Origin of the sequence: Acinetobacter sp. AR2-3 (assembly GCF_001878775.1) — a bacterium.
GTDB lineage: Bacteria > Pseudomonadota > Gammaproteobacteria > Pseudomonadales > Moraxellaceae > Acinetobacter > Acinetobacter lwoffii_D.
In genome coordinates this window covers 1-57671 of sequence record NZ_MJIQ01000028.1, presented here as the reverse complement: position 1 = coordinate 57671, position 57671 = coordinate 1, and the positions used below count along the sequence as shown (strand labels likewise).

54 protein-coding genes, 3 tRNA genes and 1 pseudogene (1 of these 58 running past the window's edge) are annotated in these 57671 nt (G+C 44.4%); 32 read left to right on the top strand and 26 right to left on the bottom strand.

Going from position 1 to position 57671, the window contains the following annotated elements; all coding sequences use genetic code 11:
• Positions 1 to 14: the 3' portion of a type II secretion system major pseudopilin GspG gene (gene gspG / locus BFN00_RS03550; protein WP_004278567.1), read on the top strand. 421 nt of this gene lie to the left of the window's left edge; only the last 14 of its 435 coding nucleotides appear in the window; the start codon falls outside the window, past its left edge; its stop codon occupies positions 12 to 14.
• Positions 15 to 298: 284 nt separating this feature from the next.
• The gene (locus tag BFN00_RS03545; protein WP_004278566.1) at positions 299 to 634 is read left to right on the top strand and encodes a hypothetical protein; all 336 of its coding nucleotides are present in this window, start codon (positions 299 to 301) and stop codon (positions 632 to 634) included.
• A 154-nt stretch (positions 635 to 788) separates the two neighbouring features.
• Here BFN00_RS03545 and lnt read toward each other — a convergent pair whose 3' ends face one another.
• Complete coding sequence (gene lnt, locus BFN00_RS03540; RefSeq protein WP_071850476.1) at positions 789 to 2348, bottom strand: apolipoprotein N-acyltransferase; 1560 nt, start codon at positions 2346 to 2348, stop codon at positions 789 to 791.
• A complete protein-coding gene (locus BFN00_RS03535) occupies positions 2345 to 3184 on the bottom strand; it encodes a CorC family transporter (protein WP_005261638.1) in 840 nt (279 codons plus the stop codon). The genes lnt and BFN00_RS03535 overlap by 4 nt, the downstream gene beginning before the upstream one ends.
• 201 nt (positions 3185 to 3385) lie before the next feature.
• On the opposite strand from BFN00_RS03535, the gene tusA reads away from it, so the two are divergent.
• Positions 3386 to 3646 (top strand): sulfurtransferase TusA, encoded by a 261-nt coding sequence (gene tusA, locus BFN00_RS03530; RefSeq protein WP_004729361.1) that lies wholly within the window; start codon positions 3386 to 3388, stop codon positions 3644 to 3646.
• Positions 3647 to 3827: 181 nt separating this feature from the next.
• On the opposite strand, the gene BFN00_RS03525 is transcribed toward tusA, so the two are convergent.
• Positions 3828 to 5540, bottom strand: a complete 1713-nt coding sequence (locus BFN00_RS03525; RefSeq protein WP_071850475.1) for an electron transfer flavoprotein-ubiquinone oxidoreductase — start codon at positions 5538 to 5540, stop codon at positions 3828 to 3830.
• 186 nt (positions 5541 to 5726) lie between these two features.
• On the opposite strand from BFN00_RS03525, the gene BFN00_RS03520 reads away from it, so the two are divergent.
• The 5 genes from BFN00_RS03520 to BFN00_RS03500 all read left to right on the top strand — a co-directional run bounded on the left by BFN00_RS03520 (position 5727) and on the right by BFN00_RS03500 (position 10150).
• Entirely contained in the window at positions 5727 to 6338 is a 612-nt protein-coding gene (locus BFN00_RS03520; RefSeq protein ID WP_071850474.1) for a DUF1285 domain-containing protein, read from the top strand.
• 48 nt (positions 6339 to 6386) lie between these two features.
• Entirely contained in the window at positions 6387 to 7259 is an 873-nt protein-coding gene (gene murI, locus BFN00_RS03515; protein WP_004729363.1) for a glutamate racemase, read from the top strand.
• Positions 7260 to 7375: 116 nt separating this feature from the next.
• A complete protein-coding gene (locus BFN00_RS03510) occupies positions 7376 to 8404 on the top strand; it encodes a DUF4062 domain-containing protein (RefSeq protein ID WP_071850473.1) in 1029 nt (342 codons plus the stop codon).
• 65 nt (positions 8405 to 8469) lie between these two features.
• Positions 8470 to 9483, top strand: coding sequence for a ferrochelatase (gene hemH, locus BFN00_RS03505; protein ID WP_071850472.1), 1014 nt, complete (start codon positions 8470 to 8472; stop codon positions 9481 to 9483).
• A gap of 22 nt (positions 9484 to 9505) precedes the next feature.
• The gene (locus BFN00_RS03500) at positions 9506 to 10150 is read left to right on the top strand and encodes an MBL fold metallo-hydrolase (protein ID WP_071850471.1); all 645 of its coding nucleotides are present in this window, start codon (positions 9506 to 9508) and stop codon (positions 10148 to 10150) included.
• Positions 10151 to 10190: 40 nt separating this feature from the next.
• On the opposite strand, the gene BFN00_RS03495 is transcribed toward BFN00_RS03500, so the two are convergent.
• Together BFN00_RS03495 and BFN00_RS03490 are read right to left on the bottom strand one after the other, a co-directional pair.
• Entirely contained in the window at positions 10191 to 10373 is a 183-nt protein-coding gene (locus tag BFN00_RS03495) for a hypothetical protein (protein WP_004278555.1), read from the bottom strand.
• Between the two features lie 174 nt (positions 10374 to 10547).
• Positions 10548 to 10721 carry a DNA gyrase inhibitor YacG gene (locus BFN00_RS03490; RefSeq protein WP_005245864.1) on the bottom strand — a complete coding sequence of 58 codons (174 nt, stop codon included), beginning with the start codon at positions 10719 to 10721 and terminating at the stop codon, positions 10548 to 10550.
• Positions 10722 to 10805: 84 nt separating this feature from the next.
• Between BFN00_RS03490 and BFN00_RS03485 the strand changes: the two genes are divergently transcribed.
• Both BFN00_RS03485 and BFN00_RS03480 read left to right on the top strand, forming a co-directional pair.
• Positions 10806 to 11450, top strand: coding sequence for a class I SAM-dependent methyltransferase (locus BFN00_RS03485; protein WP_171260756.1), 645 nt, complete (start codon positions 10806 to 10808; stop codon positions 11448 to 11450).
• A 4-nt stretch (positions 11451 to 11454) separates the two neighbouring features.
• Complete coding sequence (locus tag BFN00_RS03480) at positions 11455 to 12654, top strand: TIGR03862 family flavoprotein (protein ID WP_071850469.1); 1200 nt, start codon at positions 11455 to 11457, stop codon at positions 12652 to 12654.
• 145 nt (positions 12655 to 12799) lie between these two features.
• On the opposite strand, the gene BFN00_RS03475 is transcribed toward BFN00_RS03480, so the two are convergent.
• Positions 12800 to 13393 carry a hypothetical protein gene (locus BFN00_RS03475; protein WP_071850468.1) on the bottom strand — a complete coding sequence of 198 codons (594 nt, stop codon included), beginning with the start codon at positions 13391 to 13393 and terminating at the stop codon, positions 12800 to 12802.
• 15 nt (positions 13394 to 13408) lie between these two features.
• The gene (locus BFN00_RS03470; protein WP_071850467.1) at positions 13409 to 14185 is read right to left on the bottom strand and encodes a class I SAM-dependent methyltransferase; all 777 of its coding nucleotides are present in this window, start codon (positions 14183 to 14185) and stop codon (positions 13409 to 13411) included.
• Between the two features lie 113 nt (positions 14186 to 14298).
• Here BFN00_RS03470 and BFN00_RS03465 point away from each other — a divergent pair, with 113 nt between their 5' ends.
• The 3 genes from BFN00_RS03465 (at position 14299) to BFN00_RS03455 (ending at position 16938) form a co-directional block, all read left to right on the top strand.
• The gene (locus BFN00_RS03465) at positions 14299 to 15570 is read left to right on the top strand and encodes a hypothetical protein (protein WP_071850466.1); all 1272 of its coding nucleotides are present in this window, start codon (positions 14299 to 14301) and stop codon (positions 15568 to 15570) included.
• 124 nt (positions 15571 to 15694) lie between these two features.
• The gene (locus BFN00_RS03460; RefSeq protein ID WP_082180547.1) at positions 15695 to 15892 is read left to right on the top strand and encodes a hypothetical protein; all 198 of its coding nucleotides are present in this window, start codon (positions 15695 to 15697) and stop codon (positions 15890 to 15892) included.
• A gap of 89 nt (positions 15893 to 15981) precedes the next feature.
• Positions 15982 to 16938, top strand: a complete 957-nt coding sequence (locus BFN00_RS03455) for a 2-hydroxyacid dehydrogenase (RefSeq protein ID WP_071850465.1) — start codon at positions 15982 to 15984, stop codon at positions 16936 to 16938.
• Between the two features lie 68 nt (positions 16939 to 17006).
• Here the strand turns inward: BFN00_RS03455 and BFN00_RS03450 are convergent, their stop codons facing one another.
• The 6 genes from BFN00_RS03450 to glyQ all read right to left on the bottom strand — a co-directional run bounded on the left by BFN00_RS03450 (position 17007) and on the right by glyQ (position 22606).
• Positions 17007 to 17480 (bottom strand): hypothetical protein, encoded by a 474-nt coding sequence (locus BFN00_RS03450; RefSeq protein ID WP_071850464.1) that lies wholly within the window; start codon positions 17478 to 17480, stop codon positions 17007 to 17009.
• 228 nt (positions 17481 to 17708) lie between these two features.
• The gene (locus BFN00_RS03445; protein WP_071850463.1) at positions 17709 to 18098 is read right to left on the bottom strand and encodes a hypothetical protein; all 390 of its coding nucleotides are present in this window, start codon (positions 18096 to 18098) and stop codon (positions 17709 to 17711) included.
• Between the two features lie 58 nt (positions 18099 to 18156).
• A complete protein-coding gene (locus tag BFN00_RS03440) occupies positions 18157 to 18771 on the bottom strand; it encodes a Pycsar system effector family protein (protein WP_071850462.1) in 615 nt (204 codons plus the stop codon).
• On the bottom strand, positions 18764 to 19483 hold the full coding sequence (locus BFN00_RS03435; protein WP_004278544.1) for an adenylate/guanylate cyclase domain-containing protein: 720 nt from the start codon (positions 19481 to 19483) through the stop codon (positions 18764 to 18766). Before BFN00_RS03435 ends, BFN00_RS03440 begins: the two co-directional genes overlap by 8 nt.
• Before the next feature lie 70 nt (positions 19484 to 19553).
• Positions 19554 to 21623, bottom strand: a complete 2070-nt coding sequence (glyS, locus tag BFN00_RS03430) for a glycine--tRNA ligase subunit beta (protein WP_071850461.1) — start codon at positions 21621 to 21623, stop codon at positions 19554 to 19556.
• Entirely contained in the window at positions 21623 to 22606 is a 984-nt protein-coding gene (gene glyQ, locus BFN00_RS03425; protein ID WP_004278542.1) for a glycine--tRNA ligase subunit alpha, read from the bottom strand. The genes glyS and glyQ overlap by 1 nt, the downstream gene beginning before the upstream one ends.
• Positions 22607 to 22918: 312 nt before the next feature.
• Here glyQ and BFN00_RS03420 point away from each other — a divergent pair, with 312 nt between their 5' ends.
• Together BFN00_RS03420 and BFN00_RS03415 are read left to right on the top strand one after the other, a co-directional pair.
• Positions 22919 to 23725: a transglutaminase-like domain-containing protein gene (locus BFN00_RS03420; protein ID WP_071850460.1), complete on the top strand. Its 807-nt coding sequence runs from the start codon at positions 22919 to 22921 to the stop codon at positions 23723 to 23725.
• Positions 23726 to 23840: 115 nt separating this feature from the next.
• The gene (locus BFN00_RS03415; RefSeq protein ID WP_071850459.1) at positions 23841 to 24950 is read left to right on the top strand and encodes an HPP family protein; all 1110 of its coding nucleotides are present in this window, start codon (positions 23841 to 23843) and stop codon (positions 24948 to 24950) included.
• A gap of 37 nt (positions 24951 to 24987) precedes the next feature.
• Here the strand turns inward: BFN00_RS03415 and BFN00_RS03410 are convergent, their stop codons facing one another.
• The 4 genes from BFN00_RS03410 to BFN00_RS03395 form a co-directional block, all read right to left on the bottom strand.
• Positions 24988 to 25368 carry a hypothetical protein gene (locus tag BFN00_RS03410; RefSeq protein ID WP_071850458.1) on the bottom strand — a complete coding sequence of 127 codons (381 nt, stop codon included), beginning with the start codon at positions 25366 to 25368 and terminating at the stop codon, positions 24988 to 24990.
• Between the two features lie 222 nt (positions 25369 to 25590).
• The gene (locus BFN00_RS03405) at positions 25591 to 27003 is read right to left on the bottom strand and encodes an SLC13 family permease (protein WP_071850457.1); all 1413 of its coding nucleotides are present in this window, start codon (positions 27001 to 27003) and stop codon (positions 25591 to 25593) included.
• Positions 27004 to 27086: 83 nt separating this feature from the next.
• Positions 27087 to 27872: a sulfite exporter TauE/SafE family protein gene (locus BFN00_RS03400; protein ID WP_071850456.1), complete on the bottom strand. Its 786-nt coding sequence runs from the start codon at positions 27870 to 27872 to the stop codon at positions 27087 to 27089.
• Between the two features lie 230 nt (positions 27873 to 28102).
• Positions 28103 to 28378 (bottom strand): PspC domain-containing protein, encoded by a 276-nt coding sequence (locus tag BFN00_RS03395; protein WP_004278536.1) that lies wholly within the window; start codon positions 28376 to 28378, stop codon positions 28103 to 28105.
• A gap of 243 nt (positions 28379 to 28621) precedes the next feature.
• Here BFN00_RS03395 and BFN00_RS03390 point away from each other — a divergent pair, with 243 nt between their 5' ends.
• Positions 28622 to 29311 carry a hypothetical protein gene (locus BFN00_RS03390; protein ID WP_071850455.1) on the top strand — a complete coding sequence of 230 codons (690 nt, stop codon included), beginning with the start codon at positions 28622 to 28624 and terminating at the stop codon, positions 29309 to 29311.
• Between the two features lie 182 nt (positions 29312 to 29493).
• On the opposite strand, the gene BFN00_RS03385 is transcribed toward BFN00_RS03390, so the two are convergent.
• From BFN00_RS03385 to BFN00_RS03365, 5 genes are all read right to left on the bottom strand, one after another.
• Positions 29494 to 29569: transfer RNA gene (locus BFN00_RS03385), tRNA-Lys, on the bottom strand.
• A gap of 75 nt (positions 29570 to 29644) precedes the next feature.
• Positions 29645 to 29720: transfer RNA gene (locus BFN00_RS03380), tRNA-Lys, on the bottom strand.
• A gap of 20 nt (positions 29721 to 29740) precedes the next feature.
• Positions 29741 to 29816 (bottom strand) — tRNA-Lys (locus tag BFN00_RS03375).
• Positions 29817 to 30011: 195 nt separating this feature from the next.
• Entirely contained in the window at positions 30012 to 31853 is a 1842-nt protein-coding gene (locus BFN00_RS03370) for a long-chain-acyl-CoA synthetase (protein ID WP_071850454.1), read from the bottom strand.
• A 173-nt stretch (positions 31854 to 32026) separates the two neighbouring features.
• Positions 32027 to 35503 carry an Rne/Rng family ribonuclease gene (locus BFN00_RS03365; protein WP_071850453.1) on the bottom strand — a complete coding sequence of 1159 codons (3477 nt, stop codon included), beginning with the start codon at positions 35501 to 35503 and terminating at the stop codon, positions 32027 to 32029.
• A gap of 766 nt (positions 35504 to 36269) precedes the next feature.
• Between BFN00_RS03365 and BFN00_RS03355 the strand changes: the two genes are divergently transcribed.
• From BFN00_RS03355 to BFN00_RS03325, 7 genes and pseudogenes are all read left to right on the top strand, one after another.
• On the top strand, positions 36270 to 37226 hold the full coding sequence (locus tag BFN00_RS03355; protein WP_004278531.1) for an RluA family pseudouridine synthase: 957 nt from the start codon (positions 36270 to 36272) through the stop codon (positions 37224 to 37226).
• Between the two features lie 346 nt (positions 37227 to 37572).
• Positions 37573 to 38241: an HAD-IA family hydrolase gene (locus BFN00_RS03350; RefSeq protein WP_005250564.1), complete on the top strand. Its 669-nt coding sequence runs from the start codon at positions 37573 to 37575 to the stop codon at positions 38239 to 38241.
• A gap of 407 nt (positions 38242 to 38648) precedes the next feature.
• Entirely contained in the window at positions 38649 to 39446 is a 798-nt protein-coding gene (locus BFN00_RS03345; RefSeq protein WP_071850452.1) for a 2-keto-4-pentenoate hydratase, read from the top strand.
• Positions 39447 to 39470: 24 nt separating this feature from the next.
• A complete protein-coding gene (locus BFN00_RS03340) occupies positions 39471 to 40367 on the top strand; it encodes an acetaldehyde dehydrogenase (acetylating) (RefSeq protein WP_071850451.1) in 897 nt (298 codons plus the stop codon).
• Positions 40368 to 40379: 12 nt separating this feature from the next.
• A complete protein-coding gene (gene dmpG, locus BFN00_RS03335; protein ID WP_071850450.1) occupies positions 40380 to 41399 on the top strand; it encodes a 4-hydroxy-2-oxovalerate aldolase in 1020 nt (339 codons plus the stop codon).
• Between the two features lie 429 nt (positions 41400 to 41828).
• Positions 41829 to 43090, top strand: a pseudogene (locus BFN00_RS03330) (OprD family outer membrane porin).
• A gap of 279 nt (positions 43091 to 43369) precedes the next feature.
• The gene (locus BFN00_RS03325; RefSeq protein ID WP_004278523.1) at positions 43370 to 44230 is read left to right on the top strand and encodes an alpha/beta fold hydrolase; all 861 of its coding nucleotides are present in this window, start codon (positions 43370 to 43372) and stop codon (positions 44228 to 44230) included.
• 381 nt (positions 44231 to 44611) lie between these two features.
• Here BFN00_RS03325 and hcaR read toward each other — a convergent pair whose 3' ends face one another.
• Positions 44612 to 45520 (bottom strand): DNA-binding transcriptional regulator HcaR, encoded by a 909-nt coding sequence (gene hcaR / locus BFN00_RS03320; RefSeq protein ID WP_044111817.1) that lies wholly within the window; start codon positions 45518 to 45520, stop codon positions 44612 to 44614.
• Between the two features lie 281 nt (positions 45521 to 45801).
• On the opposite strand from hcaR, the gene hcaE reads away from it, so the two are divergent.
• From hcaE to BFN00_RS03270, 9 genes are all read left to right on the top strand, one after another.
• Positions 45802 to 47169, top strand: a complete 1368-nt coding sequence (gene hcaE / locus BFN00_RS03315) for a 3-phenylpropionate/cinnamic acid dioxygenase subunit alpha (RefSeq protein ID WP_004278520.1) — start codon at positions 45802 to 45804, stop codon at positions 47167 to 47169.
• Positions 47166 to 47684, top strand: coding sequence for a 3-phenylpropionate/cinnamic acid dioxygenase subunit beta (gene hcaF, locus BFN00_RS03310; RefSeq protein ID WP_071850449.1), 519 nt, complete (start codon positions 47166 to 47168; stop codon positions 47682 to 47684). Before hcaE ends, hcaF begins: the two co-directional genes overlap by 4 nt.
• Positions 47684 to 48010, top strand: a complete 327-nt coding sequence (hcaC, locus tag BFN00_RS03305; protein WP_004278517.1) for a 3-phenylpropionate/cinnamic acid dioxygenase ferredoxin subunit — start codon at positions 47684 to 47686, stop codon at positions 48008 to 48010. The genes hcaF and hcaC overlap by 1 nt, the downstream gene beginning before the upstream one ends.
• Before the next feature lie 2 nt (positions 48011 to 48012).
• Entirely contained in the window at positions 48013 to 48828 is an 816-nt protein-coding gene (gene hcaB, locus BFN00_RS03300; protein WP_004278515.1) for a 3-phenylpropionate-dihydrodiol/cinnamic acid-dihydrodiol dehydrogenase, read from the top strand.
• A 73-nt stretch (positions 48829 to 48901) separates the two neighbouring features.
• Entirely contained in the window at positions 48902 to 49867 is a 966-nt protein-coding gene (locus tag BFN00_RS03295) for a 3-carboxyethylcatechol 2,3-dioxygenase (RefSeq protein ID WP_071850448.1), read from the top strand.
• Between the two features lie 4 nt (positions 49868 to 49871).
• Complete coding sequence (gene hcaD / locus BFN00_RS03290) at positions 49872 to 51098, top strand: 3-phenylpropionate/cinnamic acid dioxygenase ferredoxin--NAD(+) reductase subunit (protein WP_071850447.1); 1227 nt, start codon at positions 49872 to 49874, stop codon at positions 51096 to 51098.
• 359 nt (positions 51099 to 51457) lie between these two features.
• Entirely contained in the window at positions 51458 to 52357 is a 900-nt protein-coding gene (locus tag BFN00_RS03280) for a DMT family transporter (protein WP_071850445.1), read from the top strand.
• A 181-nt stretch (positions 52358 to 52538) separates the two neighbouring features.
• Positions 52539 to 53474, top strand: coding sequence for a cation diffusion facilitator family transporter (locus BFN00_RS03275; protein WP_071850444.1), 936 nt, complete (start codon positions 52539 to 52541; stop codon positions 53472 to 53474).
• A gap of 406 nt (positions 53475 to 53880) precedes the next feature.
• Entirely contained in the window at positions 53881 to 54936 is a 1056-nt protein-coding gene (locus BFN00_RS03270) for an MBL fold metallo-hydrolase (protein WP_004278509.1), read from the top strand.
• Here the strand turns inward: BFN00_RS03270 and BFN00_RS03265 are convergent.
• The 3 genes from BFN00_RS03265 to BFN00_RS03255 form a co-directional block, all read right to left on the bottom strand.
• Complete coding sequence (locus BFN00_RS03265) at positions 54926 to 55336, bottom strand: DoxX-like family protein (protein ID WP_071850443.1); 411 nt, start codon at positions 55334 to 55336, stop codon at positions 54926 to 54928. The two genes, BFN00_RS03270 and BFN00_RS03265, sit on opposite strands and share 11 nt — an antisense overlap.
• On the bottom strand, positions 55326 to 55769 hold the full coding sequence (locus BFN00_RS03260) for a thiol-disulfide oxidoreductase DCC family protein (protein ID WP_005107981.1): 444 nt from the start codon (positions 55767 to 55769) through the stop codon (positions 55326 to 55328). Before BFN00_RS03260 ends, BFN00_RS03265 begins: the two co-directional genes overlap by 11 nt.
• A gap of 95 nt (positions 55770 to 55864) precedes the next feature.
• Positions 55865 to 57385 carry a catalase gene (locus tag BFN00_RS03255; RefSeq protein WP_071850442.1) on the bottom strand — a complete coding sequence of 507 codons (1521 nt, stop codon included), beginning with the start codon at positions 57383 to 57385 and terminating at the stop codon, positions 55865 to 55867.
• Between the last annotated feature and the right edge of the window lie 286 nt (positions 57386 to 57671).

Here is a 57671-nt window from a genome sequence, read left to right as displayed (position 1 = left end):
ATTATCAGCCTTAATTGAGAATCATTATAAATTCTCGATAGATGGCATATATCACTTCACTTAATAGGCTATTTCAATACGAAGTGAAGTGATAATAACTCTTAATTATTAAATATAATGTAAGTTAATGATATTTATAATAATGAAGTAATAAAAACGATATGCGAGTTATAATAAGAATTATTCCCATATTTATCTATTACAATTCTCGTAAAATATGAATAAATATACACTTTCTATTTATTTAAAAAAGCTCATAATGATCTGAATGGCACTTGACTCGCCAACGGAGAAGCACATGAAAGCATTAATCTTAGGGGATGAAATCAATCAATTTCATTGGTCGATGCTGAAATCTGTTCTTCTGGTTTTAAGCATGCTGCCGATCAGTCAGGGAATCGTCCATTTATGGCAAAGCACCGAAGGCAGCAGCCAGATTATGGTGGCCTTTTTTGCTATCAGCTTGATGAGCAGTTTATTGGCCCTGTGTTTCTGGTCAGCATTAAATGCGAGTGTAATCCGCATTCAAGCCGAACAAGGTTCAGCATTTGAGCAGACATTGGTTAACCTGTATCGTCATGTGCCGATGTTGTCTCTTGCCAGTATGGTGTGTTATCTGGCTATACAGTTTTAAGTTTTAAAGAGATAAAAAACCGAGGCTGTGACCTCGGTTTTTTATTGCCTTGAGTGTTCTTCGCTTTCGTAAAGGAAGCTTAGGAGGGGTTGATAAAATGCTATATTCAGGAATCCTCCTAAGTCCCCCTTTGTAAAAGAAGGACTTGAAGAAATTATCTTCTTGACTTAAAGCTAACATCCACTTTACGTGGACGGAAGCGCCAGCCCACTAGCAAGAGTAGAACCGAGAAGATCAGGACCGGCCAGTCGCTGAGTTTCATATATAGCGTTTCACCCTGCATGGCTGGAAGTTCGCCACGTAATACTGCTTCCTGATCCATCGGGGCTTTTTTCACAATATGACCATTGTGGTCAATAAAGGCGGTCACACCGGTATTGGTCGCCCGAATAAACCAGCGGCCATTTTCTTTAGCACGCATTTGCACCATCTGCAGATGCTGTAATGGTCCTGCCGTGCCGGTAAACCAGGCATCATTAGACACGGTCACCAGAAAATCACTTTGACTGGCATTGCGACGGGTCAAATTCGGATAAGCCACTTCATAGCAAATCGCAGAACCCAAAGGATGATTTTTTACATTCAATGGTTTTTGATGATCTGCGCCCCGGGTAAAACCACTCATGGATGGATCATTTTGCAGTGCCGGCAGAACCCAACTTAACCAGCCTGAAAGTGGAATATATTCACCAAAAGGAACCAGTCGTTGCTTCTTGTATAGCCCATCGGATTCATCTCCGCTGGCCATAATACTATTGTAATATTTTGGATAACCCGCAGCCTGTGATTCTGCTAAATCCCAATACGGAATGCCGGTCACCCAGGCCGTACCTGATTTTTCAGCCTGTACTTTCATGGCTTCCAGAAAGGCTTCAATATCAGTCTGGAACATGGGAATCGAAGATTCCGGCCAGACGATCAGATCGCGGCCCCATTCAGTTTTACTCAGATTGGCATAAATCAATAAGGTCTTTACCTGATATTCAGTCAGCCATTTCAAGTCTTGCGGAATATTGCCCTGAATCAGGGAAACCGTTAAAGGCTTTTGATTTTTTTGCTCAACAAACGTCAGCTGTGCTGCGCCCCAGGCACCGAGTAATAAAACTGCCGAAGGAATGGCCCAGAACAGGCGTCTATTTAGAATTTCAACCAGCGCACAGGCCAGAATGATCACCACGAAAGATACGCCAAACACCCCGAATAAGGGCGCATAAGCATCTAGGTAGCGTTCGGTAAAGGCATAGCCGGCGAATAGCCATGGGAATCCGGTAAAGACCCAGGTCTTGGACCATTCAAACAGCACCCACAGCGGGGCAAAGGTTAAAGGAGTTTCCGGGAAAAAGCGGCGATAGACAAACGTTTGAACGGCACTAAACAGACCCATCACCAGTGCCATAATCAGGATCATTACAACGCTGAGAAATGCACTGGTATCGCCATAGACATGAATCGAGGTATAGAGCCAGAATGCGCCGACAAACCACAAGCCGATCCCATAAGCCCAGCCAATGCCAAAAGCCTGTTTTGCTGTACGTCCGCGCAGGCAGGCATAGAGCAGTGCTGGAGACAGAATGGCCAGCCACCAGTAATGATAGGGGGCTAGTGCCAAACTAAAGATGGCACCTGCGAATAAGGCAATTAAAACAGGATAGATCAGCGGCAACGGTTTTTGCTGTTGATTAGAACTCAACAGCTTATCAAAATACGCTCTCATTGGCGCACGGCTCGAATTAGGTGAATCGAGCGTGAATCTGCCTCAAGAATGGTAAATTGCCAGTTTTCCAGTTCAATGGTTTGACCTTCAAGGTCACTCACCAGACCAATTTCCTGTAATAACAAGCCACCCATGGTTTCCACTTCATCATCAGGGAAAGTCGCATCCAGCATATTATTGAAATACTCAATCGGGGTCAGCGCTTGTACCACCCAGGTATTGGCCGTAGCCGGATCATTGTCCGGAACGATGTAGTATGCTTCTTCATCAGCATTGTCATGTTCATCTTCAATTTCACCGACAATTTCTTCCAGAATATCTTCCAGCGTCACCAGACCCGAAGTCGTACCGTATTCATCAATCACCACCGCAATATGCGTCTGGGTGTTTTTCAGCATGCGCAGCACCTGATCGGAGCGGGCACTTTCCGGAACAAACAAAGGCTGACGCATAAGCGCGCGAATATCGACTTTGGCCGTCGGTTCAGTCAGAAAAGGCAATAGATCCTTGGCCAATAGAATGCCGACTACATTGTCGGTCTGATCGGATGAAAATACCGGAAAACGTGAATGCGCAGACTCGACCAGCACATGCAGGATATCCAGCAGTTGGTCATCTTCCTGTAAGCTGATCATGGACGTGCGAGGCGTCATGACTTCACGAATTTTGGTTGCCGGGAGGTCAAGAACGCCCTCAAGCATGGCAACAGTATCGGGTTCTAAAAATCGACGTGAATCTTGTACTAATTTTAGCAGTTCGTCGCGAGTTTCGGGTGCAGTTCCCAGCCATTTGCGTAAGCCGCGCATACCCCACGACGGGCCTGATTCCTCGTGCATGATTTTTCCTGAAGACTCTTAATATCTAAAAAAACGTGGTTTTATCATACCGCAGAAAATTCGCTTGTCTATTGTAAATATGATGCGCAGTCTTGATCGCGCGAGTCAGCGCTGATTTTGGAGCTGGCCACGTATGTAAAGCAGCAATGTAATCGCAGCTTTATGCTAAAATATGGCGGTCTTTCCATCCTGAGTCTATCGATGTCCCCAACTGAAATTATTCCAAGTCTGCAATTGAATACCCGAGGTTTGCGTTGTCCTGAGCCAGTGATGATGTTGCATCAGGCGATCCGTAAATCCAAGGCAGGTGATGTGGTTGAGGTGTTTGCTACGGATAATTCGACGTCGTGGGATATTCCAAAATTCTGTATGCATCTGGGACATGAGTTGCTATTGCAAGAAGAACGTCTGGATGAAAATGGTAATAAAGAATTTCATTATTTAGTCAAAAAAGGCGGCTAAAAATACCAAGGGCTGATGAGCTCAAAGATTTGTCTTATTTAGAAAATAAAATTTCAAAAATCTGCTTAATTAAATAGATGAATGGACAGGAACTGAAATTCTAAATATTTATCCATAAATAAACCCGCTGATGGCGGGTTTATTTTTTATCTGATGATCAAATTACATATTTGGATACTAATTACATGTTAGGGTAATTTGGACCACCACCACCTTCCGGTGTTACCCAGGTGATGTTCTGGGAAGGATCCTTGATGTCACAGGTCTTGCAGTGCACACAGTTGGCTGCATTGATCTGGAAGCGTTTCGAACCGTCATTATTTTCCATGATCTCATAGACACCCGCTGGGCAGTAACGCTGTGCAGGCTCATCCCATTTCGGCAGATTTACTTCCACCGGAATGGACGGATCAGTCAGTTTCAAATGCGCCGGCTGGTTTTCTTCATGGACCGTATTCGATACAAACACCGAAGACAGACGGTCAAAGGTCAGCTTGCCATCCGGTTTTGGATAGTTCGGCTTAAAGCTTTCAGTTGCCTGGGTTTTTAGCGCAGCATGGTCCTGAACCAGATCATGCAAGGTGAACGGCACTTTAAACACGTTCTGGTCGATAAAGTTAAAGGCACCACCGATCCATTGACCGAATTTGTGCATTGCCGGGCCAAAGTTACGCGAGTTATAGAGCTCTTCTTTTAACCAGCTGTTGTTGAACTTGTCGGTATAAGCAGTCAGTTCTTTGACAAAGAAATCTTCGCCTTCCACTACACGCGCCACCGCCAGATCACCGCCTTTTTCGACACCAGCAGCAATCGCCTCAAATACCGCTTCACCGCAGAGCATGCCGGATTTCATCGCCGTATGAGAACCCTTGATCTTGGCAAAGTTCAGGAAGCCGGCATCATCCCCAATCAATGAGCCGCCCGGGAAAGTGAATTTCGGCAGCGAGTTAAATCCACCTTTGGTCACAGCACGTGCACCATAAGAAATACGCTTGCCACCTTCCAGATACTGCTTGATTAAAGGATGGGTTTTCCAGCGCTGCATTTCCATGAACGGATACATATGCGGGTTAGTGTAAGAAAGATCCACGATCATGCCCAGGGTCACCTGGTTGTTTTCAGCATGGTAGAGCCACCAGCCACCTGAAGAACCGGTTTCAGAAAGCGGCCAGCCGGCACCGTGCATCACCAGACCCGGTTTGTGCTTGGCAGGATCGATTTCCCAAAGTTCTTTAATCCCGATACCGTAATGTTGCGGATCCGCATCCTTGTCCAGGTTGAATTTCTGGATTAAACGCTTACCGAGATGACCACGGCAGCCTTCAGCAAAGATGGTGTATTTGGCATGCAGTTCATAACCCGGAGTAAAGTTATGCGTTGGTTCGCCATCTTTACCAATACCCATATCACCGGTCTGGATGCCTTTTACCGTGCCATCGGCATGATACAGAATTTCAGAGGCTGCAAAGCCCGGAAAGATCGACACTTCCAGTTCTTCAGCTTTCTGGCCTAACCAGCGCACCACATTGCCGAGCGAGATGACATAGTTGCCATCGTTATGCATGGTTTTAGGCACCATCCAGTGCGGTGCTTCCTGTGATTTTTCATCTGAAAGCAGGAAGAAGGTTTTATCTTCAGTCACCGGGACATTCAGCGGGGCACCCTGTTCTTTCCAGTCGGGGAACAGCTCATTCATGGCACGCGGTTCAAGCACAGCACCAGACAGAATATGTGCACCGACTTCGGAGCCTTTTTCTACGACACAAACGGACAAATCGTTTAAGTTGTTTTCAATTGCAAGTTGACGGATTTTGATCGCAGCAGAAAGACCCGCAGGGCCTGCGCCTACGATGACGACGTCAAACTCCATCGATTCACGTTCGATGTGTTCCATGTAGGACTCCTCATATTACTATTCGGTGGCAACCATAACCGGATGGTTGGGTGCTGCCATAAGTGTTCTTGGTTCCTAGACACAAAAATGCTGGTGTCTTTGATAATCTGGGCTAGTATAGTTTTAAAGCCGGTTTTAGCCAATTGGCTGAAACATATTATTTTTCCGTCATTAAGGTCTTCTTTTATGGATAAGCCAGTACCCAGCACAAATCCGACGAAAAAAGTAACTTATCCCGATGATAAAAATTTAATGGATATCGCACAATACTTAAAAGATGCACAGAGCAGTCACAAAAGGTCAATTCCCCCTTTGGAGCAATGGCAGCCAAAGCATTGTGGCACCATGGATCTGAAGGTTTTAGCCAACGGCGAATGGTGGCACGAAGGTCAATTGATCAAGCGTCAGCCGATGATTGACCTGTTTGCAACGGTGCTCTGGAAAGAAAACGATAAATTCTATCTAAAAACACCGGTAGAAATGATTGAAATTGAAGTTGAAGATGAACCTTTATTTGTCAATCAGGTCGATCAGGTTGAGATCAATGGAGTGACTTATCTACAACTGGGCACAACCACGCAAGACCTGATTATTGTCGATGCTGAACATCCAATCTTTATGCGTGAATACAAAGGTGAGTTGCGGCCTTATGTGCATGTGCGTTTCGGGATTAATGCCCTGATTCAGCGTGCTGCATTTTTACATTTGGTCGAGATGGGAGAGCTTGATGAAAATCCGGCAGGCGAAACCGTTTTAAGTTTGAAAAGTGGTGATTTAGACTTGCATTTGAGCACCTGAGGTTTAAGCTTGATCGGTAGAAATTTCAAACAAGCCACCTGCAACGTTATGAGCGCTATTCAACCAATTTCCCAGCTATTAGACCCGATGCCCAATGCCACGGCAGATGCGCCGATTGGCATTTTTGACTCAGGCGTAGGCGGCTTGTCAGTCGCCTTGGAAATTGCCCGCCATTTGCCTAATGAGCGCTTTGTCTATTATGCGGATACTGCGCATGTGCCTTATGGCCCGAGAGATGATCAGGAAATTCGTGCTCTGACGGCTCAGGCGATTGAATGGCTTTATCGTCAGGGTTGTAAAGTTGCGGTGGTGGCGTGTAATACCGCTTCCGCTTTTAGTCTAGATTATTTGCGTGACTATTATGGTGAAAACTTTCCGATTATCGGTTTAGTACCCGCGCTTAAACCGGCGGTCCTGAATACCCAGTCGAAAACGGTGGCGGTATTGGCCACGCCCGCGACCTTCCGCGGCCAACTGATTAAAGATGTCATTTCCCGTTTTGCCGAACCGGCTCAAGTCAAAGTCCTGCCTGTGACCAGTCTGGATCTGGTGCCTTTTGTTGAGGCTGGGGAGCAGATGAGTGCAGCCTGTTTGCAGACATTAAAAGAGATTTTACAACCAGTTGTAGATCAGGGCGCTGATTATTTAGTGTTAGGATGTACACATTACCCCTTCCTAAAATCGTCAATTCAGTATATTTTTGGTCAAAAGCTGACATTAATTGACTCAGGATTCGCGGTTGCAAGACAAACGGCCCGAATTTTAATTAAAAATGGGTTATTATTTGAGCATGAGTCTAAAGAAAGCGTGAAAATTGAATTGGTGGTGAGTGGGCAGAATGCTGAACAGCTCCGACCGATTTTGCAGCACCTGATTCCGGCCGATTTAAAATGGCAGGTCAGTAATATGAGTGCAGTTTAAAACTCATTTTTATAATTTAAGAAGAAAGATATTTTGATTGTGGGGTGGCCATATTGGGTAAAGAAGCATGTGATGATGCATTTTTTACCCAAATGTACAGGAGAAGAGGATAGCCCATGCTGGATAAACGGTACCAAGTGTTCATCTCAACCTCTGGGGCAGAAATGCAACCGGAGCGTATCATTCTGTCTCAAACACTGGTAGGAATGGGGTTTTTCTCGTGGGGACTGGAACAGCGTATACCGCTGAATACTGCATTTGCACGCCGCCAGATTGATGACTGTGATTATGTCGTGATTCTGCTGGGAAGCCAGTATGGAGAGCAGTCGGTATCGGGTGTTGGCTATATGCATCTCGAATATATTTATGCAGTGACCAAGCAAAAACCGATTATTGTGTTTATGCATGATGATCCGGCATCACGTGAAAGTGCATTGCATGATGCCAAACCGGAATTACAGGAAAAATTTAAGGAATTCCGTCAGTTATTACAGCAGGAAGTCGATCAGGTCTTTACTTACCGCAGCCTGCGTGATCTGGAAATGGCAGTACGTTTTAATATGCCGCAAATGTTGGAGCGCTATCCGGTGACTGGCTGGGTGCGTCCGCAAAATACTCAGGCGCTACATGACGAGATTGACCAGCTTAAAGCTAAAGTGGCTCAACTGGAACGTGATGGTGGAACTGCAGAAGTCGATCCATTCCTGAGCTTGCCCAAAGTGGCGATGCATGAAGTGTTTTCTTTTGAATACCGGATGCATGCTTATCAGGATGGTAATTTTAAAGAAATCAAAGTCCAGAAAAAACTCACTTGGGCACAATTATTGGCATTGCTGGGTTCAACCTTTGTCAATCCCACGCCTGAAGAGTTTTTCTCAAAGCGCATGAATGAATATCTGAATGAAACTGGTTTGCAGGATGCACGGGTGCAGATGCCGCGTGCGCATGCAGTTGCGCGTGCCCAGATGAATATTCGTGCCTTGCATAGTTTAAAAATTCAAATGCGCCAGAATGACTGGATTGTGCCATCCGGTCGTGATGACCGACAGCGCATGCTGTGGCAGATCACGCCAAAAGCGCAAAAGTTGCTGGACAGTAGCTTGCTGGATTTAGATCGCACTTTTCAATATAAGTCAGCGTATTAATCCATAGAGAGAATAAATAAAAAGCTGTTAAAGTACAGGGGTTGATATCCTGACGGACGAACTGAATGTATTCTCCTGCTAAAGCGAAAGTGACGATTATATTGGCAAACTTGGGCACACCAGATGAGCCTACGATTCCAGCGGTACGCCGTTTCCTCAAGCAGTTTTTATCTGATCAGCGTGTGATTGAAATTCCCAAACCGATCTGGCAAATCATTCTGCGCTTATTCATTTTGCCTTTCCGTCCAAAGCGGGTATCACAGGCCTATGCGCAAGTATGGGGACAGGATTCGCCGATGCGTGAAATTCTGTTTGAGCAGGTCGCAGCAGTCAAGACGCGTCTCACCCAGCTTTATCCGCAGTTTGAACTGAATGTGGTACCTGCAATGACCTACGGCAATCCGAATATTCAGGATGTCTTGGCACAGGTCTCAGCGCAGCCACAGGAACACGTGATTCTATTTCCCTTGTTTCCACAATATTCTGCCACTTCGACCGCACCTCTATACGATGCAGTGGCGAAATGGGTGGTGAAACAGCGCAATTTACCCGGTTTGACAGTGATCCGGGATTATTATCAACATCCTTTATTTATCCAGTCGCTGGCTCAAAGTGTACGTGACTATCAGGCAAGTCATGGTCAACCAGAGAAATTGTTGATGTCTTTCCACGGTATTCCACAGCCCTATGCTGATAAAGGAGATCCTTATGCCGACCGTTGCCGCATCACGGGCAAATTGGTGGCGGAAGCACTAGGTTTAAATGAAGATCAATATGCCATTAGCTTCCAGTCACGTTTTGGCAAGCAGGAATGGATCAAGCCCTATACCGATGTTTTGCTTGAAGATTGGGCGAAGCAGGGGGTGAAATCAATTCAAGTAATGAGTCCGGCATTTTCCGCGGACTGTCTGGAAACGCTTGAAGAGCTGGCAATCGAAAATGCCGAGACTTTTAAAGCACTCGGCGGTGAAAGCTATAGTTATATTCCGGCATTAAATAGCCGTGAAGATCATTTGCGATTGCTCAACAGTCTGCTACAGGCTAATCTGGATGCATTGACACAGATACTTGCCCATTAACTTGCCCGAGGTTTTTCACCCCATGTTACAAGTCAAAATTGTTCCAGTTACTGCATTTCAGCAAAACTGTTCCATCGTTTGGGATGCGGACACTAAAGAAGCCATTTTGATTGATGCAGGGGGCGAACCTGAAAAACTGAAAGCTGAAGTTGACGCGCTAGGTTTAACGGTTAAAGCCTTATGGCTGACCCATGGCCATCTGGATCATGCGGGTGCTGTGGGCGCGTTAAAAAAGGCTTGGGATATACCAGTAATCGGACCACATAAGGAAGATGCATTCTGGCTCGACATGATCCAGGAAGTCTCTGCACGTTATGGCTTCCCGATCCCGGAAAAAGTCGAAGTGACCCAGTGGCTGGAAGGCGGTGAAGTGCTCACCCTTGGCAATGAAGAATTTGAAGTGCGTTTTGCCCCGGGACATACGCCGGGTCACGTGATGTTCTATAACAAAAATTATGACTTGTTATGGACAGGGGATGTATTGTTTAAAGGCTCGATTGGCCGGACTGATTTCCCGCGTGGCAACCATCAACAGCTCTTAGATTCAATTCAGCGAGAATGTTTCAGCCTGCCAGATGAAACCCAATTCATTTCAGGACATGGACCGATCAGCACCATTGGTTTTGAAAAGCAGCATAATCCTTTTGTTGCAGGTAAAGCGGGTTAAAAGCGTAAATAAAAGACCAATATAGTTTGGTCTTTTATTTTTATTCTGAAAAGGGATTATTGCGAAGTTGTCGCGTTTGCATGTGTATGAGCCAAGCGGCAAAAGCAAAAAGCACACCCAATACAATAAATAAACTATCTTGTTGGAAAATGCCGACTCCCAACGAAAGAAGTGCGAGTAGACCAACCCCAATTAATATGACTCTTAAAATAATATAACCCATATTATTGCTCTAAAAATAATGTGAAAATTTAGAGTAGAACAATAATACTAAGGCTTTATGAAAGATGTTAATTCGTGTTGCTTTATCTAAGTAATTTTATAAAATTCATATGATTTATTTACTTAATTTCGACAAGATTCTGCTTTCAGACAGAATTTTCGACAGGGAAGACCTTTATTCTTCGCTGTTGTCGGCTTGTGGTGCATCCTGGGTAGGCAAACTATATTCCTCATTGGCCCAGGCACCCAGATCAATCATCTTGCAACGTTCTGAACAAAAAGGACGGTAATCATTATCTTCCCAAGTGGTCAGCTTGCCACAGCGTGGACAGTTTAAAGTGGTAGGCATGGGACGACTCCAAAGAAAAATAAAGGTTCGATTAGGCAAATATAGCCGCACTTGTTAGACTTATGCGGTTTTTATTAGTTTGATCTGATTATGCCGATTCGTCAATTTCAAGCACAGCGTATGCATGCGCCCCGTGATTTTCAAAGCATCAGTCCTGAACCGGTCTGCGTCGAAGTGGGAGCGGGTAAAGGTAAACATGCCTTGTTATTCAGCAAGAACAATCCCGACACTCAACTGATTGCAATTGAACGTACCCGTGAAAAATTTCTGGCGATGCAAAAACAGCATGCGGTTGAGGGTCAAACTAATTTACAAACCGTTCATGCCGATGCTTTACCGTGGATCGTGCATGCACTGTATCCGCAGCAGGTAGAACAATTCTTTATTTTATATCCAAATCCTGAACCGCATAATCCGGCACAGCGCTGGGTCAATATGCCATTTTTTGAGTTTCTGCTTTCACGCCTGAAAACCGGGGGAACGATTACTTTGGCCAGTAATATTCCTGCCTATATCGAAGAAGCAGAAATACAGGTGCGAGAGCTCTGGAAGCTGCCTTTTGTCAAAGAAGTGATTGCTGCAGATTCGGCGCGCACCCATTTTGAAATTAAATATCTGGAACGCGGCGAATTATGCCAGCAACTGATCATCAGCAAGCCTGAAACTTATGTGACACGTTTTGATGATTTCCAGCCTTTGCAAGGGCAGAATGCCACCGTCTCGGAATAATCAGATGAGCAAACGCATTGCTATTGTGGGCGCAGGCCCCGCAGGCTTAATGGCAGCAGAAGTGCTCAGTCAGTTTGATTATGAGCTGCGTGTCTATGAGCAAAAACCGTCTGCTGCGCGTAAATTCCTGATGGCGGGCAAAACTGGTCTGAATATTTCTCATGCCGAGCCTGTGCCACAGTTTGTACAACGTTATGATCAGGTGGAGTGGTTGTCACCTTGGATCAAACAGTGGGATGCGCTCTGGATTCAAGACTGGATGAAACAGCTCGGTATAGAACCTTATATCGGTTCGTCTGGCCGGGTATTCCCGACTGAAATGAAAGCCGCGCCCTTGTTGCGTGCCTGGCTCAAGCGTTTGGCCAATGATGGCGTTCAGTTTCATTACCGGCATAAAGTCAGCCAGTTGCAGCAGCAACAGCTTGAGCTGCGTGATCTGAAAAATAATGAACATCGTACTGAATATTTTGATGCCATTATTCTGGCTTGTGGTGCAGTGTCTTGGTCAGCGTTGGGTAGTGATGGTGCATGGCAAGCCTGGTTAAAGCCGGATGAAATTGAGCCTTTCCAGGCCAGTAATGCCGGAGTGGAATATCCCTGGTCTCGATTTATGCAGCCAGTCTTTGGTCAGCCGCTGAAACGTGTTGCAGCATGGTTAGGGCAAGGTGAAAAGACCGTTGGCGATATCGTAATTAGCCATTACGGTCTGGAAAGTGGCCTGATCTATAAGCAGGGTCGGGGTTTACGCGAGCAACTAAAACAGGGGCAGCCGATGCAGCTGCATCTGGACCTCTTCCCAAATCAAAGCATGGAACAGCTTGCGCAAAAATTACAGCCAAGTAAGAAGCAGTCTTTAACTAATGTCTGGCGTAAAGCTGGATTGGACGGTGCCAAGGCGGCCTTAGTACGGGAATTGGTAGCCAAAGCGGTATGGCAAGATGCTGCTGAATTAGCCAAAAAAATTAAACATTTGACCCTTCCACTCACAGGTTTCCGCCCGATTGAAGAGGCGATTAGCTGTGCAGGTGGTGTCAAGCGTGAAGTGTTGTCAGAACAGCTACAATTGAAATCTAACCCACATGTATTTCTTTGCGGAGAAATGCTGGACTGGGATGCACCGACCGGCGGTTATCTACTAACAGCCTGTTTTGCCACAGGGCGTGCAGCGGGTGAAGGTGTGCATCAGTTTCTGACAGCAGATTAAGTCATTTTATAGCTAGGATGATCTAGTATTTATACTGAATGCAGACTCAACAGATCCGGCCTTGTTCATTCACGCTGTTTTAAAGCTGCCAGTTCAGCTTAGATTATTTTTGTATTTTATCTAAGCTGTGTGCCAATCTAGCATCCTAGACTATTCCTTTCACTTGCCGGGAAGCGGGTTCTTTCTTGGCGAGATCCGGATATTGCGAACGCCAGCGTTCCAGTTGTTCTTGGGCGTGTAGATATTTCCCTAGACCTTTGACATTCTCACTGGCTTCATTCACGGGTGTAGCTTGAGTCTTGGGAGTATTGAGTAATTTGTCCTGATGTTCCCAGTATTGATACATTAAGCCCTGAATATAACGGCCCTGTTCGGTTTTCAGTTCTAAAGCCTTCAACATATTCAATGCTGACTGGACATGATCACGCTGACGTTGCTGGACAAATTCTTCTGTCATATTTTCATCATCGCGCATGCTGTTTAATTCTTTTTCCAGGTCGCTGCTCATTTCCTGAAAGCGCTGTTCATAATCCGTCAATGCAGCAATATCATGTGGATCATCGGCAGTTTTAGGGAAGTCTTTCAGTGGCTCGGTTTTCAGTTCCTGCATGACTTGATCTGAAGCCGTATTATCTGTTGTCGCTTCAGTCGGAGTTTCGGTCGTTTTCTGGTCACATGCCATCAGCAGCATGGCCGCAGCGAACAACAGCGTTCGTGTCATTCCTGGTATTTTATGCATGATCGCCTCCTGTTTTTAATTACTTTTCTTGAACACATAGATATGGGTGACATAAGGAAAATCGATCATTTCCTCTGCGCTTTTGGCTGTATATTGCTGGATGATCTGTTCAAATTGTTGTTTTAACTCTGCCTGTTGCTGTTCAGGCATAGCTGCAATAAAACTGGTCGAGAGCAGCCGCCTAGATACCACTTGCTCGACACTGCCATGCTGTTGCTGGGTCATTGTGGTTTCTCCATAGGGCTGAAATAGCGTTTGCTCTGCAAAGACCTTACGCCAGGCGCTACTATGATAGCGTGGCGTATCGCCTTCCAAGGGAGCAATACAATCGGCCAAGGCCTGAACCCAGTCGACCCGAGTATCGCGCTGATTCCAGATTAATACCAGATAACCAAGCGGTTTGAGTACCCGATCTAATTCTTGTAAGGTAGCAGAATCGGCAAACCAGTGAAATGACTGTGCACAAAATACCGCATTCAGGCTATGATCGGGCAGGGGAAGTTGATGGCTAATGCCTTCAAGAGCATGAATGTCCGGATGCGCCTGTTTTAATTGAGCCAGCATTTCCGGGACAGGATCAATCGCGATAATGTACTTACTGAGCGGGCGTAAATAGGGGATAAACTTGCCGGTGCCGCTGCCCAAATCCAAAAGATGCGCATCTGCAGGCAAAGCCAGCGTTTCACTCAGCCATTTGCTGATTTCTGCCGGATAATCGGGACGCACTTGCTGATAGAGCTCAGCAGACGCACTAAAACCCTGTTTTGCTGCAGGATGTAATGATTGTGTCATATTTTGCGCTTTTTAATCTTTTTGATCGATATAAAATAGCATATTCACTTTTTTGACAGCGTTCATTGACTGAATTGTTGTGGAAGGGTTCGATTTACCAGCACGGGAAAGTTATGGACAAGCAGATTGTTTTTGAAGATGAACATATACGCGCGATTTTTATGCCGGGATCTTCTTCAGAACTGATTTTTTCATTTGGCGATTTGATTACCCGTGCCAAGGGCCTCAACATCAATGCAGAAAAGTCACTGGCGAAATTCGAGTTTAATGTACTTGGCATTATGCCCAAGCATAAATCCTGGTTTCCGCAAGGTTCCATGTGGAACATGTTGCAAGCCATCGCTGAACTGATTGCGCCTTTTCAGCAGCGTATTGCTTATGGCGGCTCGATGGGCGGCTATGCCGCGATTAAATATTCCCGTGCCTTGGGCGTACAACGGGTGGTGGCGATGGTGCCGCAATACTCGATTGATCCGGAAGATGTACACGATGCCCGCTATAACATGTTCTATCAGCCAGAGCTGAATACAAATATGCGGGTTGCAGCCGAAGATATCGATAATGCCTGCGAATATATTATTGTCTATGATCCTTACTGTGCCGAAGATCGTGCCCATTATCTGAAATTAGAGGCACTAATCCCACATCATCATGTGCTGCATTTGCCTTTTACCGGCCATGATGCGATCGCAGTTTTGGCCAGTTCCGAATTGCTCTATGACTTTTTGGTACATGACTATGAGCCGAGTTATTTCTACCAGAAAATGCGTCGGGTCAAGAAAAACAGCAAGTTCTATTATCGTAAGGTGATTGAAAATGTCTTGCCACGACACCGCATAGCTTTGGGGCACATTCTGAAAAATAACGATCTGCAACTGGATAACCAGTTTTTTGATGCCAGCCAGAAACAGGTAATTTTGCGGGAACTGTTACGCAATAAACAGGTTGATCAGCATGACCTGCTCAAACTGGGCATTCATGTGAATTTGCCGCAGGAAAATCGTCAGTTGCTGTTGGACCAGTATGGGCATGGTCTGGTATTTAATGTCATCAGCCATAAAATCGAAAGTTATGCAGAAGGCGCAATTGCCCTGAACCATAAATTCCTGATTCCGATTTATGCCAAAGGTAATGGTTTATTGAGCATTAACCTGAATGATGAACGTTATCTGGTGGTGATGAACGACCGGCATATCATGAAACTGATCAAGGAACAGGATGAGCTCAGTCTGGGTATGCACCCGATTTTAATGAAGCGTTATAGCGATTTTTATATGTTTAGCTATAAGCAGCTGAATCTGAGTACCAATGAGTATGGTGCTGCTGCTTTTATCAACGATAGTGACAAAAATACGCAGTTTGTGACGCACAGCGAGATAAATTAACTAAAATTTTTATAAAAAACAATTACTTGACTTGTGATGAGCTTGGCATAACATAGAGATAAGCGGTATAAATAATAAACCAATTATATCGTTCCCGATGGTTGAAACGAAGAAGGGGATCTCTATGATGCAAGCGACTCGGATGATGCAAGTATGTTTTATCTTCGGTTTGGTTCTACCCAATCTGGCGCATGCAGAAACTGTGCATCCTGCAGTGATCATGGTCAGTGCGTCCATCATCTTTATGATTATTCTGTCTGTGTATGTGGTGTATCGTATCCGCAAGTCACTACGTAATCATATGGATAAACCGCTGGATTAATTGCATCAGGCTGGAAACAGGTTGAAAAGCCTCAATGACTTGTTTTAAATGACAGACATAAATTGTCAAACAGGATTGAGGGAATAGCCATGAAAGCCGTTTATTTAGACTATGCTTCTTTAGACCAGCAGGATTTGGACTTTCAGGCACTGCATGCAGTATTTGATTCACTGGTTTTGTATCCGGCGACCTCGGCTGCCGAGATTGCATCCCGTGTAGCTGATGTCGATGTCATCATAACCAATAAAGTCGTGATTGATGCAGCTACAATTCAGCAATGCCCTCAACTCAAACTCATTTTAATCTCTGCAACCGGCACCAATAATGTTGACCTTGAGGTGGCCAAAGCACGCGGGATTGTGGTGTGTAACTGTCAGGCCTATGGCACTTCGGCAGTCGCGCAGCATACCATCATGTTGATGCTCAATCTGGCAACTTCATTCCTGTCTTACCAACGTGCGTTACAGCAAGGCGAATGGCAAAAGGCCAGCCAGTTCTGTTTGCTGGATGCGCCAATTGTCGAGCTAGCCGGAAAAACATTGGGTATTGTCGGTTATGGCGAACTGGGCCATGCGGTGGCGAAACTGACCGAAGCCTTTGGCATGAAAGTTCTCATTGCCGCGCTGCCAAACCGTGCAGCGGATGCATCTCGTGTGCCATTTGCCGAGCTACTTCCTCAAGTCGATTTTCTCAGTCTGCATTGTCCACTCACTGAAGATACCCGCCATTTAATCAGTCATGCTGAGCTGGAGGCAATGAAAAGCAGCGCATTTTTAATTAACTGTGCGCGTGGCGGAATTGTCGATGAAGCGGCATTGGCTGAGGCTCTGCGTGCAGGCAAGATTGCCGGTGCAGCGACAGATGTTCTAACGGTAGAACCACCGAAACAGGGCAATGTGCTGCTCGACTCTACGATTCCCAACCTGATTGTGACACCGCATAATGCCTGGGGCAGTGTCGATGCAAGACAACGGATTGTGGATCAAATGGTCGAAAATGTAGCAGCATTTAAACAGGGTCAGCCGATTCGACAGGTCAATTCATAGATCGCGTCGATACAAGGTAATAGTTTTATTTTCTAAAAATTAAAAAAGCCCATCACGGGCTTTTCTTATCAATCAGTTACCGCATAACTGGTAGCTGATCCTGACTGGGGTTGAGTCTGTGGTGTATTTGGGTTTTGCGTCGCACTCGACTGGCTTAAAGGCTGCTGCACGATAGGTGCCTGTTGTGAATTTCCACGCCAGACTTCTTTGGTCTGCTGGATTTTCTGACCGGTTTGTTGGGCTGCCTGAGTTGCACCCTGATCTACTTTTTGCAGTGTATCAGAGGTTGCAGATTTGGTATTGCTCCAGGCCCGGTCTACCCCCGGCTTGATTTTGGCAATGCCTTTTTCCGTTGCTTCACCGACTTTCTCAGCAGTATTAATCACGCCTTCCTGTGCTTTATAAGCAAAGACATGCAGCAGGTTCGGATTTTCACCATAAGGCTTAACCGGTTTAGCAGACTGAGTCGTGGTTTGTGCAAATGCTGGAACAGAAAGCATTATTAAAGCAGTCATTAAAATAATTGGGGTTTTGATATTCATTATGGATCGACCTCGAATTCGTTTAAGTGCGGTCTGAGTTTGTTTTTCAGTGTAACGGATAATGGGTCAAAAACAATGAATATCCTGTGAAGAGTGCAGGCCTTTCAGGTTGATCTGTGCCGGAATATTGTAATTTTTAAAGAAAGGGCAGTAGAAATCAGATGAAGGGGCGAATTGAGTTTTAGCAAAATAAAAGCCCTGTTTTTATACTTAAACAGGGCGATTTTTTTAGTCACATTGTGTCAGCGCATCTTTGGCGAAATGTTCGCGTAAGCTGACAAAGTTCTTTTGTACACTTGCATCGTGCAGGTCAAATTTTTGTGCAGTACTGGTTCCATCGCGCTGGAAAGTCGCTGAGCCGGCATCGATTAGAGTCATGCCTTTAAATGACCATTGTTCAATAACACGGTTATTGCCAATATCGCCGGTGAATTCAATCACGCATTTGTCGAGGAATTTAGTCAGTTTTGCCTTGTTGTTGGTGGTAGCTGGAACCACTTCGAGGTTTTGTACTTCTTGCAAGACGCCAACCTGAAGCTGTGGGATTTTGGGTGCAGATGTACAAGCTGTAACTGCGATACTCGCAAGACCAGTCAGAATGAGGGTTTTAAATTTCATATGATTCTTTCTTGTTGAGTGTTGTTAGATTGAGTATAGGAAATATAAAGTGAAATGCCTATAACAAATAGTCTAAATATTGTTTTGGTTGAAGATGTTGAATATCTTGATTTACGACATCAATTTTCTTCATATTAGGGGCAGATAGAAAGCTTATAGACCCCACTATAATAAGCACAAAAATTAATACTATTGCATGGCGTAAGCGGAAAATTTTTAGATCACGAATGTAGATTAACTTTAAATGTTCATAAGCTAATTCTTTTGAAATATCTAGAGAGGTGTCTTCAATTTCATTTTTGTAGTCTTGGACAGATTTTGTGGCAAAGTTCTTTGTTCGCCAAAAAATATTTAATAATTTGAAGTTAAATAAACCACCGCCAAAATATAGCCCTTTTTGATTTGTATTATCTGAAATATGCTTACTAGGATTATCTATTGCGGAGAGTGCTAAAAGTAAAATAAGAACGGTTGCTAGCCACATTACAAAAATTATGGCTGCTAAAGCATGCTGCCACCAAAACTCGTTAATTGTTAAATATTTGAAAATTTCTCTTATTTGAGGAAAAGGAACAATTAAACCTGCTAATAAAGCCCCAATTTTAAAATCTATAGCACGAATATTTTGTTGGGTGTCTTGGATAGCTGAATGAAGAAAATCAAGTTTATCCATTGGCTTGAACCCATGTATTCATCAATATATTTATAACATCACACTCATAGAAATCCGTATAAGGTACTTTGTCACATAGCTTTTTATTGTCATCATTTAAATTTTGGTGAAATACATCAGAAAGAATGATTGGTTTGCGCCATCCTTTGTTTGCATTATTGCAATAGTGAGCTGTTTTTCCAATTAGTTCGCCGATCCAAGTAACTTCATTGATACCACTACCTTTATAGCCAGCTTTTATAACTAAAGCTTGTCCATAATGAAGCCCCATACCAACTTTAAGCTGAGTATAATTTTTTTTCTTAAGTTTTATATTTAAAGTATGAATTAGTGAATTAGCTTTAGCAGCGGTAGTAAATACCTCATTAATTTGGACAGTTGTTTCTGTATTGAATACCCCCCAAACACAATCACCTTCAATATAAATTTGCTGGATATTTTGATTACCGTTAAGGAGCGCAACCAATTCAGAAATATAGGCTCTATATATTTTTGCTAAAACTTTCTTTTGATGTTGAGTAGCTAGGTCTTTTGAACCACGTAGATCAATAAATAAAGCAGAGCAATTTATATGATAGCCGTTGGTGTATGTTAGATCATCTATACCAGGTACTTTATTACTCTCTTGATAATTATTATCTGAAGAGTCTAATATTTCATCAATTCTTTCACGGCTTTTTTCAAAATCATATGATTTGTAATTTGCTTGCATTTTTTATTCATTCATTAAAAACCCCACTAACTTATAGCGGGGTTTTGTTTAACTTTCAAGCAATTAAGGCTTAGTGCTGTAACACCGAAATATCTGCCACTTTCGTAAACAACTCACGAAGCTGTGCAAGCATACGTAAACGGTTTGCTTTCAGGTCGGCATCATCCGCCATCACCATGACACCGTCAAAGAATGCATCAACAGGCGCACGAAGTGCAGCAAGTGCAGACAATGCAGCAGTGTAGTCTTTGGCAGCAAATAACGGCTCAACTTGAGGCGCAATTTTAGCAAGTTCAGCGAACAATGCTTTTTCAGCATCTTCAACCAAGTTTGCTTCAACTACAGCACCTTCAGGAGCAGTTTCTTTCGCTAAGATATTCGCAACACGCTTGTTGGCAGCAGCCAACGCAGCAGCTTCAGGCAATGCACGGAAGTGATTTACCGCATTTACACGCTTGTCAAAATCAAGCGGAGATTTTGGTGAAAGCGCTTGAACGGCTTGAATCACATCAACTGCAACACCTTGGTCTTCGTATTTCGCACGGTAACGACCTTCAAGGAATGCAACCGCATCCGCTAAAGTCTTGTCGTGATCTTTCAATACATCGCCATAAGCAGCAAGTGCAAGTTTGATCAGGTCTTCAATCGACACATCAAGCTCGTTTTCAGTCACAAGACGTAAAATACCAATTGCAGAACGACGCAGTGCAAACGGGTCTTTAGAACCTGTAGGTGCTTGACCAATACCGAAAATACCTGTGAGCGTGTCTAAACGATCCGCAAGGGCAATCGTAGTACCTGTCTTCGTCTTAGGTAAAACGTCACCCGCGAATTTAGGTAGATATTGCTCACCTAAAGACTCAGCCACTTCAGCATTTTCACCTTCAAGACGCGCATAGTAAGTACCCGCGATCCCTTGAAGTTCTGGGAATTCACCCACAAGTTCAGAGGTTAAGTCACATTTTGCAAGAAGCGCCGCTTTTTCAGCATCTTCCGCTTTTGCACCTGTAATAGGCGCAAGTGCTACAGCCAATTTCGCAATACGTTCAGACTTGTTCCAAAGCGTACCCAATTCAGCTTGGAATACCATGTTTGCAAGTTTCTCTTTACGAGACGCAAGCGGTTGCTTTTGATCTTGCAAGAAGAAGAATTCAGCATCAGACAAACGTGGACGAACCACTTTCTCGTTACCTTCAATAATTTGTGTCGGGTCTTTCGACTCAATATTTGACACAGTAATGAAGTATGGTTGAAGTTTATTGTCAGCGTTCACTAAGCAGAAGTACTTTTGGTTGTCCTGCATGGTGGTGATCAAGGCTTCTTGAGGAACAGCAAGGAAGCGTTCTTCGAAGCTAGCACGAAGCGCAACAGGCCATTCAACTAAGGCTGTTACTTCGTCACGAAGGTCAGCAGGGACAATCGCAATGGCATTGACTTCATCAGCAAGTGCTTTCACTTGACCATCAATGATTGCTTGACGCTCTTCAAATGAAGCCACAACATGCGCTGCTTTTAACTTCGCTAAGTATTCGTCAGCGTGCGTTAAAGTAATCGCTTCAGGTGCGTGGAAACGGTGACCATACGTCATGTTACCTGCTTTGTGATCCTGAATGGTTGCATCAATCACATCGTTATCTTTTAACAACACCACCCATTTCACAGGACGTACGAATTCAGTACGGCTTGCTGCAGAACGCATACGTTTTGCAATTGGAAGGTTGTCTAAAGCTGCTTGTAAAATTTGTGGCAGTAAAACGTCCAGGCTTTGACCCTTTACGTCTTTCAAATAACAAACTTTTTCAACTTTACCCGCTTGGAAAGTTGATACTTGATCAACTGTGATGCCTTGACCACGCATAAAGCCTTCAAGTGCTTTGGTTGGGTTGCCTTCAGCATCAAAGGCTGCCTGTTTGGCAGGGCCGTCAAAACGTTTTTGTGTGTCTGCTTGTGCAGCATCAACATTGACAATTTTAAGTGCAAGACGACGAGGTGCTGCATAGGCTTCGATTGAATCAAACGCTAAGCCAGCATCTTTTAAGCCTTTAACGGTTTCTGCATGTAGTGCATCACGTAATTTTTTCAGGCTTTTTGGTGGAAGTTCTTCACAACCCAATTCGAACAAAACGGTATGTTTAGACATTATTTGCTCTCCTTGTTTGCTTCTTTCGCTTCTGCTTCAACTTGCGCTTTTAATTGTGCCAACACTTCATCACGTAATGCAGGTTCAGCCATTGGGAAACCAAGTTCCGCACGTGCTGCTACATAGCTGGTCGCAATAGAACGTGCCAAGGTACGTACACGTAAAATGTAACGCTGACGTTCAGTCACAGAAATTGCGCCACGCGCATCCAATAAGTTGAAACTGTGTGATGCTTTCACGACTTGCTCATATGCAGGAAGTGGAAGTTTCGCTTCAATTAAACGTGTTGCTTCAGCTTCATAGAAATCGAACAATTCAAACATTTTTTCAACGTTGGCATATTCGAAGTTATAGGTCGATTGTTCCACTTCATTTTGATGGAATACATCGCCATACGTCACGGTACCGAACTGACCTTTGGTCCAAACCAGATCGTAAACTGAGTCTACGCCTTGCAAGTACATGGCAAGACGTTCAAGACCATACGTGATTTCACCAGTCACTGGGTAGCATTCAACACCACCGACTTGCTGGAAGTAAGTGAACTGCGTTACTTCCATACCATTCAGCCAAACTTCCCAACCTAAGCCCCAAGCACCCAGTGTTGGAGATTCCCAGTTGTCTTCTACGAAACGAATGTCGTGAACTAAAGGATCAATACCGATCGCTTTTAATGAATCAAGATAAAGCTGCTGGATGTTGTCCGGGTTTGGCTTAAGCACCACCTGGAACTGGTAGTAATGCTGTAAACGGTTCGGGTTTTCACCATAACGGCCATCTTTCGGACGGCGTGATGGTTGAACATAAGCGGCATTCCAGGTTTCAGGACCCAGCGCACGAAGGAAAGTCGCAGTGTGGAATGTTCCTGCACCCATTTCCATATCATAAGGTTGCAAAATGACGCAGCCTTGCTCCGCCCAGTAAGTTTGTAAGGCAAGAATTAAGCCTTGGAAGGTATCAATATGCGATATGGCGCGACTCATGGTCATCCACTTAAAATTAGAGAAAAATTGTGCTCAATTATAAGGACTTTGCAGGGGAGTGGCAAAGGGTTAATGTAGGGATACTTTTCTGAAAAAAATAAAAAAGGCTTAAAGGATACGCGTCATTTAGAGGCTTACTGCGATTTTGGCTTTGCTGGTTGATACAGGCTGATCTGAAAATCAGGAATAAATCAGATATATGGCATCCTGTTCACTGGAGAGTCATAAAGTTCAACGGATCTTATACGATTGTCGTTCTTAAATTAGTTTAATATTCACGCAATATAATAATGCTTAAAAATAAGGAACTTCATGACCACTTACCAAATTCAATGCCATTTAAAATACAAGGTCGTACAACCGACAGAATTTATTTTTATGCTTCAGGCGGCACATCATTCTGATCAGAAGATTCTTGAAGAAAAACTCAGCTTTAATCTGCCCGTAACATGGCATGAATTTCAGGATGCGCAGCATCAAAATCGTCATGTTCGGCTACAGGTCGAACCCTGTGAGGCTTTTGAGCTGAATTATACGGCGACAGTGGTTCGTCAACCGGGCCTCTCTCTTGAGCTGCAGCAAGGTCTGAAAGAAGTGACTATTCCTGAGCTGCCCGATGAAGTATTGCCTTATTTGCTGGCCAGCCGTTATTGCAATTCGGATTTATTGCTAGAAATGGCGAAACGCTCATTTGGCTGGATGACACCAGGCTATACGCGTGTCAAGGCGATTGAACAGTGGATTTATAACAATATTTTTTATGTGTCTGGCAGTTCCGACCAGTTTACCACTGCCACAGATGTACTAGTGCATCGTGCAGGCGTATGCCGTGACTTTGCCCATTTAGGCATTGCGCTGTGCCGTGCCTTAGGAATTCCAGCACGCATGGTGGTCGGTTATGTGGAAATTGAAAAGTTTTTACCCGATTTTCATGCTATTTTTGAAGCGTATTTAGACGGTGGCTGGGTGCAGTTTGATCCGACCCGTTTGGCTCCGGTCGAAAATCTTATTCGGATCGGCACTGGAGTCGATGCCGGAGATGTGGCATTTTCAACTTATTATGGTCAGGTCGAACTGTTAAAAATCCAGCCTTTGATTCAACCTGAAATGAGCCATTAGGTTGTTTTAAAAAGCATGTATTCGCGAATGGTGAAAAGATGTAAAACACAGATGCCTTTCATCGGGCTTGGTTCTATAATGCCCAAAATCTATAAACAATAAGATCAGGCGTACTGTGTTTCACTCCCATCTCGACTGGCTCAATACCTTAAAACCGAATTTCAAAGTCCTTCCACTTAAAGACCGTCTGCTCTGCGGAGTTGGAGCACTACTGGGTTTGGTCGTCTCGTCCTTGTTGAGTTTATGGATTCTGGGGGATTTTGAAGCCTGGTATATTGCCCCGATGGGCGCATCCTCGGTATTGCTGTTTGCAGTGCCTGCCAGTCCTCTGGCACAGCCCTGGAATATTCTGGTCGGAAATACCATTGCTGCGGTGATTGGCGTGAGTTGCGCTATATTCATAGTTAATCCGACCGAAGCCTTTAGTGTCGCCGTGGCCTTGGCGATCGTTCTGATGATGACCACAGATTCCCTGCATCCACCGAGTGGCGCCGTGGCCATTACCGCAGTGCTGGGCGGCCAGCCGGTGCATGAACTCGGTTATGCCTTTGTATTTTATCCGGTGCTGCTCAATTCAATTCTGCTCATGGTGATTGCGATTGTCTTTAACCGGATGATTGGCAAGGATTATCCGCAGCAAGCTCAACTAAATACTCGTTCCAAGGATCCGACGCCGACCCAGAAAGTCACGATTCAACCACAGGATATTCAGGAAGTGCTGGATCAGCGCACCGAGTTGCTGGATATCAGTGAATATGACCTGCAAAAAATCATTCTGGAGGCACAAAACCGCGCCAATGCGCGTGCGGTACATGAATTTAGCTGCCAAGATATTATGACGAAGGATGTAGCAACCCTGCATGAAAATGATGATATCCAGCACGCATTGGACAAGTTCAAGCAGATGAACCTGATGAGCCTGCCCGTCGTTAATGCCGATGAACAACTGGTCGGTACACTGGCAATGTATCAGGTGGTGGAATGGTTCAAGCGCGCTGCCGATGTCCGTAGCAGTTGGGAGCATCAGGTCAAACATATCATGACCCGTAAGGTAATTACGGTACAGCCTTTACAGCCGATTCAGGATCTGGTGCCATATTTTGTCGAACGTTCGTTCAACTATATTCCGGTGGTGAGTGATCAGAAATTGGTGGGAATTATCAGTCGGGCAGACATGATTGCCGCACTGAATCAGGAACTGAATCATTTTAAAATGAAAGCTTAAAACCGGATTAAAAGGGAATATAAGCGACCATGCCTGATCAGGTCTGGTCGGCTTGCCAGCTGAGAAAACTGTAAAACAGTTCCATCGTCAGGGAAAAATACAGCAGAAACAAAAAATGAGTACTCAAAGCTTCGCTTGGAGGATGCGAGATGTAGGCCATGATCAGGATCCCCAAGACGTAGCTTATTAAAATAGTGAGGATATTAAACAGTTGATAATGGCGTAGCAGCAGGTGAGTCACCAATAGGAAAGGGAAGATCATCATCCAGTAAGTCAGGCAGACAAAAAAGCTAATAAAAAGCGCTGAAAACAGGCTCTTGAAAATGGAGAAAATCCCAGAGCTGGCTTCATGAAATAGCGCATAAGGGAATAAAATTACAGCGATGATCAGAGGTGCAAGCGCGAGGTTAAATGTCATTTTCCAAGGGGAATTCTGGATCGGTTGAGAGATTAAGTGAAATATCCTGTCCACTATCTATCTGCTACTTTTTGATGTTTTTAATATAAAGACTTTATCTTTATCATTGTTAAAAGCATATTATTTTTCGATGAGAGAAAGATTCAACATATAGGCGATTGATACGACAAAGCACACCGGAGTGTGCTTTGTAGAGGGTGTGATGTTTAAGAGCTGTAATGATTAAATAAAGAACCAGTAAATAAACAGTGAAATAATAAAGATACACATGATATTCAGCACAAAACCAACTTTCATCATTTCGCTTTGCTGGATATGACCGGTTCCAAAAACAATCGCATTTGGTGGGGTGGCTACCGGCAGCATAAAGGCACATGAAGCACCAATACCAATGACAATCACCAGAATTTCTTTGGGCATGCCCATCTGATCCGCAATCGCGGCAAATACTGGTACCAGCAAGGCAGCTGAAGCGGTATTACTGGTAAATTCAGTCAGGAAGATAATAAAAGTAGCGACTACGAAAATAATCATCAGCGGGGAGGCATCACCAAAGGCATTGGCCAGAGTTTGACCCAGTACCAGCGAACTGCCTGAATCCTTCAGAATGGCACTCAAGGTCAGACCACCACCAAATAGGTACAAGACCCCCCAGTCGGTATTTTCTGCAATCTGTTTCCAGCTTGCGGTACCCAGAATCACCACCATACAGGCAGCCAAAATTGCAATCCAGGTATCCGGCTGGGAAATACCAAAAATTTCGGTGAATTTTTTACTGAAAATCCAGGCAATTGCAGTACAGAGAAAGAGGATCATGGTGGCTATACGGGTGCCGGTCCAGGGAATGTCTTCGGTCACAAATTGTACTTTATGATTTAGTTTTGGACGTAGTACCAGATATAAACTGACCAGCATGGCGGGAAGAATAATGAACATCATCGGCAAGCCGATTTTCATCCAGTCGGCAAAATCATAGCCAAGTGCCTTGGCGGCAATGGCATTCGGAGGTGAACCGACCATGGTGCCCAGTCCGCCAATACTGGCTGAATAGGCAATGCCGAGCAGGATAAAGACAAAAGTTTTACGATCCTTGCTGACATCCAGATGTGAAAGCAAGCCTAAGGCCAAAGGCAGCATCATGGCAGCAGTCGCCGTATTGGAAATCCACATGGACAGCAGCGCCGTCACCACAAAAATCGCCAGTACAGAAATGCCCAGATGCCCTCTGGACATGGAGATGATCCACATGGCAATTTTCCGGTCCAGTTTCTGGATATGCAACGCCGTTGCCAGCGCAAAACCACCAAAAAACAGGAAAATGACAGGATCGGCAAAAGTGGCCAAAGCGGCTTGTGTGGTAATCGGAACCAGTTCCTCACCAGAGGCCATTGGCATGGCCAGCAATACCGCCATCACGGGGATGAGTAAAGCTGTAATCGTGATATGAATGGCTTCAGTCAGCCATAAGATACCGATAAAGGCTAAAAGGGCCAGTCCTTTATTGGCATTCTGGTCATAGGGCAGGTAAAGATATAAGCCATAGGCTACGATGGCTGCGACAAGAATAAGGATCCAGCCTTTCAGCAGTCCTTTGGGCATAGCATTGGTCGGGGTAGCTAGGTTGGTCTGAGTCATATGCTCTCCTTGCAAGGTGTTTATTTACGTCATTTTTATATGCCAGCTTTGAATTTGTAATTTTGATTTGTTTAAAAAATATCCTATTTAAAGATACTATAACCAGATTGTTGCAATAATCCAGCACTTTGCCAGAGAGCATACAAGCCCAAACCCAGAAGTAAAGCCAGGACAATCCATTTGAAGTGCTGCTGAGATAAACGATGGCGTATTTTGCCTCCAATCCAGACACCAGCAAGGGCGAATAAGCTTATCCCGATCAGAATATGCTGTTGATGGGTTTCCAGTGTGATCAGAATTGGAAACAGTAAAACCAGCTGGATCAGTTTACCGGCAATGAAATTGAGATTACTGATAATGACAATAGCTGTTTTAGACAGCTGGCCACTCATCAGATACATCATTAAAAAAGGTGCCATAGCATTGGTCGCACCTCCAATAATGCCGGCCAGTAAACCAAAACAGAGCATACTGGAAATATGCGGACTAACTTGCAAAGGCCGTGCCCGTAATTGGTCCAAGACATAAAATATGATTACTAGACCTAATAACAGTTTTAAATAAGCCTCATTTAGCCAAAGTAACAGTTTGACCCCGAGTACACTGCCGATCAGGCTACTAAGCATTAGTGGCCAATAGCGTTTTATATAATAGCCAATGCTATTCAACAGACTATGCGTAGGATCGGCATTCAGCATGATCAGATTCAGCAGCAGGCAGGGCAGAATGACAAGCGTAACCGCGATACTAAGCGGATATGCACTGGACAGAACAGCCGTACTCATCATGGGAAAGCCAAAGCCGCTTAAACCATGCAGCAGGGCTGCTAAGGCACAGAGCCACAGCATCATCCATTCTGCCTGAGTCATGTGAAATCCATTTCAAAAATTGGAATCTTGAACTTATCGTGAATTCAACTAAGAAAGAAAGTGAAAAGCTGTAATACAGCAAAGAAATAACAAAAAATATAGGCAAAAAAAGCCACGATAACTTGGGGAAATTACCGTGGCATCAAAATTTCATCCCATTTAACCGGGGTGAAAGAGGAAGCTCTGCGATGAAACTGGTTAAGAACGCTTGTTAAAAATGACTGTACAGCTTAATAGCGTTTATCCTGATTCACTGTACGCACAGGATTTTGATAGCCCTGAGGTTGATGAACGCTGTCATGATCAATTCTGTACTGTTTTTTCGGCATGATTAACCACAACACCAGATAAACCAAAATACCCGGGAAGGCGGCACTCATGATTGAAATCACCACAAAAATTAGACGTAATAAATTTGCGTTCCAACCAAAACGTTCAGCAATACCACCCATCACACCTGCAATCATGTTTGAGCGGTTAGAGCGATATAAACCAACATTGGCCATTAAAATCTCCTGATTAAAAATAGGTTTGAATCCTAAAATGGGTCCATACTTAAAGAAATGGAGTTTACTTAAACTTTTTAAAGTGCTGATTACAAATAAAATCGTTAAGTAATGTTAATAAAGATTAAAACCAGATCTAAGAGCTACTAACATAGTGAAAATTCTATTGAACTCTTGTGTAAAGTTCATCAGCTTTGCTGTGTGCTTTTTGCTCGCCATGTTTCCTATTTAGGTTTGTTAAAAATGAAATTGGATGTATCACGTTGTACATTAAGCAGTTTTTTTAAATGTAGCCTGGTGTTGGGGAGTGTAGTGATTTTGCAGGCTTGTGATCAGCAGCAGGTCAAACCTGAACAGGAAAGTCAGGCGACCTCAGAAGAGGGCGTTAAAATTTCCACTGCCAATACGAAGGCCGATGTAGTGACTGTCAGCGCCAAATCCTTAACTCAGGTCGCAGGGCAGGCGACTCTTCCGGTAGAAGCAGATTTAAACCCGGCAACTGTACCAGAGGATGCCAAGGTGTTTATAGGTCGCTATCATACTGAAATCGACTGTGATGGCCGCTTTGCGCCTTGTACTGAAGGTAAGGCAGAATTTATTTTGACTCTAATGCCGGACGGTACGGTGCATCGCAGTATTTTACAGTATGGCAAAGTATTTATTGATAATACCAAAAGTAGCACGGCTCATAATATTACCTACCGTAAAGACCGCTGGTTTATCAATCCGGAGCGCACCGATATAGTAGTGAATCGTAAAGAAGGAGCGAGCTTTTACTATAAGATTAAAGATTCAAATCACTTAGTCATGAATCTGGAAAAAATCTATAGTGAAAAAGAAAAAACCAACCGGGAATTATTTGATCGCGGCTATCCGGCACCTTCGAAAGCCTATGAACTGGTCAAAGACACGTCCTTTCATATTCAAGAATAATACCCGATAAAAATCGGCTGATCTGGTAGAAAGCTTAATTCAAATACTGTTTAGATTAGACAATAAAGGCAAGTTGTGGGAACGTGTGAGCCTAAAATCTGGGCGCAGAAATACACGACCAAAACATCGCAATTTAATTAAAATATAATAAGGGAAATCAGGGAGACATTCTAAGGAAAGAATGGTGGGTCGTCCGCGATTCGAACGCGGGACCAACGGATTAAAAGTCCGCTGCTCTACCAGCTGAGCTAACGACCCTGAGGAATAAAAATGATGATGACCATTTTTATGACGCAAGAGTGTGGTGTACTTTTACGTGATCCTTTCGGAAGATGGTGGGTCGTCCGCGATTCGAACGCGGGACCAACGGATTAAAAGTCCGCTGCTCTACCAGCTGAGCTAACGACCCATCAAGGGATATCAAATAAGTGGTGGGTCGTCCGCGATTCGAACGCGGGACCAACGGATTAAAAGTCCGCTGCTCTACCAGCTGAGCTAACGACCCTGAACCATCATTCAAACCAGGTTTGAATGTGCAGTGCAAGTCAAGCTAAATAGCTTAAAGCACCACTTTGTTTGATGGAGCGTATTGTAGCAAGATCTCATTTCAGCGCAAGCAAAAAATAACAAAGTTGCCCATGTTTGATTATAAATACAACAATTATGCTTTATCTAAACAAAAAATAGGCAACTTTAGTACTTAGAAGCGATATTGATAGGCCTGAATATTGGCAAAAATCTCTGCGGTGAGCTCCGAATATGCCGTTGCACCTGGCAATAACACCAGCAGGCGTTCATGGGTTCTACTCGGATCAAATGCTTGCTCTTTCAATTTATTTTTCTGGTATTTAAAGGTACCTGTAGTTTCAATCTGCTGTTGTATACGTAAAAATACCGGTACCGCATAAGCCGGCAAGCATTTTTTAAAGCAAGCGGCCATGGCTGCTAAATCTGCATCATCCAATTTTACATCGGGTTTCAGGGTAATCGCAGCCATGCCGGCACGACCATTGGTATTAGGGATTTCTACCCCATACACCACTGCTTCAACGATTTTGTCATACTCAGTCAGCATGTTTTCCACTTCAGTGGTGGAAACATTTTCACCTTTCCAACGGAAAGTATCACCCAGACGATCGACAAACTGGGCATGACGGAAGCCGATATTGCGCACCAGATCTCCGGTATTGAAGTAAGCATCACCTGTGGTAAATACGTCGTGCATAATGACTGACTTGTTTTTTTCCGGGTCGGTATAGCCATCAAAAGGTGAACGGCGGGTGATTTTACCAATTAATAAACCAGTTTCGCCTTTTTTCACCCGTTTGCAACGGCCTTTAGTGTCCCGCACCGGCTCATTTTTATCTTTATCAAAGGCAATAATCGCATACGGTGTGGGTGAGAAACCGACAGTATTGTCAAAATTGAAAATATTGCTAAAGCCGACATTGCCTTCACTGGAGGCATACAGTTCCAGTACTTCCTGAATGCCAAAACGGGATTTAAATTTATCCCAGATATTTGGGCGCATCCCGTTACCAATCATTTTGGTTACACGATGGCCTTTTTCTAGTTCAGATGGGGGAGCATCCATCAGATAGCGGCACAGCTCACCGACATAACCAATCGCAGAGGCATCAAATTTTTGCACATCCTTCCAGAAAGAAGAGGTCGAAAATTTACGGCGAATAGCCAGGGTGCTGCTTCCTGCAATAACACCGCACCAGCACACCACCATGCCTGTGGCGTGATAAAGTGGCAGGGTGCAGTACATCACATCATCTTTATTGAGATTCAACACATGCCCATAGGTGCCATAAGCCAGTGTCCAGCGGCCATTGGTAAAAATCACCGCTTTAGGTAGACCTGTGGTGCCCGAGGTGTAAATATAGAACAGTCCGTCTTTGCCTTGCACCGAATGGGTGGTTGATGGATTGAATTTAGGAGAAAGATCGGTTTTTTCAGCCAGGTTGATAAAGCCTTCAGGTGCCTGACCCGGATCGGCTTGAGTATTCTGATCTGCAAACCAGTGCAAGCGGTCACTGCTAATATTCAGGTCATTACGAATCTCGTTAACTGCATGACGACACTCTTCACCTACAATCAGGGCAATCGGTTTGACCAGATTGATACTATGGGTCAGTACCTTGCCGACTTGAGAGGTATTGACCAGAGCCGTGGTCACCCCCAGTTTGGCCAGACCAATTACACTGGCAATCAGTTCAGGACGATTCTCGACCATGACAGCAACGACATCACCTTTCTTGGCTCCCAAGGATAGATAGAAATGGGCAATCTGGTTGGCCCAGGCATTGAGAGCGGCATAGCTATAGCTTTGCTCTTCAAAACGTAAGGCAATACCTTCCGGGTTACGCTTGGTCGCTTTTTCAAAAGCCAGACCCAGGCCGGCCGGTGTGTTCGGAGTACGTAAATATGCCTGTCTTAGACCAGTGAGCAAATTGGGTACTTTGGTCAAAAAAGCCGGGATTTTGGCAGCGACATCTGCAATCCCAATCAGATCGTGTGGTTTCATTTGGGTCATGAGAATCCTATTTATTTTTCGTATCCGATACGTTCAATTTATATACAGTAGACGAGCTAGCCATCTTTTAGCGTTAAAACACTAGTGCAATCAACCTATTCTGACTAAATCTAGAAAAAAAAACCTAGTCACCGAAATGACTAGGTTTTTTTAGATGACTGCAATTGAGCAAATTATGATTCAGTTGCAGTATTGGCTTTTTTCGGTGGACGACCACGTGGACGACGTGGACGAGCAGCCTGTTTCTCTGCTTTTTCAGCTTCGCTGGCTTCAGTGTCTTCTGTTGTTACTTCGGCCTGATCCTGGGCTTCTGTAACAGGAGCTTCTGATTCAGCATTTGCTTCAACTGGCGCAGCATCTTCAGGTTGAGCTTCAGTGACTGGAGCCTCTTCTGCAGGAGCTGTATCTAATGGTGCCGTCGTTTCAGTTGCTTGTTCAGCTGGCTGAGCATTTGCGGTTTCTTCAATAGCTACTTCAGTGGCTACTGGAGTTTCAGTTGCTGCTGCTTCAACTGACTCTGCTTGCGCTTCTGCTGCTACAGGTGCTTCTGGCGTAGTTTCAACTGCCGGAGCTGTTTCTACTTTAGCCTGTTGCTTGGCTTGTTGCAGGGCCTGTTCTGCAGCCTGTTTAGCCAGACGGCGACGCTCACGTGGATCATTTGCGACACGTTTGTCCGACACCGGTTTTGGTGGAGTCAGGTCCAGAACTGGAGCAGGCTCTGCTTCAACCTTGGCTACGGTCACTTGAACATCACGGGTGACCGGTTTTTTCTCTGTGGCAGGCGTTGCTGCAGCCACCAGACTCGCGTTGTACTCTTTTGTGAACTTCTCTAGAGCACGGTTGAAGGTTGGCAATAAACCAAACTGTTCAATCAGTACGGAGCAGTCTTCACCATAAACATGGCGAATCAGGCTACCAATGGTGAACTGACCCAACGTTGGTACTTGTGAAGGAGTCAACTTCTGAACTGTAGCCTGTTGAGGCTGTCCTTCACGCTGCTGACGACGACGCTGACGCGGATCGTTGCTGGCACGTGGTTTTTCAGCGCTTGATTCTTCAGCTGGCACAACCTCTTCAACAGGAGCTGTCAGTGCAGCTTCCACTACATTTTCAGCAGCGGCTTCTTCAACTGGCGCATCTGCCGGTGCAGTAACTTCAACCGCTGGCGTTACAACTGCAGCATTGTCATTCAATGCCACGATTTCGCTTTTCGCCTGGTCAATATTCACCACCATAGCAGTCGGCATCACGTCTTGACGTGGCGCATCGACCAATTCAACACGAAGCTGCTTGTCATTGACTGCTGGAACTTCAACGACTGCAGGTGCTGCTTGTTGAGCCTGCTCATTCAGCACGCTTGGATCGCGGTGGCGATTTGGGCGTTCCTGACGTGGCTGGTTGCGGCGGTCACGACGTGGCATTACCTGTTGAGGCTGTTGTTCATTGTTTTGAACATCATTTTGCTGAGATGGCTCATTGTGATGCTGACGGCGAGAATTACGCTTGTTTTCACGTGCTTCATGACGTTGCTCTTGACGAGATACCTGAACCACTTCTTCATGCACCTGATGTTGCTGAGGAGCGGAAGCTTCAGACTGAACCTGCTCACGCGGTTCTTTGTGCTTCGGATTGCGTGGTTTTTTGTTGTTATGACGTGGTGCTCTTTCATCACGCTCTGCCGGTTTTTCAGCATCACGTTCCTGTTTTTGCGCTACAGTCGATGGTGCCAGGTAAGCATTGCTGCTTGCCGGAGCAGCAGGTTGAGACACTTGCTGTGGAGCAGGTTGTGCCACCGGTGCAGACAATTGACCGAACTGACCACGGCTCACCGCACCGCCATTGATCATTTGTTCAATTGCTGCAGCTGCATTGTTGGCAGTACGCGATTGATCAACAGTCGCTGCCTGTTTTTGAACAAACAGGTTTTCTAACCAGGCACATGGGCTAGATGCAGGAGCCGCAACTTGTGCTTGGGCAGGAGCTTGTTGCGCAACAGGTGCTTGCTGTGCATTTTGGTTTTGCTGGTTACGGCGTTTATTGTTTCTGCCGTTGTTTTGCTGTTGAGCAGGCGCTGGGGCAGCAGCATGCGTATGTTCTTCTTCTAAATGCCATTCAGATGACTCATAGCCCAACTCTTTTTCACTTGAACGAGTTGCTTCAGTACGTTCATAGCTGGTTGGTGCAAAGCCTTCGGCATTATAAGTGATTTCATAATGCGGTGTTTCCAGATGCGGGTGAGGCAACACAGTCACACGTACATTTGAAGTCTGTTCTAAATACACCAAGGTGTGACGTTTTTCATTCAATAAGAAGGCAGCAATTTCGACTGGAACTTCGACTTGAACTTCACCATGACGTTCGCGCAGGGCAATCTCTTCCACTTTACGCATAATTGAAAGGGATAAAGAACGCAGGTCACGGACCATGCCGGTACCATGACAGCGTGGACAAACGTAGCCAGTCGCTTCTTCAAGAGAAGGACGCAGACGTTGACGGCTCATTTCCATCAAACCAAAACGTGACAATTGACCGAACTGAATACGGGCACGGTCACTTTGCGTTGCTTCACGTAGCTTCGCTTCCACCATACGCTGGTTGCGGTCTTTGGTCATGTCGATGAAGTCGATCACCACCAGGCCACCGATATCGCGTAAACGTAATTGACGCGCGATTTCTTCTGCCGCTTCAATGTTGGTGTTCAACGCGGTGTCTTCAACGTCGCTACCGCGAGTCGATTTTGCTGAGTTAATGTCAATTGACACTAAAGCTTCAGTTTGGTCGATCACGATCGAACCGCCAGAAGGCAATTTTACTTCACGTTCATAAGCGGTTTGAATTTGACTTTCAATCGCGAAATGCGCGAATAAAGGTTCATTTAAGGTATAAGTTTTCAGTTTTTCTAACTGACGTGGCATTACCGCTTTTACGAAGTTATAGGCTTCGTTATAGGCTTGTTCTGAGTCAATCAGGATTTCAGCAACATCATCACGCAGGTAGTCACGAATGGCACGTGTTACCACACCCGCTTCCTGATGTACCAGCATTGGCGATGGGCCTGAACTTGCCGTGCTCTGGATTTGTGCCCAAAGGTCTAACAAGTGCTGTAAGTCGAGTTGCAATTCTTCTTGTGAACGGCCAATCCCGGCAGTACGCACAATCACGCTCATACCACGTGGCACGTTCAGTGTTGCCAGCATTTCTTTCAGTTCTTCACGCACTGAACCGGAAATCTGACGGCTGATACCACCACCTTTCGGGTTGTTTGGCATTAATACCAAATAACGGCCAGCAAGTGAGATAAAAGTAGACAGGGCAGCGCCTTTGTTGCCACGCTCTTCTTTTTCCACCTGAACCAGAAGTTCGGTGCCTTCAGTGATCAGTTCACGGATATTTGAAGTTTGGCGAGGGTCGGCTTTGTAATATGAATTTGCGATTTCACGCATTGACAGGAAGCCTTGGCGACCTGCACCGTATTCAACGAATACAGCTTCTAAAGAAGGTTCAACGCGAGTCACGTGACCTTTGTAGATATTGGATTTTTTTTGTTCACGGGTACGATTTTCTAAATCAAAATCGTAAAGACGCTGACCAGTGACAAGTGCAACGCGAATTTCTTCGGCATGTGTTGCATTAATCAACATACGTTTCATGGGTGTAACACCTTATAGTGATACACAGCAAAAAATCGCTATACACGTAGCGAACATCACACATCACGGATCAATGGCTCAAATCTGCAATGAATTTCATTGTGGTTTGAGTCTTTTATGACCGAGCTCTATTTAATATAGATGGGCTTCGGTTTTTGATTCACGTATTGATGATGGCAATACGGCTTCAATCTTTAAACGGATTAAAGTCACCTGAACGCTTCACTGGCGGACGAGCGGTGCATTGGATGTGTGTAACTTTCACTGTCACATTGCTCGAAGATCATCCCTTCTTTATAGAAAGTGTCTTGATACGGAATTGTCGTCGTATCTTTACAAACTGTGCAGATCCAATGCATCAACGCTGTAGCCTGAAGTCGTCTTCAGGTTGCGACTAATCTGATGTGTATCAGTTTACGTTTAAAAACCAACAAAGTTGGCGACATATTTTTTAAGACAAACTGATTTATGTACCTGAGGTACAATTAAACGCAACAGTTTGCTTTGTTTGCCGATATAATAAGCCTTCGGCGTGGCATAATTCTTTGGGGACCTTCCCGTATCATGTGAGTCTTTAATTGAACAATCAAGTTCAGAAAAATCTGAAATGATTCAACTTTTACTCACAAACGATGGTTTCCGTGCGCTGACTATATCAAACCTTGCATCATCTGCCTATGGGCTAAGCTTATGTTTCTTGTGTAAAGCATAACCTAAGTGATCAGTTTTTAATCAATTTTAGTATTTTTTGGGTCATAGTAACTGTATGAATTCTACGCAACAATGGCAAAACGTCACTTGGTTTGAAGTGGATGAACATCAAGATGGACAACGCATCGATAATTTCCTGTTTAGTCGTCTGAAAGGTGTGCCAAAAAGCCGTATCTATCGTCTGATTCGTGAAGGCCAGGTTCGCGTTAATAAAAAACGCATTAAAGCAGAAACCAAACTCGCAATCGGTGACCAGATTCGCGTTGCGCCGATTCGCTATGAACAAAAAGATGAATCTGCTGCACCTGTTTCTGACAAAGTGGCACAAGGCTTATTGGCCCGTGTGATTTATGAAGATGAAGGTTTGATGGTCGTGAATAAACCTTCCGGGATTGCTGTGCATGGTGGTAGCGGTGTGGCCTATGGCCTGATTGAGGGCTTGCGTGCCGCAACCGGTAAAAAGTATCTGGAACTGATTCACCGGATTGACCGTGATACTTCCGGTCTGGTGATGATTTCCAAAAAGCGTAGCGTGTTGAAAACATTACAAGATATGTTGCGTGAACATAAAATCAAAAAAACCTATGCCGCTGTAGTAAAAGGGCAGGTCAGTCTGGATAAACAGCTGATTGATGCACCTTTACATCGTTACGAGCTGGCCAATGGTGAACGTCGTGTCTGCGTGTCCCCGAAAGAAGGTAAAGAGTCTAAAACCCAGTGGAATGTGCAGGAACGTTTTATGCATGCCACACTGGTGTATGCATCTCCGCTTTCTGGTCGTACCCATCAGATTCGTGTTCATGGTTTGAGTATTGGTCATCCGCTAGTAGGCGATGAAAAGTATGGTCATGAAACAGAATATCGTGGGCCAAAACCACGCCGTTTGTGTTTACATGCAATGCGTCTGGACATTCCGGGCTATCCAGCGATTGAAGCGCCATTGCCGGAAGATATGCAGAGTCTGGTGGCGCAGTTAAGAGCGCAGAAAGCGGATAAACCGGCTGCCCAATAAGGACTTATTTTTTCTTTTAATAAATTTAATCCACCCTCACCCTCCTTTGAAAAAGGAGGGAATTCCCCTATTTCTTAAAGAGGGCTAGGGGAGATTAAATTTCGAAAGAATCCTCTCCCTAAGCAGCACTGCTGAGCAAGTCTCCTTCTTGCACGTCGTTTAAAGCAGTGCTTTAAACTCGTTCAGGAGAGGGAACGTTACTTATTAAATAGTAATGTTGAATTAAAACTTCATTGATAATTCGACTTTATTGGTTCTTTTATTAAAGTCATTTGCTTAAGAATGAAAAATTCCTTCTCCTTGTAGGAGAGGGCTTCAAGACTGAATCAAATCTAGGAAATCTTTTATGAACTCACCTGTAAAATTGGTCATTTTCGATTGGGATGGCACTTTATTTGATTCAGTCGGTCAAATCGTGGCGAGTTTGCAGTTTGCCGCACAGCAGTTTCAGCAGCCGTTAACGGATGCAGATGCGAAAAGTATTATTGGACTGGGTTTACCTGAAGTTGCACAGCGTTTATTCCCGACAGTACCAGAATTACATACGGATATTTTGCAGGCTTATTCCGATCATTATGTTGCCAACTCATCAGGAGACTCCTGGTTTGAAGGCGTAGCGCACATGCTCGCAGATTTACAGCAGCAAGGCGTGAAGCTGGCAGTAGCCACAGGGAAAAGCCGTAAAGGTCTGGATCGTGTATTAAAACAGACGAACAGTGAAGAGCTGTTTGTGAGTACGCGCGCAGCCAGCGAAACCCATTCTAAACCTCATCCACTCATGTTAGAAGAAATTCTGGCGGAAACCGGTGTGCAGGCTGAACATGCGATTATGGTCGGTGATACGTCTTATGATCTGGAAATGGCGCAAAATATTGCCATGCCAAGCGTTGGGGTAAGTTATGGTGTGCATGAACCTGAACTTTTAGCACAATTTAATCCAGTCTGTATCGTGGATGATGTGGCTGCTTTGCATAGCGCTTTGTTGGCTAAAGTCCAATGGAAACAAGCAGTTTAATCCATTATCTTGGTTGCAGTGAAAAACAAGTATTTCCCCGGTTTGAATTGGCTGGGGAGTGCTGCAGATTTAATCGCTGGTTCTTATCTTTTAGTCTAAAGTCGTAATTGTACTGATTTTATTCGGTCATATTATGGCAGTTATTTTGCTAAATAACGATGTGTTTTAAATAATAAGATTTTGTTTTATTTAGTTTTTCATAAATTATTCTTATAGATAATAGCTATAGCAAAAAATAAAATAACTATTGGCACAAACGCCGGATTTTTCCCATCCTAAAACTGTTTATTCCTATGCTCGCTCTGAGAAAGGCAGTCCATACGGATGATCAGCCTGATCATGTCCATATTTTCTGTCCCTCTTAGATCCCGGCATAAGCCTAATTTTTGCAGTTTAAGGAAACATTGATGTCGAATTCTGCTGTTGTTGAATCAGTTGCACAAGCATTACGTACTGCTGAACTCTCAAAAACTGCGATCGCACCGATTCGCCCGGAGCTTGGTGGTGAAAGTGCTGACGTAGATATTGCCTATGCCGTTCAGGAAGTAAATACCGAGCGTGCTCTGGCGGAAGGTCGCCGTCTGGTAGGTCGTAAAATTGGTTTGACATCGAAAGTGGTTCAAGCACAGCTTGGCGTAGATCAGCCTGACTTCGGTATGTTGTTTGCCGACATGGCTTATGGCGATGGTGAAGCAATTCCAGCCGGTCTTCTGATTCAGCCAAAAGTTGAAGCAGAAATTGCATTGGTGATTAATCAGGATTTAACCAAAGAAAAACACACGTATGCAGACATTATCAGCGCGACTGATTATGCATTGCCTGCAATTGAAGTAGTCGATAGCCGTATCGAAAACTGGAAAATTAGCCTGATTGATACTGTGGCGGATAACGCATCTTCTGCTGCATTTGTCTTGGGTTCTCAGCCGGTTAAGTTAGAAAAACTTGATCTTGTGAACTGCAAGATGGTGATGACGCGCGGTGAGGAAGTCGTTTCTCAAGGCGTGGGTAAAGCATGTCTTGCAAACCCACTCAATGCTGCGGTTTGGCTTGCAGATGAAATGGTGCGTCGTGGCCGTCCATTGTTGGCAGGTGACATCATCTTGACGGGTGCTTTAGGTCCAATGGTTGTGGCGCAACCAGGTGATGAATTCAAAGTTGAAATTGAAGGCTTCGGTTCAGTAACCGCTGCATTCGCTGCTGAATAATCAAGATTCCAAGAGAGTACATTCATGAAAAAGATTAAATGTGCAATGATCGGTCCAGGGAATATTGGTACTGATTTGCTTTATAAATTACAACGCAGCGAATGGTTAGAGCCTGTTTGGATGGTGGGGATTGACCCGACTTCTGAAGGTTTGGCGCGTGCTGCGAAAATGGGTTTAAAAACCACAGCTGAAGGCGTTGATGGTCTTCTTCCTCATGTGATTGCTGATGACATCAAAATTGCATTCGACGCAACTTCTGCCTATGTCCATGCTGAAAACAGCCGCAAGCTGAATGAACTTGGCGTGTTGATGATCGACTTAACGCCTGCTGCGATTGGTCCATTTTGTGTACCACCAGTCAACCTTGAAGCATTACTACAAGCGGGCGAAGTACCAAACGTGAACATGGTGACATGTGGCGGTCAGGCAACGATTCCGATGGTGGCTGCGGTTTCTCGCGTTCAACCTGTTGAATACGGCGAAATCATTGCAACTGTATCGACTAAGTCGGTTGGTCCGGGAACGCGTAAAAACATTGATGAATTCACACGTACTACTGCAGGTGCCATTGAGAAAGTCGGCGGCGCGAAACAAGGTAAAGCGATCATCATCATTAACCCGGCTGAGCCACCTCTAATGATGCGTGATACTGTTCACTGTCTAGTAGAAGGTGAGCCGGATCAGGCAGCGATCACTGAATCTGTACATGCCATGATCAAGGAAGTTCAAAAATACGTACCAGGTTACAAGCTTGTAAATGGTCCTGTATTTGATGGCAACCGTGTATCAATTTACTTGGAAGTTGAAGGTCTGGGTGACTTCCTGCCGAAATACGCAGGCAACCTGGATATTATGACTGCAGCAGCTGCACGTACTGCAGAAATGTTCGCAGAACACGTGTTCAACATCGCTGAAGCTTAAAGGAATACCAAAATGTCTAAGATTATTGTTCATGATATGACTTTGCGTGATGGTATGCACCCGCAGCGCCATCAAACGACTGTTGAGCAAATGATTGCAATTTCAACAGCACTTGATGATGCTGGCGTACCTTTAATTGAAGTAACACACGGTGACGGCCTGGGTGGTTCATCAGTGAACTACGGTTTTGCTGCTGCAACGGATGAAGAATACTTGTCTGCTGTTGTGCCACGTATGAAAAATGCAAAAATTTCTGCATTGCTTTTACCTGGTATCGGTACGGTTGACCATTTGAAAATGGCACATGAAATTGGTGTTTCTACTATTCGTGTGGCGACGCATTGTACTGAAGCGGATTGTTCTGAGCAGCACATCACCGCTGCACGTAAATTAGAAATGGACACAGTCGGCTTCTTAATGCTTGCTCACATGGCATCTCCTGAAAAATTGCTTGAAGAAGCAAACAAGATGGTGTCTTACGGTGCAAACTGTATCTATGTAACTGACTCTGCAGGTTACATGCTTCCTCAAGACGTGATCGACCGTGTGGGTCACTTACGTCAACACTTGGATTCAAGCATTGAGCTTGGTTTCCATGGTCACCACAACTTAGGTATGGGTGTATCGAATACTGTTGCTGCGGTTCAGGCAGGTGCAGTACGTGTTGACTTGGCATCTGCTGGTCTTGGTGCTGGCGCAGGTAATACACCACTTGAACTGTTTATCGCTGTGGCAAACCGTATGGATATGGACACTGGCGTTGACCTGTTCAAAGTACAAGACGTTGCGGAAGACCTTGTGATTCCAATGATGCACAACCCGATTCGTGCTGACCGTGATGCGGCAACTTTAGGTTATGCCGGTGTTTATTCTTCATTCCTGTTGTTTGCTAAACGCGCTGAAGCAAAATATGGCGTATCTGCACGTGAAATCCTGATGGAACTGGGTCGCCGTGGTACGGTTGGTGGTCAGGAAGACATGATCGAAGACTTGGCGTTGACGATGTCTAAAGCGCGTGAGTTACAAGCTTAATTTTTAATGCATTCGTATTAAAATAAGGCTAATAAAAAAGCATCCGATTTGGATGCTTTTTTATTATGAAGTAGATTTAATAATATATTAAAACTCTGATCTCAGATATTTTAGTTATAGTGCTAGGTGAAGATTATTTCAGTTTAATTTTTTCCTTAAACATAAAAACGATAAATAAAAAATAGTGGCTCAATATTTTAAAAAAAATTGCGCTTATTAATAGAGAAAACAAAAAAATAAATTAAATATCCGGTCAAATTTTTATTTTCTTTAATCGGTTTAAAATCTAAGAGATTGAGCGCTTAAATCTGGGCTTGGAATATGAAGAGCTAAAAGAGCAAAAGTTTAATACTGTGGTCGGATTTTTTATTTAAACCGACTTGCGCATGATGGCTGCATGGATTTTATCAGCTGAATGGGGAACTCATCATGCGTCGTCACAATTTATGGATTGCAATGCTTGCTGCGACAGCAACTTTAGGGACAACTGCAACGAATGCAGACTTTATTGACGACAGCAATGTTCAACTCAAATTTAAAAACTTTTATCTAGACCGTCAGTATCAAGATGACTATTCATCACGTAACTGGGGTTCTTGGTCACAAGGGGTGACTCTGGATGCCAAGTCCGGTTATCACGATATCGGTGGTGGTGTGCAGGTTGGTGCTGATGTACTGGTGCAACATGCAGTCAAACTCAACGGCCATGATAAAAATCCGGACTGGGTTTTACCGCACGATGGCAAAGAATCAAAAGATCATTTCGGTAAAGTCGGCGCGACCTTAAAAGCCAAAGTTTCACAAACTGAGCTGAAAGTCGGCGAGTTATTGCCGGTATCTCCAGTCTTGGTATTCGATCCATCCCGTCAGTTATTAACGACTTATAGTGGCGCTTGGTTAGAGTCTAAAGACCTTAAGGATACCAAGTTAACTCTGGCGTATATTGATGGTATTAACAACCGTTATGACAACCAGTTCCGTGACTTAACTAAATTTGCTTCACCAAGTTTCTATGATACGGGTGCTGAAGCTGATGGCATGTGGATTGCGGGTGTAGACCACCAGCTTACTAAAGAAGTAGGGGCGAGCTACTGGTATGCCGATGTTCAAGACATTTACCAACAGCATTATCTGGGTGTGAATTACAAAACTGCGCTCGGTGAAAAAACCAAATTAGATAGCCACATTCGTTACTTCGATAACTCGGAGTCAGGTGACAAGCTGTATGGTGAGATCGATAACCAGGCATTATCTGTCGCTGCAAAAGTGAATCATGGTGCACATAGCGTAGGTGTGGGTTACCAGCAAATGTTTGGTAATAGCCCATTCCCGACATTGGGTGGCTGGGTGCCACAGGCTTATCTGGCGAACTGGGGGTAGCGACCTTTACCGCGCCTGAAGAAAAGTCATGGAATGTTGCTTATGGCTATGATTTCTCTGAAATGGGTGCAAAAGGCTTAAATGTAACAGCCGTATATTTCAAAGGTTATGATCAGAAAGGGACGGGGGCATATCAAGGTCAAAACTTCAATACGGATGAAGTGAATGCCATCGTGAACTACACTGTGCCAGAAGGGAAATTAAAAGGTTTGGGTGTACAGGCGATGTATATTGATGTGAATTTTGCCAATCCAGCAAAACCAGACCTGCAAGAATACCGTGTCGCCACCACTTATACCCATAAATTCTAATACCCCTATATTTTAAAAGCAGTCAGTCTTCTGGCTGCTTTTTGGTTTAAGAATGCAGTTAAAACCTTAGTTTATGTAGGGTTTAATTTATAAAAAAATATATAAAACAAACACTTAAATTATATCTATTTTGTTGGGTGCAATCGTAATTTTGTATCAGTTTGCTGCGGTTGAGCGGTTAATATAAGGGTGTACACAAGTAATTTTAATGAGTCAACTTGACGTCGAATTCTTGAAAATAGAGGGACACGCAAGCGAAAGACTGTAAGAGGAAGCAATATGAGCACTGTTCAAATCCCTGACTATCAAACAGATCCATTCTTTGGCTTAGAAGACAAATGGATTGAAACCGCTGAAGGCGAGTTGACCCATTACCATGAAATTGGTGAAGGTACGCCTATTCTATTTTTACACGGTTCAGGTACAGGTGTATCGGCCGCGGCAAACTGGTGGTTAAACCTGCCACAAATTGGTGAGCAAGCGCGTTGTATCGCGATTGATACCATTGGTTATGGCCAAACTGTGGTTGCACCGGGTACTGAATATGGTATCCGTGCCTGGGTAGATCATGCGATCCGTACGCTAGATGCTTTGGGTATCGAAAAAACCTGGTTGGTCGGTAACTCTCTGGGTGGCTGGTTAGCATTCCAGATGGCATTGGATTATCCAGATCGTATTTTGGGTATCGTGTCTATGGGTACGGGCGGTGCGAAACAGACAGCTGCACTTAAAGCTCACGCAAACCCAGTTCTTACAGAAGAAGGAATCAAGAAAACCCTTTCTATGTTTGTCGTAAACAAAGACCTGATTACTGATGAACTGGTAAAAGTACGTTTTGCTTCTGCTGCAAATGACTATGCATCAAATCGTTTAATGGATGTGGTTGGCGCACGTGACCGTGACCGTTTCGAATTCCCATTAGACTTCGAAAAAATGAAAGACATTACTGTGCCTGTACTATTGATTCATGGTACGCAAGACGTGGTGATTCCGGTTTCTCGTACTTGGGACATCCTGAACATCGTGCCAAATGCTGATGCACATATCTTCAGCCAATGCGGTCACTGGTCTCAAGTTGAAAAAGCAGATGAGTTCAACACTGTGATCAAAAACTACCTGGCTGTTCACGGCGTAAAATAAGTTTGATACAGTTTTAAAAAAGGATGGCTTTGGTCATCCTTTTTTATATCGGAAATATTTAAGGTAGCGCACCTAAGTGAGTTTGATTCTCATTTATTTGAATAAATATAAAAATCTAATAATTTTTATAGGTTTGAGCTATTTAAACTGAGAAAAATCCGAATGAAACTTTATTAGACTTAAGTGGTAAATGCAGTACATTTAGAGCTAAAAATACACAATTTGGGTCAAGGGCAAGTGACAAATTTAAGCGCCAGAAATAGATTCTTTATTATAAAATAGAATTAAAAATGGATTCTTAAGCATAAAATAATAAAACAAAAAAAGCACATGCCTATCATAAGTTGAATGGCATATGCCTAATGCAGGGAAGAAATAGGATTAATTTTGTTCGCTACGGTTAATATCCAGATAGAACACACGGGTCAAAAGCTCAAGAAATTTGCTCACGACATAGGATTTGTTGTTTTTATGGTAGCTGACATACAGGTCTAAATAGGGCAACTCCACGTCCAGCGGACGAATCACGGTATTATCCATGGTTAGTGGTGCAATATAGCCAGGCAAAATGGTACAGCCTAGGCCCATTCCGATCGAGTTGATATTAAATAAAATATTATCGGCCTTTTGCACGATATTGAGTTCAATGCCGTTGGCTTTGGCAAAGTCCAGAATAGCCTGGTTCAGGGTCAAGGACTGCTCTGCTGATGGAATAATAAAATCAATACCATTCAATGCTTTAACAGGAATTCTTTCGTATTTTGCTAAGGGGTGATCTTTAGGCAGGAGAAAAATCAGCGGTTCACGAATCACGAACTGGCTTTCAATTTCATCACTATTGAAATTATGACGGGTAAAGGTCAGATCCAGATCACCTTTTTTTAACAAACGCATCTGCTCATTGTTGTTCAGGCTGAGCAGTTCAATTTTTAAATCCGGGTTCTGTACACGTAAATTTGGCAAGATATACGGGAATATTTTCATCTCGGCCACCGGTACAAAACCGATGCGGAGCATTTGCTGCTTGGCCTGTGACACCTGACGTGCCATGGCAACGGCCTTGTCCGCTTGTGCCAGGGTGAGACGAGCCTGTTCCAGGAATACGGCGCCTTCTTCGGTCAGCTCTACTTTACGTTTGGTTCGGTTGAGTAGCTTTACGCCAACATCTTCTTCCAGGTCTTTGATTTGCTGGCTAAGTGAAGGTTGAGCCGTATAAAGTTTAAGTGCTGCCTTACTAAAATTGAGCTCTTCAGCAACGGTGATAAAGTAGCGAAGGTGTCGTAATTCCATGTCATCAACCCAAAGAGTAATCCAAAAAATGTCTTACTATAATTTCCTCAAAGTATAATCTATAAACAACTATGTCGTGAAGATTATTTTCCCATTCATAAACTAAATGCTCTGGCGGAATTAATAGATGTTTTAATATAAAAATTCACGTGCTTAATAATTGCTTTAAGCTCTTAATTGAAACAAAAAAAATATTTCCCGAAAAACGCTGTCAAATCCATCATCGTTGAAAAGTTGAGTCTATTACTTTGTGCCAAAGATAGGTCACAGGAGAGCTTTTCATGAGTGGAAAAATTGATGTGCGCGAAATCGATGCTTTAGTCGATGCACAAAATGGACGTATTACGCCATCTATTTATACAGACCCTGACATTTACGAATTAGAACTTGAACGTGTGTTCGGTCGTACCTGGTTGTTCCTTTGCCATGAAAGCCAGATTCCTAAGGCTGGTGACTTCTTCAATACCTACATGGGTGAAGATCCAATTATTGTGGCACGTCAAAAAGACGGTTCAATCAAAGCATTCTTAAACCAGTGCCGTCACCGCTCTATGCGTGTGAGCTTCGCAGACTGTGGTAATACCCGTGCATTTACTTGCCCATACCACGGCTGGTCTTACGGTATTGACGGTTCTTTAAAAGATATCCCGCTTGAAGATCGTGCTTACCCACATGGTGCATGTAAAGAGCAATGGGGTCTGGTTGAAGTGAATCGTGTGAAGTCTTACAAAGGCTTGGTATTCGCTTGTTGGGATGAAACCACACCTGACCTAGAAGAATACATGGGTGATATCGCTTGGTACTTAGATGGCGTTGTTGACCGTCGTCCAGGTGGTACTGAAATCATTGGTGGTGTACACAAGTGGGAAATCGAGTGTAACTGGAAGTTTGCAGCGGAACAGTTTGCATCTGACCAATACCACGCATTGTTCTCTCACGCTTCTGCGATCCAAGTATTGGGCGCGAAACCAGACGACGAATCTTCTAAAAAATTAGGTGCTGCGCAAACTGCTCGTCCAGTTTGGGAAACTGCCAAAGACGCGATCCAGTACGGTTCACGTGGTCACGGTTCAGGCTTCTTCTTTACAGAGAAACCAGACGCAAACGTATGGGTTGACGGTGAAGTTGCCAACTACTTCCGTGAAACTTACGACGAAGTTAAAGAGCGCCTAGGCGAGACTCGTGCATTGCGTCTTGCAGGTCACAACACCATGTTCCCAACTTTGTCTTGGTTGAACGGTACTGCAACACTTCGTGTATGGCACCCACGTGGTCCAAACAAAACTGAAGTGTGGGCATTCTGTATTGCTGATGCTGAAGCATCTCAAGAAGTGAAAGAAGCATTTGAACGTTCTGCAACGCGTGCCTTTGGTCCAGCCGGTTTCCTGGAGCAAGATGACTCTGAAAACTGGATCGAGATCCAAAAAGTTTTACGTGGTTATAAAGCGCGTCAAAACAAACTCATTATGGAAATGGGTAAAGGCAACGAAAAAGTACGTGAAGATGGTATCCCAGGTATCACCAACTACATTTTCTCTGAAACTGCAGCACGCGGTATGTACCGCCGCTGGGCAGATTTATTGATCCATGAAAAATGGGAAGACGTAGAAAAAGCAGCTGACGAATATGAGAAGGAGCTTATGAAATGAGTCAAATCAGCTTAGAACTTCATCACCAAATTAGTCAGTTCCTGTATCGCGAAGCAAAATTGCTAGACGATTGGAAATTCCGCGAATGGTTGGATACGTTAGCTGAAGATATTTCTTACACGCTACGTACCACACCAAACGCACAAACCCGTGACCGTCGTCGTTCAGTTGAACCACCTACCACTTGGGTGTTCAATGATTCAAAAGATCTTTTAGAACGTCGTGTAGCGCGTCTTGAAACTGGTATGGCTTGGGCTGAAGAGCCTCCATCACGTACAACACACATGGTGTCTAACGTGATCGTAGAAGCAACTGAAGTTGAAGGCGAATACGACGTGTACGTAACTTACTTGTTATACCGTACACAGAAAGAGAAAGACGTCGTGATTTACTGTGGTAAACGTCATGACAAGATCCGTAAAGTTGAAGGTGGCTTAGGCTTCCAAATCTTCAACCGTAAGATCACGCTTGACCAAGTTACTTACAGTTCACATAACCTGAGTGTGTTCTTCTAATGAATAAGATTTTTGTATGCCAAGTTGACGAATTAGACGAAGGCGAAGCGTTAAAAGTAGATTGTGGCGTAAACGGTATCGAAGCGCTTGCTGTATTTAACAATGGCGGTGAATTCTTCGCTATGAACGATAAATGCAGTCATGGTAATGCTTCTATGTCTGAAGGTTACCTTGAAGATGACGGTACTGTGGAATGTCCATTGCATTCAGCACGTTTCTGTTTAAAAACAGGTGAAGCATTGTGTCTACCTGCAACTGATCCAATCAAAACATTCCCAGTGATTGTTGAAGATGGCCAATTGTTTGTAGAGATGGCAGGAGAGTAAGCATGGGTTGGCTACAGGGCGAAGTTGCACTTATTACTGGTGGTGGTTCAGGCTTAGGCTGGGCTTTGGTCGAGCGTTTTATTGAGGAAGGTGCACAAGTTGCGGTTCTTCAACGTTCAAAAGCGAAAGTGGATGCCTTGAACGAACACTTCGGTGGAAAAGTTCTTGCGATCGAAGGTGATGTAGCCAGCTATGCAGATAACGTTCGTGCAGTTCAAGCCACTGTGGAACGTTTCGGTAAACTCGATTGTTTCGTTGGTAATGCCGGTATTTGGGATCACTATGCCGATATCGTCAATACCTCTGGCGAGCAGCTGGAAAAAGCCTTTGACGAGATTATGGGGATTAATACCAAGTCTCTGATCTTGGGCGCGAAAGCTGCACTGGATGCATTGATCGCTTCTGAAGGTTCTATCATATTTACTTTGTCTAATTCGGCACTGTACTCCGCTGGCGGAGGCCCTGTATATACTGCATCTAAGCATGCGGGTGTCGGGATTATGAAAGAACTGGCTTACGAGCTTGCGCCTAAAGTACGAGTGAACGCTGTTGCACCGTCAGGTATGAATGTGAATATCAAAGGTGCGGCATCGCTGGGTCAGGAAAATGTGGGCCTGCTCGATGCACGTGATCCTGAGAAAATTGCACGTGGTATGCCACTGAATTTCTTGCCTGAACCGGAAGATATGACAGGTTCATACGTGCTCTTGGCATCTCGTCAAAATAACCGTCCTCTGACTGGTGTTCTGATCAATGCAGAATGCGGTTTGGGTATTCGTGGCCTACGTCAGCCACGTGCAGGTTTCTTTGACGAATAAACATCTAGTCTCATTCAAATGGACTTACCGGCAGCCTCTTCTCTCAGGGCTGCTTTCCTTCTAGGAGTCTCTCATGGCCGTTAAACTTATTTGTGCATCGCACAGTCCTTTAATGGAATTTGCTTCACCTCAAGATCAATCAAAAGAGCAAAAAGTTCGTGCTGCTTTTGAAAAACTCTCTGCTGAAGTAAAAGCTTACGACCCAACCCTGATCATCACTTTTGGTCCTGACCATTTTAATGGTTTCTTCTATGACCTGATGCCAAGTTTCTGCGTGGGTATTCGTGCCAAAGCCGCAGGTGACTGGGATTATGGCAAGGACAATGACCATATTGATGTACCTGAAGACAAGGCATTAGATCTGGTTCGACGTGTACTGGATAAAGGCGTGGATGTTGCCTACTCATACCGTATGCAGGCTGACCATGGCGTGACTCAGCCCTTACATTTCCTGTGTGAAGGCAAACTTGACCGTTATCCAACGATTCCAATTTTTATTAATGGCGCTGCTGCACCTATGCCAACCACCAAGCGTACCATCGCTTTGGGCCGTGCTGTGGGTCAATACATCAAGTCTTTAAACCTTGAAAACGAGCGTGTGCTTGTTTTAGGTACCGGTGGTCTGTCACATGATCCACCTACACCGCAAATGGGTGCAGTACCGCCAGAAGTGGAAGAGTTCCTGATTGCAGGCCGTTATCCAACGCCTGAAGCACGTCATGCACGTCAATCCAAAATTATTGCAGTGGGTCAAAAGCTGGCAGCAGGGGATACGTCAGTTGCCGTGCCTCTGAATGCTGAATGGGATATTGCCCTGCTAGAAACCTTCAAGAACGCTGATTTTGCAACATTAGAAGCGATGACTGAAGCTGAAATCCGCCGTGATGGTGGTCGTGGTGGTCAGGAAGTCCGTTCTTGGATGGCTGCCTTCGCTGCCTTAAGCGAAATGGGTGAGTATGAAATGACCACGCATTGCTATGAAGACATCAGCGAATGGATTGCCGGCTTCGGTATCGTATCTGCAGAGTTAAAAGGTTAAGAAAATGAGCAACGTAAACAACATCGTGATCGTGGGTGCTGGCCAGGCAGGTGCGAGCGCAATTTTAGAACTTCGTGGCAACAAGTATGAAGGCAAAATTACCCTAATTGGTGATGAAAGCCATCTTCCTTATGAGCGTCCACCGTTGTCTAAAGATGTGATTCTAAAACCTGAAGAGACCAAGATCGAAATCCTGTCAGAACAGAAACTGGCAGATTTAGGGGTGGAAACAATTCGCGGTAATGGCGTGATGAAAATCAATGCCGAAGCGAAAACGGTTGAACTCCTCAACGGTGATGTTGTTGCTTATGACAAACTCTTGCTTGCAACAGGTGGTGCCGCGCGCCGTTTGCCTAATTTCGATGCTTTGGGTAAACACGTCTATACCCTTCGTAACCTGGAAGATTCACAGGCACTGGTGCCTGTACTTCAAGCCGGTCGCCGTATCATCCTGATCGGTGGTGGCGTGATTGGTCTTGAGTTGGCATCATCTGCACGTTACAAAGACTGTCAGGTGACTGTGATCGAAATGGGTCCGATGGTTATGGGTCGTTGTTCACCACAAATCCTGAGCGAATTCCTGCTAGAGCAGCATCGTCAAAACCAGGTCGATGTGCGTCTTGAAACCAAGATTACAGATTGCCGTTTAGATGGTGAAGAAGTGGTGGTAATGCTGGAAGGCGGTGAAGAACTGCGTGCCGATGCTGTAGTTTACGGGATCGGGATCGTGCCAAATGCACAGCTTGCCGTAGATGCAGGTCTGGACGTTGATGTTGCGATTAAAGTCAATGAAAACTGCCAAACCTCGAATGCTGATATTTATGCAGCAGGCGATGTTGCGACTCAGTTACGTGACTGTGGCAATCACCGCCGTGTGGAAACCTGGGAAAATGCTAACCTGCAAGCAGGCATCTTCGCGCGTCACGTGATGGGTGTGGAACATCCGAAAGCCAATCCGGCCTGGTTCTGGACGGATCAGCTGAATATCAACTTCCAGTTTGTCGGCGATATGGCCGCAGCTGAATGGCATATCCGTGGTGAAATGGATGCAGCCAAAGGTGCAGACAATTCATTCGTGATGTACGGTGTGACTGATGGTCAGATCGTTGGCGGGATTACCGTGAATGCAGCCAAAGAAATGCGTCATTTGAAAAAAATGATCAGCAAAAATACGGCGTTTGATGTTGAAAAACATTTAGATATCGCGCAAGACTTACGCAAAATTGCTTAAGTTGTATTGAGATATTTTTGGACAGACCTATGTTTTGCATAGGTCTGTTTTTTTATGGTTTTAGCTTTATAGTCATGACCGCAATGGGCTTTGAGATTTAGAAATGTTTTCGTGTAGGTAAGTTTTACTTTTAAGAGATGAGCCATACATGGCACAAAGTAACAAAAATCTTTTGATCGTTTGAGGATACATCCTTGTACCCCAAACGATCTGGCGACATCCATGTCGCCCTCCCATGTAGTTGATGATGGGTGGACTCTATTTTTAGTCTTATCTATACCACTAGTCACGATAGTATCTACAGATCTAAATAACAGGTTTCAGGTTTACTATTTAGAATAATCAGATTTGAGGATGATATGAAATCATCATTGCCGGTCACGGCAAGTATTTACGCTTTATTGGTGCTGATCTGGGCGGCAACGCCACTGGCGATTGTCTGGAGCGTGGCCGAGATTCACCCGATGTGGGTGCTGATCATTCGCTATTTTGGTGCCTCGATTATTGCGTTGTTCCTGTTGAAAATCATGCGCGACCCGCTGCCTTTTGACCGTACTTCAATAAAAAGTTATCTGGCAGGCAGTTTGAATTTAATCGGCGCGCAGCTGTTTATTTATCTGGCGGCCAATTATCTGACCTCAGGGTTGATGGCACTAATTTTTGGTTTTTCACCGCTGATCGCCGGTTTAATCGGTCATGTGATTTTAAAAACCCATAAACTGGTCTGGTTGCAATGGCTCGGCATGGCCGTGGCCGTCGCCGGATTGTGTTTTGTTTTTGCTGACTCGGCAGACAGCAAGGTTAACCCCTGGGGTGTGGTGCTGATGCTGATCAGTATGGTCTCTTACATCAGCTCGATCTTCTGGGTTAAACAGATTAGTGCACCCTTGAGTCCGATGTCGCAAGCGACGGGGTCATTGCTGGTCTCTGCAGCGGGTTCACTCATTTTAGTGCCGTTTATCTGGCAACACATGCCGACTCAGTTGCCTAGCACACAGGCAATGATCGGTTTCGTATTTACCATGATCATGTCTTCAATTGTGGCAATGCTGTGCTATTTCTGGCTGATTCGCCGTCTAAATGCTTCGACTGTCTCATTGAGTAATGTGATGACGCCGGTGATCGCTCTGGTATTGGGAGCAACCTTAAATCATGAAATTATCAGCAGTCATGCTTTTGCGGGAATTGCCGTGGTGATGTTCGGGATCATCATGTATTTCTGGAAAGAGTGGCGCGAGCAGTATTTTTCCAAGCGTTAAAACTGTAAAAATTAAAAGGGCGAAAGCCCTTTTATTATTTGAGTGGAGAGTAAAGTGATTCAACAACGTGAGAGATCACGACTAAGCAACAATTTGTAAAACAACTTTCAAAAATAAATGATTAAGATTTTGATACATAAATCATTCAAGCTTGCACAAGCTTATTTAGGACAGTGTCAGGATGTCTGAATCCAATAAAATCGTAGTTTATGCAGCCCTGTTTGGTAATCTGGCGATTGCGCTGGTTAAATTTGTTGCGTCCTATATAACCAATAGTTCTGCCATGTTCAGTGAGGCAATTCATTCCGTAGTAGATACCTTGAATGAAATTTTACTGTTATATGGCATGAAAAAATCAGAAAAACCGGCAAATGCCAAACATCCTTTTGGTTATGGGCGTGAACTGTATTTTTGGGCCTTTATTGTGGCATTGATGGTTTTTGCGTTGGGTGCGATTGTGTCCATCTATCAAGGGATACAGCATATTCTTCAGCCTGAAGTCATGCAGGATCCATTAATCAATTATATTGTGCTGGGTCTGGCGATTCTTTTTGAAGGATTTTCATGGTCAGTGGCTTTAAAAACCTTTCGTAAACAAAAGGGAAATCTGGGATATTTTGAAGCCTTTCGACACAGTAAAGATCCAACGACCTTTACCGTGTTATTTGAAGATACTGCCGCCCTGGTCGGCTTGGTGATTGCGCTGGTCGGTATTTTTCTGGCGCATCAACTGAATATTCCTGAATTGGATGGTGCTGCATCGATTTTAATTGGTATCGTGCTGGCAGTATCTGCCTGGTTTCTGGCACGTGAAACCAAAGGTTTGTTACTGGGTGAAACGGCAGATCCGAAACTGCGTGAAAATGTATTGAATATTGCTCAACAGGATGCGGCAGTTTTTAGTGCTAATGGGGTATTGACTGAGCAGATGGGCGCTCAGCAAGTCATTGCATCATTGAGTCTGGAATTTAAAGATGATTTAACTTCTGATGAAATTGAAGCCTGTGTCAACCGGATCGAAGCGCAGATTAAACAGCTGCACCCGGAAATTATTGCTTTATTTGTGAAACCCCAAACCAAGGCCGTATGGCTGGAACGAACTCAAGGTCGTGTATAAAGATCTAAAAAACGCTTGAGGTTGGTATTTTGATCTCAACTTGCCTTTCTCGCACAATTGATGTGATGATACTGAGGTATGGCGAATTTCATCATAAAATCATCAATGGGCAGACATGCTTTTGTCAGCATGGGCTTATAAATATTGAGTATCATTTTGTATTTTTAGACAGAAGGACAAGAGCAATATTTTTCTAGATAATCCCAGACTTCAGCCAGCCATAAGGCCGATGAAATGCCATTTTTTTGCTAAAAATAACAAAAACATACATGATTTTCTGTGACGGATTTCATACTATGTTGCAGTGTGCCTGTTTTTAGTTTGTATGCTCATTAAAAGATGCACCGCTTGACCATTTCAAGAGGTTGTTGTCTTGCATATAGCGAATAATAAATAGTGGATGTTTATGCAAGATCTTCTCAAAACTAAAAAATTCCAGTTAATCACGGAATCCAGTTGGAAACATCTCTGGTCTAAGCCAGTGTTTGAGTATCTGCATTCAGATCATTTCGACGGAAAACAGTTTCGTAATCTTGAGCATGCATCTCTATCGCGCGGTCGCTTTGATTTATATAAATGGCTCATTACCCGAAAATCCAAGACCTGGAATGTTAATCTTGACGAGGAACGTGCCGAGTTTTTTTCTCGTCCGCGCGCATTGCCACAGCAGCGTCCAGATGCAGCTCTGGATGATTGGCAAGTCTGGTTTATTGGTCACGCCACCACATTAATTCAGATCGGTCCCTATAACTTCCTGACCGATCCGGTTTGGGCGGAATATGCCAGTCCATCGGCTTCCACAGGGCCGCAGCGGGTCATTCCGGCTGGCATTGCCCTGGATGAGTTACCCCAGATTGATGCGGTACTGCTCAGTCATAATCATTATGATCATATGGATCTGGCCAGTCTGGAATGGCTGCACAACACTTTTGAGATGCCGATTTATACCGGTCTGGGTAATGCCTGGTATTTGCCAGAACATTATACCGTGCATGAAATGGACTGGTGGGAAAGTGCCTTTTTTGAAGAGATCCGGATTGTCTATACGCCGGCTCAACATGCCTCAGGGCGCGGCATGCGCGATCAGAACTGTGCACTTTGGGGAGGATTTTCTTTATTACATGGCAAGGAACATTGTTTTTTTGCCGGAGATAGTGGCTACGCCTCACATTTTAAAGAAATTCGTAAACGTCTGGGTGCACCGCGAATTGCCTTACTCCCGATAGGAGCGTATGAACCGCGTGAACTGATGCGCGCGATCCATATGAATCCGGAAGATGCCTTTCATGCCCATCATGACTTGCAGGCCAAATGTTCACTGGCGATTCATTACCGTACTTTTCAGCTCACGGATGAAGACCGGGATGCGCCGGAACATGAGTTGCATGAGATCATCAAGCATTCTTCCAAGTTGATTAATCCGTTTTATTGCATACGTGAAGGCAAACGAATTATTGTTTAAATATTTTACTCTGTTCCTGTTGGATGAGTTGAATGGCCACTACAGAAAGCATCAGCATGGCGGTATTCATCACCACAGGATTGAATGCTGCAGTAAGTTGCAACGGGGCTGTGAATGCAATCAGCAGTAGTAATCCAGCAAGTCCGATAATATTCAACCCATGCAAGAGTATGGACCGGTTCCATTTCAGAAAGCATAAGCCAAATAGCATTTCACATCCTCCGGAAAGTCCAACCAAGACTTTGGCCAGTGCCAGCTCAAAACCCATATTTTGCCAAATGCTAATTTCAGCGGGTGATTGGAACAGAATTTTTGGAATGAGTCCCTGATAGAGCCATAGTATGACCAAAGTCAGCTGGATAGTACGCAGTGGTTGTAGGAATACAGGTTTAGGATTCACGAACAGCTTCTTCCAGAAAATGGCGTTTATTTTCGCTGGATGGAATCAGGCAATACTCGGTTTTACCAAATAGCTTGTAACGATTTAAAGCAATCACACGATACAGAAAGTCGCGGATAAAACGCGGAACCAAATAACCTGCGCTCATTAAATTAAAAGGAAAACCGAGATGCTGCAGTACTTTCAGCAAGGCAGTCGATTCGGTATAGAGTGTGCCATCTTGAATGACGAGCATCGTGGTGTAATGTTCAGTGGGCATCTGATAATGTTCGAGCAGAGCTGTACCTAAAGGCGATTGGGCGGAAACCAGTTTAAACTGAATCTTTTTATCGTATTTAATCAGAAACCGTGTCCAGCCATTGCAGATTACGCAAACAGCATCAAATAAAACAATGTCGTGTTGTTGAATGATGTCTTCAATATTTGGATGCATTGTTGTATTTCTTTTTGTGCCAGCTTGTTTCTATAGTGCTTGATGCTGCAATAAAAAACCACCCGAAGGTGGTTTCTATACATGTCTAAACTGACTTAGAGAAAGCTAGGCAAACCTTTGGCTGGATCGCTTTCACGTGCTGCTTGGGCATCTGCTACGGTCATGCCGAGTGCTTGTGCTACGCCTTCGCCGTAGGCTGGATCACAGCTATAACAGTTGCGGATGTGACGGTATTTGATGAAATCTAGTGCATCACCCATTGCTCCGGCCGTGTTATTAAACAGAGCTTGTTTCTGCTGGTCATTCATCAGGTTAAACAGGGCACGGGGCTGGCTGAAGTAATCATTGTCATCTTCACGGAAATCCCAGAAATCGGCATCACCGGTAATCTTTAATGCTGGTTCTTTAAACTGAGGTTGTTCCTGCCACTGGCTAAAACTGTTCGGCTCGTAATGTGGCAATGAACCATAGTTGCCGTCCATGCGGCCTTGACCATCACGGCGGTTCGAATGTACAGGACAACGTGCAGCATTAACCGGAACCTGTGAATGATTTACTCCTACACGGTAACGTGCTGCATCGGCATAGTTCACTAAACGTGCCTGTAACATACGGTCCGGTGAGTAGCTAATTCCTGGTACCAGATTGCTTGGTGCAAAGGCTGCCTGTTCTACATCCTGGAAATAATTTTCCGGATTGCGGTTCAGCTCGAACTCACCGACTTCAATCAGTGGATAATCACCTTTCGGCCAGACTTTGGTCAGGTCAAATGGATGATAAGGCACTGTTTCAGCTTCCAGTTCCGGCATGATCTGAACGTACATTTTCCATTTTGGATAGTCACCACGCTCAATGGCATCAAATAGGTCAGTCTGACTACTTTCACGATCTTTAGCAATCAAGTCTGCAGCTTCAGCATCGGTGAGGTTCTGAATACCTTGCTGGGTACGCATATGGAATTTCACCCAGAAGCGTTCATTATTGGCATTAATAAAGCTGAAAGTATGGCTGCCAAAACCATGCATATGACGGTAACCGGTCGGGATCCCACGATCCGACATGACAATGGTCACTTGATGCAAAGCTTCAGGTAAAAGTGTCCAGAAATCCCAGTTATTGGTGGCACTGCGCTTGTTGGTTTTCGGATCACGCTTGACTGCTTTATTCAGGTCAGGGAACTTGCGGGCATCCCGCAGGAAAAACACCGGGGTGTTATTGCCGACCAGATCCCAGTTGCCTTCTTCGGTATAGAATTTCAGGGCAAAACCGCGAATATCACGTTCTGCATCAGCTGCACCACGTTCACCTGCCACCGTTGAGAAACGCGCAAACATTTCGGTTTTTTTGCCGACTTCAGAGAAAATTTTAGCGCGGCTATATTGGGTAATATCATTGGTCACGGTAAAGGTGCCGAAAGCACCTGAACCTTTGGCATGCATACGACGCTCTGGAATCACTTCGCGGACAAAGTTGGCCAGTTTTTCATTCAGCCATAAATCCTGGGCAAGTAAAGGTCCACGCGCACCTGCCGTCATACTGTTCTGGTTGTCGACCACAGGCGCACCAGCTTCAGTGGTCAGGTGGGTGACAGGGCATTTTTTAAAATCTTGGCTCATCTTTCCTCTCCAAGTTTTGAATATCTTGTGTCGTTTATCTAGTATTCATAAAATATTGAGATATATGCTAATCAGATCAGGTTTCGCTATATTTACAATATCTTTAAATAAAGGGTGTTACAGCACAAAACGGAATTCAGGGTATAATTGAGTGAGCTCACTCAAAAAATATTTTTAAAGTTAATAAAGTTTAAAATATTGAAAATTAAATGGTTACTTTTAAAAAAGTAGCGGGTTTTCCACTCTCTGACAATATCAAATTCTATAGATCTCTTGCGAAAGTCAT

What these genes read in the sequence shown, in the direction of transcription:
- lnt (WP_071850476.1), bottom strand. Translation starts at nt 2,348, where the DNA reads ATGAGAGCGTATTTTGATAAGCTGTTGAGTTCTAATCAACAGCAAAAA.
- hcaD (WP_071850447.1), top strand. Translation starts at nt 49,872, where the DNA reads ATGAGCAACGTAAACAACATCGTGATCGTGGGTGCTGGCCAGGCAGGT.
- BFN00_RS03455 (WP_071850465.1), top strand. Translation starts at nt 15,982, where the DNA reads ATGAAAGCCGTTTATTTAGACTATGCTTCTTTAGACCAGCAGGATTTG.
- BFN00_RS03260 (WP_005107981.1), bottom strand. Translation starts at nt 55,769, where the DNA reads ATGCATCCAAATATTGAAGACATCATTCAACAACACGACATTGTTTTA.
- hemH (WP_071850472.1), top strand. Translation starts at nt 8,470, where the DNA reads ATGTATTCTCCTGCTAAAGCGAAAGTGACGATTATATTGGCAAACTTG.
- glyQ (WP_004278542.1), bottom strand. Translation starts at nt 22,606, where the DNA reads ATGAGTCGCGCCATATCGCATATTGATACCTTCCAAGGCTTAATTCTT.
- BFN00_RS03275 (WP_071850444.1), top strand. Translation starts at nt 52,539, where the DNA reads ATGTCTGAATCCAATAAAATCGTAGTTTATGCAGCCCTGTTTGGTAAT.
- BFN00_RS03490 (WP_005245864.1), bottom strand. Translation starts at nt 10,721, where the DNA reads ATGCCTACCACTTTAAACTGTCCACGCTGTGGCAAGCTGACCACTTGG.
- BFN00_RS03465 (WP_071850466.1), top strand. Translation starts at nt 14,299, where the DNA reads ATGGACAAGCAGATTGTTTTTGAAGATGAACATATACGCGCGATTTTT.
- BFN00_RS03525 (WP_071850475.1), bottom strand. Translation starts at nt 5,540, where the DNA reads ATGGAACACATCGAACGTGAATCGATGGAGTTTGACGTCGTCATCGTA.
- BFN00_RS03405 (WP_071850457.1), bottom strand. Translation starts at nt 27,003, where the DNA reads ATGACTCAGACCAACCTAGCTACCCCGACCAATGCTATGCCCAAAGGA.
- BFN00_RS03510 (WP_071850473.1), top strand. Translation starts at nt 7,376, where the DNA reads ATGCTGGATAAACGGTACCAAGTGTTCATCTCAACCTCTGGGGCAGAA.
- BFN00_RS03520 (WP_071850474.1), top strand. Translation starts at nt 5,727, where the DNA reads ATGGATAAGCCAGTACCCAGCACAAATCCGACGAAAAAAGTAACTTAT.
- BFN00_RS03395 (WP_004278536.1), bottom strand. Translation starts at nt 28,378, where the DNA reads ATGGCCAATGTTGGTTTATATCGCTCTAACCGCTCAAACATGATTGCA.
- BFN00_RS03370 (WP_071850454.1), bottom strand. Translation starts at nt 31,853, where the DNA reads ATGACCCAAATGAAACCACACGATCTGATTGGGATTGCAGATGTCGCT.
- hcaB (WP_004278515.1), top strand. Translation starts at nt 48,013, where the DNA reads ATGGGTTGGCTACAGGGCGAAGTTGCACTTATTACTGGTGGTGGTTCA.
- hcaE (WP_004278520.1), top strand. Translation starts at nt 45,802, where the DNA reads ATGAGTGGAAAAATTGATGTGCGCGAAATCGATGCTTTAGTCGATGCA.
- BFN00_RS03475 (WP_071850468.1), bottom strand. Translation starts at nt 13,393, where the DNA reads ATGCATAAAATACCAGGAATGACACGAACGCTGTTGTTCGCTGCGGCC.
- BFN00_RS03270 (WP_004278509.1), top strand. Translation starts at nt 53,881, where the DNA reads ATGCAAGATCTTCTCAAAACTAAAAAATTCCAGTTAATCACGGAATCC.
- BFN00_RS03280 (WP_071850445.1), top strand. Translation starts at nt 51,458, where the DNA reads ATGAAATCATCATTGCCGGTCACGGCAAGTATTTACGCTTTATTGGTG.
- BFN00_RS03445 (WP_071850463.1), bottom strand. Translation starts at nt 18,098, where the DNA reads ATGAAATTTAAAACCCTCATTCTGACTGGTCTTGCGAGTATCGCAGTT.
- BFN00_RS03410 (WP_071850458.1), bottom strand. Translation starts at nt 25,368, where the DNA reads ATGACATTTAACCTCGCGCTTGCACCTCTGATCATCGCTGTAATTTTA.
- BFN00_RS03355 (WP_004278531.1), top strand. Translation starts at nt 36,270, where the DNA reads ATGAATTCTACGCAACAATGGCAAAACGTCACTTGGTTTGAAGTGGAT.
- hcaC (WP_004278517.1), top strand. Translation starts at nt 47,684, where the DNA reads ATGAATAAGATTTTTGTATGCCAAGTTGACGAATTAGACGAAGGCGAA.
- BFN00_RS03345 (WP_071850452.1), top strand. Translation starts at nt 38,649, where the DNA reads ATGTCGAATTCTGCTGTTGTTGAATCAGTTGCACAAGCATTACGTACT.
- BFN00_RS03255 (WP_071850442.1), bottom strand. Translation starts at nt 57,385, where the DNA reads ATGAGCCAAGATTTTAAAAAATGCCCTGTCACCCACCTGACCACTGAA.
- tusA (WP_004729361.1), top strand. Translation starts at nt 3,386, where the DNA reads ATGTCCCCAACTGAAATTATTCCAAGTCTGCAATTGAATACCCGAGGT.
- BFN00_RS03480 (WP_071850469.1), top strand. Translation starts at nt 11,455, where the DNA reads ATGAGCAAACGCATTGCTATTGTGGGCGCAGGCCCCGCAGGCTTAATG.
- BFN00_RS03535 (WP_005261638.1), bottom strand. Translation starts at nt 3,184, where the DNA reads ATGCACGAGGAATCAGGCCCGTCGTGGGGTATGCGCGGCTTACGCAAA.
- BFN00_RS03495 (WP_004278555.1), bottom strand. Translation starts at nt 10,373, where the DNA reads ATGGGTTATATTATTTTAAGAGTCATATTAATTGGGGTTGGTCTACTC.
- BFN00_RS03545 (WP_004278566.1), top strand. Translation starts at nt 299, where the DNA reads ATGAAAGCATTAATCTTAGGGGATGAAATCAATCAATTTCATTGGTCG.
- BFN00_RS03295 (WP_071850448.1), top strand. Translation starts at nt 48,902, where the DNA reads ATGGCCGTTAAACTTATTTGTGCATCGCACAGTCCTTTAATGGAATTT.
- hcaR (WP_044111817.1), bottom strand. Translation starts at nt 45,520, where the DNA reads ATGGAATTACGACACCTTCGCTACTTTATCACCGTTGCTGAAGAGCTC.
- BFN00_RS03470 (WP_071850467.1), bottom strand. Translation starts at nt 14,185, where the DNA reads ATGACACAATCATTACATCCTGCAGCAAAACAGGGTTTTAGTGCGTCT.
- BFN00_RS03460 (WP_082180547.1), top strand. Translation starts at nt 15,695, where the DNA reads ATGATGCAAGCGACTCGGATGATGCAAGTATGTTTTATCTTCGGTTTG.
- BFN00_RS03340 (WP_071850451.1), top strand. Translation starts at nt 39,471, where the DNA reads ATGAAAAAGATTAAATGTGCAATGATCGGTCCAGGGAATATTGGTACT.
- BFN00_RS03400 (WP_071850456.1), bottom strand. Translation starts at nt 27,872, where the DNA reads ATGACTCAGGCAGAATGGATGATGCTGTGGCTCTGTGCCTTAGCAGCC.
- BFN00_RS03390 (WP_071850455.1), top strand. Translation starts at nt 28,622, where the DNA reads ATGAAATTGGATGTATCACGTTGTACATTAAGCAGTTTTTTTAAATGT.
- murI (WP_004729363.1), top strand. Translation starts at nt 6,387, where the DNA reads ATGAGCGCTATTCAACCAATTTCCCAGCTATTAGACCCGATGCCCAAT.
- dmpG (WP_071850450.1), top strand. Translation starts at nt 40,380, where the DNA reads ATGTCTAAGATTATTGTTCATGATATGACTTTGCGTGATGGTATGCAC.
- BFN00_RS03420 (WP_071850460.1), top strand. Translation starts at nt 22,919, where the DNA reads ATGACCACTTACCAAATTCAATGCCATTTAAAATACAAGGTCGTACAA.
- BFN00_RS03450 (WP_071850464.1), bottom strand. Translation starts at nt 17,480, where the DNA reads ATGAATATCAAAACCCCAATTATTTTAATGACTGCTTTAATAATGCTT.
- BFN00_RS03440 (WP_071850462.1), bottom strand. Translation starts at nt 18,771, where the DNA reads ATGGATAAACTTGATTTTCTTCATTCAGCTATCCAAGACACCCAACAA.
- BFN00_RS03435 (WP_004278544.1), bottom strand. Translation starts at nt 19,483, where the DNA reads ATGCAAGCAAATTACAAATCATATGATTTTGAAAAAAGCCGTGAAAGA.
- BFN00_RS03500 (WP_071850471.1), top strand. Translation starts at nt 9,506, where the DNA reads ATGTTACAAGTCAAAATTGTTCCAGTTACTGCATTTCAGCAAAACTGT.
- glyS (WP_071850461.1), bottom strand. Translation starts at nt 21,623, where the DNA reads ATGTCTAAACATACCGTTTTGTTCGAATTGGGTTGTGAAGAACTTCCA.
- BFN00_RS03325 (WP_004278523.1), top strand. Translation starts at nt 43,370, where the DNA reads ATGAGCACTGTTCAAATCCCTGACTATCAAACAGATCCATTCTTTGGC.
- BFN00_RS03350 (WP_005250564.1), top strand. Translation starts at nt 37,573, where the DNA reads ATGAACTCACCTGTAAAATTGGTCATTTTCGATTGGGATGGCACTTTA.
- BFN00_RS03365 (WP_071850453.1), bottom strand. Translation starts at nt 35,503, where the DNA reads ATGAAACGTATGTTGATTAATGCAACACATGCCGAAGAAATTCGCGTT.
- hcaF (WP_071850449.1), top strand. Translation starts at nt 47,166, where the DNA reads ATGAGTCAAATCAGCTTAGAACTTCATCACCAAATTAGTCAGTTCCTG.